52 protein-coding genes (2 of these 52 running past the window's edge) are annotated in these 55964 nt (G+C 74.0%); 27 read left to right on the top strand and 25 right to left on the bottom strand.

The window, feature by feature from the left end:
• Positions 1-322, bottom strand: partial view of a PadR family transcriptional regulator gene (locus tag HNP84_RS08420; protein WP_185048805.1) — the 5' portion only. It extends 14 nt beyond the left edge of the window; 322 of the gene's 336 nt are visible here — the first part of the coding sequence; its start codon is at positions 320-322; its stop codon lies beyond the left edge, outside the window.
• 88 nt (positions 323-410) lie between these two features.
• Between HNP84_RS08420 and HNP84_RS08415 the strand changes: the two genes are divergently transcribed.
• The 8 genes from HNP84_RS08415 (at position 411) to HNP84_RS08380 (ending at position 8645) form a co-directional block, all read left to right on the top strand.
• On the top strand, positions 411-1595 hold the full coding sequence (locus tag HNP84_RS08415) for a cytochrome ubiquinol oxidase subunit I (protein WP_185048804.1): 1185 nt from the start codon (positions 411-413) through the stop codon (positions 1593-1595).
• A 12-nt stretch (positions 1596-1607) separates the two neighbouring features.
• Positions 1608-2387, top strand: coding sequence for a cytochrome d ubiquinol oxidase subunit II (locus tag HNP84_RS08410; protein WP_185048803.1), 780 nt, complete (start codon positions 1608-1610; stop codon positions 2385-2387).
• A gap of 42 nt (positions 2388-2429) precedes the next feature.
• The gene (gene cydD / locus HNP84_RS08405) at positions 2430-4112 is read left to right on the top strand and encodes a thiol reductant ABC exporter subunit CydD (RefSeq protein WP_185048802.1); all 1683 of its coding nucleotides are present in this window, start codon (positions 2430-2432) and stop codon (positions 4110-4112) included.
• Positions 4109-5872, top strand: coding sequence for a thiol reductant ABC exporter subunit CydC (cydC, locus tag HNP84_RS08400; protein WP_185048801.1), 1764 nt, complete (start codon positions 4109-4111; stop codon positions 5870-5872). The genes cydD and cydC overlap by 4 nt, the downstream gene beginning before the upstream one ends.
• A gap of 99 nt (positions 5873-5971) precedes the next feature.
• Entirely contained in the window at positions 5972-6625 is a 654-nt protein-coding gene (locus HNP84_RS52680) for a transporter (RefSeq protein ID WP_185048800.1), read from the top strand.
• Complete coding sequence (locus HNP84_RS52675; protein WP_312924129.1) at positions 6622-6984, top strand: transcriptional regulator; 363 nt, start codon at positions 6622-6624, stop codon at positions 6982-6984. Before HNP84_RS52680 ends, HNP84_RS52675 begins: the two co-directional genes overlap by 4 nt.
• Positions 6981-7883 (top strand): ABC transporter ATP-binding protein, encoded by a 903-nt coding sequence (locus tag HNP84_RS08385; RefSeq protein WP_185048799.1) that lies wholly within the window; start codon positions 6981-6983, stop codon positions 7881-7883. Before HNP84_RS52675 ends, HNP84_RS08385 begins: the two co-directional genes overlap by 4 nt.
• Positions 7884-7904: 21 nt before the next feature.
• Positions 7905-8645: an ABC transporter permease gene (locus HNP84_RS08380; RefSeq protein ID WP_185048798.1), complete on the top strand. Its 741-nt coding sequence runs from the start codon at positions 7905-7907 to the stop codon at positions 8643-8645.
• 208 nt (positions 8646-8853) lie between these two features.
• Here HNP84_RS08380 and HNP84_RS52670 read toward each other — a convergent pair whose 3' ends face one another.
• From HNP84_RS52670 to HNP84_RS08360, 4 genes are all read right to left on the bottom strand, one after another.
• Positions 8854-10614, bottom strand: a complete 1761-nt coding sequence (locus HNP84_RS52670) for a S1C family serine protease (protein ID WP_312924127.1) — start codon at positions 10612-10614, stop codon at positions 8854-8856.
• A gap of 500 nt (positions 10615-11114) precedes the next feature.
• Positions 11115-12656, bottom strand: a complete 1542-nt coding sequence (locus HNP84_RS08370) for an acyl-CoA synthetase (RefSeq protein ID WP_185048797.1) — start codon at positions 12654-12656, stop codon at positions 11115-11117.
• Between the two features lie 46 nt (positions 12657-12702).
• Positions 12703-13056, bottom strand: a complete 354-nt coding sequence (locus HNP84_RS08365) for an effector-associated constant component EACC1 (RefSeq protein ID WP_185048796.1) — start codon at positions 13054-13056, stop codon at positions 12703-12705.
• Complete coding sequence (locus tag HNP84_RS08360) at positions 13053-14075, bottom strand: DUF4145 domain-containing protein (protein WP_185048795.1); 1023 nt, start codon at positions 14073-14075, stop codon at positions 13053-13055. The genes HNP84_RS08365 and HNP84_RS08360 overlap by 4 nt, the downstream gene beginning before the upstream one ends.
• A 205-nt stretch (positions 14076-14280) precedes the next feature.
• Between HNP84_RS08360 and HNP84_RS08355 the strand changes: the two genes are divergently transcribed.
• Entirely contained in the window at positions 14281-16899 is a 2619-nt protein-coding gene (locus HNP84_RS08355) for a LuxR C-terminal-related transcriptional regulator (RefSeq protein WP_185048794.1), read from the top strand.
• A gap of 93 nt (positions 16900-16992) precedes the next feature.
• Here HNP84_RS08355 and HNP84_RS08350 read toward each other — a convergent pair whose 3' ends face one another.
• The 4 genes from HNP84_RS08350 to lon form a co-directional block, all read right to left on the bottom strand.
• Positions 16993-17595: a hypothetical protein gene (locus HNP84_RS08350; protein ID WP_185048793.1), complete on the bottom strand. Its 603-nt coding sequence runs from the start codon at positions 17593-17595 to the stop codon at positions 16993-16995.
• Between the two features lie 201 nt (positions 17596-17796).
• A complete protein-coding gene (locus tag HNP84_RS08345) occupies positions 17797-18927 on the bottom strand; it encodes a Fic family protein (RefSeq protein ID WP_185048792.1) in 1131 nt (376 codons plus the stop codon).
• Positions 18928-18989: 62 nt separating this feature from the next.
• The gene (locus tag HNP84_RS08340) at positions 18990-21236 is read right to left on the bottom strand and encodes a molybdopterin-dependent oxidoreductase (RefSeq protein ID WP_185048791.1); all 2247 of its coding nucleotides are present in this window, start codon (positions 21234-21236) and stop codon (positions 18990-18992) included.
• Positions 21237-21696: 460 nt separating this feature from the next.
• Complete coding sequence (gene lon / locus HNP84_RS08335) at positions 21697-24066, bottom strand: endopeptidase La (protein WP_185048790.1); 2370 nt, start codon at positions 24064-24066, stop codon at positions 21697-21699.
• A gap of 218 nt (positions 24067-24284) precedes the next feature.
• On the opposite strand from lon, the gene HNP84_RS55900 reads away from it, so the two are divergent.
• Together HNP84_RS55900 and HNP84_RS08325 are read left to right on the top strand one after the other, a co-directional pair.
• Complete coding sequence (locus HNP84_RS55900; RefSeq protein WP_185048789.1) at positions 24285-25604, top strand: sensor histidine kinase; 1320 nt, start codon at positions 24285-24287, stop codon at positions 25602-25604.
• Positions 25601-26269, top strand: a complete 669-nt coding sequence (locus tag HNP84_RS08325; protein ID WP_185048788.1) for a response regulator — start codon at positions 25601-25603, stop codon at positions 26267-26269. The genes HNP84_RS55900 and HNP84_RS08325 overlap by 4 nt, the downstream gene beginning before the upstream one ends.
• 175 nt (positions 26270-26444) lie before the next feature.
• On the opposite strand, the gene HNP84_RS08320 is transcribed toward HNP84_RS08325, so the two are convergent.
• A complete protein-coding gene (locus HNP84_RS08320; RefSeq protein WP_185048787.1) occupies positions 26445-26996 on the bottom strand; it encodes a hypothetical protein in 552 nt (183 codons plus the stop codon).
• Positions 26997-28157: 1161 nt separating this feature from the next.
• On the opposite strand from HNP84_RS08320, the gene HNP84_RS08315 reads away from it, so the two are divergent.
• Positions 28158-28967 carry an alpha/beta hydrolase gene (locus HNP84_RS08315; RefSeq protein ID WP_185048786.1) on the top strand — a complete coding sequence of 270 codons (810 nt, stop codon included), beginning with the start codon at positions 28158-28160 and terminating at the stop codon, positions 28965-28967.
• A complete protein-coding gene (locus HNP84_RS08310; protein WP_312924119.1) occupies positions 28957-30174 on the top strand; it encodes an acyltransferase family protein in 1218 nt (405 codons plus the stop codon). The genes HNP84_RS08315 and HNP84_RS08310 overlap by 11 nt, the downstream gene beginning before the upstream one ends.
• Here the strand turns inward: HNP84_RS08310 and HNP84_RS08305 are convergent.
• Positions 30143-31042 (bottom strand): hypothetical protein, encoded by a 900-nt coding sequence (locus HNP84_RS08305; protein WP_185048785.1) that lies wholly within the window; start codon positions 31040-31042, stop codon positions 30143-30145. The two genes, HNP84_RS08310 and HNP84_RS08305, sit on opposite strands and share 32 nt — an antisense overlap.
• A gap of 167 nt (positions 31043-31209) precedes the next feature.
• On the opposite strand from HNP84_RS08305, the gene HNP84_RS08300 reads away from it, so the two are divergent.
• The 4 genes from HNP84_RS08300 to HNP84_RS08285 all read left to right on the top strand — a co-directional run bounded on the left by HNP84_RS08300 (position 31210) and on the right by HNP84_RS08285 (position 34010).
• Positions 31210-31848, top strand: a complete 639-nt coding sequence (locus HNP84_RS08300) for a biliverdin-producing heme oxygenase (RefSeq protein ID WP_246517920.1) — start codon at positions 31210-31212, stop codon at positions 31846-31848.
• Positions 31849-31876: 28 nt separating this feature from the next.
• Complete coding sequence (locus HNP84_RS08295) at positions 31877-32470, top strand: TetR/AcrR family transcriptional regulator (protein ID WP_185048783.1); 594 nt, start codon at positions 31877-31879, stop codon at positions 32468-32470.
• A 119-nt stretch (positions 32471-32589) separates the two neighbouring features.
• Positions 32590-32916: a DUF8820 family protein gene (locus HNP84_RS08290; RefSeq protein ID WP_185048782.1), complete on the top strand. Its 327-nt coding sequence runs from the start codon at positions 32590-32592 to the stop codon at positions 32914-32916.
• Complete coding sequence (locus HNP84_RS08285) at positions 32916-34010, top strand: DUF6745 domain-containing protein (RefSeq protein ID WP_221335984.1); 1095 nt, start codon at positions 32916-32918, stop codon at positions 34008-34010. Before HNP84_RS08290 ends, HNP84_RS08285 begins: the two co-directional genes overlap by 1 nt.
• A 2-nt stretch (positions 34011-34012) precedes the next feature.
• Here HNP84_RS08285 and HNP84_RS08280 read toward each other — a convergent pair whose 3' ends face one another.
• The 4 genes from HNP84_RS08280 to HNP84_RS08265 form a co-directional block, all read right to left on the bottom strand.
• Complete coding sequence (locus HNP84_RS08280; RefSeq protein WP_185048781.1) at positions 34013-34864, bottom strand: STM4011 family radical SAM protein; 852 nt, start codon at positions 34862-34864, stop codon at positions 34013-34015.
• Positions 34861-36171 carry an STM4012 family radical SAM protein gene (locus tag HNP84_RS08275; protein WP_185048780.1) on the bottom strand — a complete coding sequence of 437 codons (1311 nt, stop codon included), beginning with the start codon at positions 36169-36171 and terminating at the stop codon, positions 34861-34863. The genes HNP84_RS08280 and HNP84_RS08275 overlap by 4 nt, the downstream gene beginning before the upstream one ends.
• A complete protein-coding gene (locus HNP84_RS08270; RefSeq protein WP_376771841.1) occupies positions 36168-36995 on the bottom strand; it encodes an STM4013/SEN3800 family hydrolase in 828 nt (275 codons plus the stop codon). The genes HNP84_RS08275 and HNP84_RS08270 overlap by 4 nt, the downstream gene beginning before the upstream one ends.
• A gap of 136 nt (positions 36996-37131) precedes the next feature.
• Entirely contained in the window at positions 37132-38094 is a 963-nt protein-coding gene (locus HNP84_RS08265; RefSeq protein ID WP_185048779.1) for an STM4015 family protein, read from the bottom strand.
• Between the two features lie 97 nt (positions 38095-38191).
• Here HNP84_RS08265 and HNP84_RS08260 point away from each other — a divergent pair, with 97 nt between their 5' ends.
• Entirely contained in the window at positions 38192-39697 is a 1506-nt protein-coding gene (locus tag HNP84_RS08260; protein WP_312924118.1) for an MFS transporter, read from the top strand.
• Here the strand turns inward: HNP84_RS08260 and HNP84_RS08255 are convergent.
• Positions 39687-40943: a cytochrome P450 gene (locus tag HNP84_RS08255; RefSeq protein ID WP_185048777.1), complete on the bottom strand. Its 1257-nt coding sequence runs from the start codon at positions 40941-40943 to the stop codon at positions 39687-39689. The genes HNP84_RS08260 and HNP84_RS08255 overlap by 11 nt on opposite strands.
• 114 nt (positions 40944-41057) lie before the next feature.
• Between HNP84_RS08255 and HNP84_RS08250 the strand changes: the two genes are divergently transcribed.
• Both HNP84_RS08250 and HNP84_RS08245 read left to right on the top strand, forming a co-directional pair.
• Positions 41058-42512, top strand: coding sequence for an FG-GAP-like repeat-containing protein (locus tag HNP84_RS08250; RefSeq protein ID WP_185048776.1), 1455 nt, complete (start codon positions 41058-41060; stop codon positions 42510-42512).
• A gap of 62 nt (positions 42513-42574) precedes the next feature.
• Positions 42575-43000, top strand: a complete 426-nt coding sequence (locus HNP84_RS08245) for a hypothetical protein (protein WP_185048775.1) — start codon at positions 42575-42577, stop codon at positions 42998-43000.
• Here HNP84_RS08245 and HNP84_RS08240 read toward each other — a convergent pair.
• The gene (locus HNP84_RS08240; RefSeq protein ID WP_312924117.1) at positions 42960-44492 is read right to left on the bottom strand and encodes an alkaline phosphatase D family protein; all 1533 of its coding nucleotides are present in this window, start codon (positions 44490-44492) and stop codon (positions 42960-42962) included. The two genes, HNP84_RS08245 and HNP84_RS08240, sit on opposite strands and share 41 nt — an antisense overlap.
• A gap of 188 nt (positions 44493-44680) precedes the next feature.
• A complete protein-coding gene (locus tag HNP84_RS08235; RefSeq protein WP_185048773.1) occupies positions 44681-45526 on the bottom strand; it encodes a hypothetical protein in 846 nt (281 codons plus the stop codon).
• A gap of 191 nt (positions 45527-45717) precedes the next feature.
• On the opposite strand from HNP84_RS08235, the gene arfB reads away from it, so the two are divergent.
• Together arfB and HNP84_RS08225 are read left to right on the top strand one after the other, a co-directional pair.
• Positions 45718-46140, top strand: a complete 423-nt coding sequence (gene arfB / locus HNP84_RS08230; protein ID WP_185048772.1) for an alternative ribosome rescue aminoacyl-tRNA hydrolase ArfB — start codon at positions 45718-45720, stop codon at positions 46138-46140.
• Between the two features lie 55 nt (positions 46141-46195).
• The gene (locus HNP84_RS08225) at positions 46196-46639 is read left to right on the top strand and encodes an NUDIX hydrolase (RefSeq protein WP_185049025.1); all 444 of its coding nucleotides are present in this window, start codon (positions 46196-46198) and stop codon (positions 46637-46639) included.
• A gap of 4 nt (positions 46640-46643) precedes the next feature.
• Here HNP84_RS08225 and HNP84_RS08220 read toward each other — a convergent pair whose 3' ends face one another.
• Both HNP84_RS08220 and HNP84_RS08215 read right to left on the bottom strand, forming a co-directional pair.
• On the bottom strand, positions 46644-47285 hold the full coding sequence (locus HNP84_RS08220) for a hypothetical protein (RefSeq protein ID WP_185048771.1): 642 nt from the start codon (positions 47283-47285) through the stop codon (positions 46644-46646).
• Positions 47286-47320: 35 nt separating this feature from the next.
• Positions 47321-48082 carry an HAD-IIA family hydrolase gene (locus tag HNP84_RS08215; protein WP_246517976.1) on the bottom strand — a complete coding sequence of 254 codons (762 nt, stop codon included), beginning with the start codon at positions 48080-48082 and terminating at the stop codon, positions 47321-47323.
• A gap of 143 nt (positions 48083-48225) precedes the next feature.
• On the opposite strand from HNP84_RS08215, the gene HNP84_RS08210 reads away from it, so the two are divergent.
• Positions 48226-49425, top strand: coding sequence for a M20 metallopeptidase family protein (locus tag HNP84_RS08210; protein WP_185048769.1), 1200 nt, complete (start codon positions 48226-48228; stop codon positions 49423-49425).
• A 97-nt stretch (positions 49426-49522) separates the two neighbouring features.
• Here the strand turns inward: HNP84_RS08210 and HNP84_RS08205 are convergent, their stop codons facing one another.
• Both HNP84_RS08205 and HNP84_RS08200 read right to left on the bottom strand, forming a co-directional pair.
• The gene (locus tag HNP84_RS08205; protein ID WP_185048768.1) at positions 49523-49681 is read right to left on the bottom strand and encodes a hypothetical protein; all 159 of its coding nucleotides are present in this window, start codon (positions 49679-49681) and stop codon (positions 49523-49525) included.
• A gap of 100 nt (positions 49682-49781) precedes the next feature.
• Positions 49782-50213 (bottom strand): nuclear transport factor 2 family protein, encoded by a 432-nt coding sequence (locus tag HNP84_RS08200; protein ID WP_185048767.1) that lies wholly within the window; start codon positions 50211-50213, stop codon positions 49782-49784.
• Positions 50214-50277: 64 nt separating this feature from the next.
• Here HNP84_RS08200 and HNP84_RS08195 point away from each other — a divergent pair, with 64 nt between their 5' ends.
• Positions 50278-51306, top strand: coding sequence for a zinc-dependent alcohol dehydrogenase family protein (locus tag HNP84_RS08195; protein ID WP_376771840.1), 1029 nt, complete (start codon positions 50278-50280; stop codon positions 51304-51306).
• A gap of 6 nt (positions 51307-51312) precedes the next feature.
• Here the strand turns inward: HNP84_RS08195 and HNP84_RS08190 are convergent, their stop codons facing one another.
• Positions 51313-52218, bottom strand: coding sequence for a TIGR03619 family F420-dependent LLM class oxidoreductase (locus HNP84_RS08190; protein ID WP_185048766.1), 906 nt, complete (start codon positions 52216-52218; stop codon positions 51313-51315).
• A 22-nt stretch (positions 52219-52240) separates the two neighbouring features.
• Here HNP84_RS08190 and HNP84_RS08185 point away from each other — a divergent pair, with 22 nt between their 5' ends.
• Genes HNP84_RS08185 through HNP84_RS08175 form a run of 3 tightly spaced genes read left to right on the top strand, consistent with a single transcriptional unit; the run spans position 52241 to position 54215 of the window.
• The gene (locus tag HNP84_RS08185) at positions 52241-52945 is read left to right on the top strand and encodes a class I SAM-dependent methyltransferase (protein ID WP_185048765.1); all 705 of its coding nucleotides are present in this window, start codon (positions 52241-52243) and stop codon (positions 52943-52945) included.
• Positions 52909-53886, top strand: coding sequence for a phosphotransferase family protein (locus HNP84_RS08180; RefSeq protein WP_312924114.1), 978 nt, complete (start codon positions 52909-52911; stop codon positions 53884-53886). The genes HNP84_RS08185 and HNP84_RS08180 overlap by 37 nt, the downstream gene beginning before the upstream one ends.
• Positions 53887-53942: 56 nt before the next feature.
• Entirely contained in the window at positions 53943-54215 is a 273-nt protein-coding gene (locus tag HNP84_RS08175) for a TFIIB-type zinc ribbon-containing protein (RefSeq protein ID WP_185048764.1), read from the top strand.
• A 130-nt stretch (positions 54216-54345) separates the two neighbouring features.
• Here the strand turns inward: HNP84_RS08175 and HNP84_RS08170 are convergent, their stop codons facing one another.
• Together HNP84_RS08170 and HNP84_RS08165 are read right to left on the bottom strand one after the other, a co-directional pair.
• A complete protein-coding gene (locus HNP84_RS08170) occupies positions 54346-55350 on the bottom strand; it encodes a hypothetical protein (protein ID WP_185048763.1) in 1005 nt (334 codons plus the stop codon).
• A gap of 61 nt (positions 55351-55411) precedes the next feature.
• A protein-coding gene (locus tag HNP84_RS08165; protein ID WP_185048762.1) for an ABC-F family ATP-binding cassette domain-containing protein crosses the window boundary here: on the bottom strand, positions 55412-55964 show its final stretch. It continues 1163 nt past the right edge of the window; the window shows 553 of its 1716 coding nt (coding positions 1164-1716); the start codon falls outside the window, past its right edge; it ends in the stop codon at positions 55412-55414.

The following is a 55964-nucleotide window of genomic DNA, read 5'->3' as shown; positions in this document are numbered from 1 at the left end:
TGCGGCGGGGCAGCAGCACGCTGCCGATCGCGCCCGCGAAGGTCTGCCAGGCGCTGCGCTCGCCGGCCAGCGCCTTGCGCCCCGCCTCGGTCAGCCGGTACGTGCGCCGCCTGCGCCCGCCGACCGTCGCCCACTCGCTGTCGAGGTAGCCGATCCGCTCCAGCCGCCGCAGCGCCGGATAGACCGTGCCCGTGGGCACCGACAGCACGCCGCCGCTGCGTTCCTGCAGCGCCTCGATGATCGCGTAACCGTGCAACGGCTCGTGCTCAAGGACGGAGAGCAGCAGGGCGTCCATATGCCCGCGGAGCGCATCGGTGTTCACGGCCCAACCCTATCCCGGTTCGTCATGTAGGCAGTCTACATGTAGGCTCTCTATATGTAGACAGACACACTGACGGAGTTGACACGCGATGGACGTCCTCGATCTGGCCAGGTCGCAGTTCGCGGTGACGGGAAGCCTGCACTTCCTGTTCGTCGTGCTGACGCTCGGCCTCGCCCCCCTGGTGGCGATCATGCAGACCTGGCACGCCGTCTCCGGAAAGCCGGTGTGGGAGCGGATGACCCGCTTCTGGGGCCAGATCTACGTGATCAACTACGCGCTGGGCGTGTTCACCGGGCTCGTGATGGAGTTCCAGTTCGGGCTGAGCTGGAGCGGGCTGTCCCACTACGCGGGCGAGGTCTTCGGCCCGCCGCTCGCCACCGAGACCCTCGTCGCCTTCTTCCTGGAGTCCACCTTCCTGGGCCTGTGGATCTTCGGCTGGCACCGGCTGCCGAAGTGGGCGCACCTGGCGTGCATCTGGATGGTGACGCTCACGGCGTACGCGTCGGCGTACTGGATCATGGTGGCGAACGCCTTCCTGCAGAACCCGGCCGGCGCGGTGGCGCGCGACGGCCACCTCGCGCTGACCGACGTGGGCGCGCTGCTCACCAACCCGGCGCTGGTCTTCGCGCTGCCCCACGTGGCCGGGGCCGCGATGCTCACCGGCGGGTTCGTCGTGGTGGGCGCGAGCGCCTACCACCTGCTGCGCCGCCATCCCGAGCAGGGCTTCTTCGCCACCTCGATGCGGCTCGGCATCGTGTGGGCCGGGATCGGCGTCTTCGTCACCTCCGGCTTCGGCTTCGCCCAGTTCGCGGCGCTCAGCGACTACCAGCCGGACAAGTTCGACGGCGGCGCCCCGGCCGTCTCGCTCGGCTTCATGATCCTCATCGGCGAGCTGTTCATGCTGGCGATGATGTTCTTCCTGCTCCCGGTGGTGTACTGGCTGCCGCGCTGGCGGTGGACCCACCCGATCCTGATGCTGATGACGCCGCTGCCGTTCGTGGCCTCGATCCTGGGCTGGCTGGCCCGCGAGGTCGGCCGCCAGCCATGGATGATCAACGGGAAGCTCACCGTCGCCGACGCGCTCACCCCGGGCCTGACCCCGGCGATGATCACCGGCTCGTTCGCCGCGTTCACGCTGCTGCTCGGCGCGCTCGCGATCGTCGACTACGCCCTGATCGTCAAGACCGTGCGGCGCGGCCCGGCCGGCGCCTTCCTCGGCGCCCGCGACGACGGCGCGCCCGACCCCTCCCCCGCCCCCGCGCTGAGCCACTAGAAAGGCGAGCCCATGGACATCCTCTGGTACGCCGTGCTGGCGCTCCTCCTCGCCGGCTACTTCGCCCTGGAGGGCTTCGACATCGGCGCGGGCATGCTGCTCCCGGTGCTCGGCGGCGGCGCCGGCGCCTCCGGCCGGCCCGGCCGCGACCGGATCGTGGCCGCGATGGCCCCGTTCGTGCTGGCCAACGAGGTCTGGCTGATCGCCGCGGCGGGCGTGCTGTTCGGCGCGTTCCCCGCGCTGGAGGGCGAGGTGCTGTCCGGCCTGTACTGGGCGGTCGTGGCCCTGCTGGTGTCGTGGATCGTCCGGGACGCCGGGCTGTGGTTCCGGCGCCGGGCCGGGGGAGCCGCGTGGCGCGCCTTCTGGGACGGCGCCCTGTGCCTGGGCTCCTGGGGCCTGGCGGTGACCTGGGGCTTCGCGCTGGCCGGGATCGCGGGCGGGCTCGCCGGCCCGCCGCTGGGCGTGCTCGGCGGCCTGCTGTACGCCGCGGCCGTCGCCGCCGTCCTCGCCCACCACGGCCGCACCTTCGCCTCCTGGCGCGGCGCGCTCCCCGGGCGCCCGCCGCGCACCGGCCGGGCGCTGGCCGGCTCGGCGCTCCTGGCCGCGCTGCCCGCGCTCGTGCCGCTGCTGGCGGCGGCCCCGGGCGTGCTCGGCCACGCCGCCGACCCGGGTACGCTCGGGACGCTGGCCCTGACGGTGGGCCCGTTCGCACCCCTCGTGGTGGCTGCGCAAGTATGGGTGTGGCGCACGTTCGGCTCAACGCGCGCCACGAGCTCGACGTCGTTCTTCTGACCCCCGTCCCCCATGCCGCCCCCCAGGAAGAAGCCGGACCGGATGCACAAGGACCTCCTGCGACTGATCAGGGCCGAGCGCGCCGTCGCCCGGCATCTGGCGCTCTGCCTGGCCGCGGCGGTGCTCGCGGGCCTGCTCGTGCTGGCCCAGGCCGAGCTGCTGGCGGGTGTGCTGTCGGGCGGGTTCGCGCCGTCGGCCCTGTGGGTCCTCGCCGGGGTGATCGCGGTGCGCGCGCTGCTGGGCTGGGTCCAGGGCGTGGCGGCCGGGCGTACCGCGGGGGGCGTGAAGTCCGCGCTGCGGCGGCGGCTGCTCGGCCGACTGCACGACCTCGGCCCCGCCCGGCTGACCCGGCACCGCTCCGGCGAGCTGGTCACGCTGACCGGGCGCGGTCTCGACGCGCTCGACCCCTACCTCACCGGCTACCTGCCCGCGGTGGCGGTCGCCGGGATCGTGCCGGTGGCGGTGCTGGCCCGGCTGTTCGCCGCCGACCTGGCCAGCGCCGTGATCGTGCTGGTCACGCTGCCGCTCATCCCGGTCTTCGGCGCGCTGGTCGGCTGGCACACCAAGGCCGTCACCGAGCGGCAGTGGCACGCGCTGTCGCGGCTCGGCGGCCACTTCCTCGACGTCGTGCGCGGCCTGCCCACGCTGCGCGCCTTCGGCCGCGCCCGCTACCAGGCGGGCGTGATCAAGCAGGTGGCCGACGCCCACCGCGGCGCCACCATGCGCACGCTGCGGGTGGCGTTCCTGTCCTCGCTGGTGCTGGAGCTGGCCGCGTCGCTGTCGCTGGCCCTGGTCGCGGTGCCGATCGGGCTGCGGCTGCTGTCGGGCTCGCTGGACCTGCACACCGGGCTGCTGGTGCTGCTGCTCGCCCCCGAGGCGTACCTGCCACTGCGCGTGATGGGCACCCGGTTCCACGCCTCCATGGAGGGCGTGGCCGCCGCCGACCAGGCGTTCGCGGTGCTCGACGCCGAGGGCGGGCCGGAGCGCGCCGCCGGGGCCGCGAAGGTGCCCGAGGGTGTGCCGGAGATCCGGCTGGAGCACGTCACCGTGCGCTACCCCGGCCGCGACGACCCCGCCCTGCGCGACGTGTCGCTCACGATCGCGCCCGGCGAGCGGGTCGCGCTGGTCGGCGAGAGCGGCGCGGGCAAGAGCACGCTGCTGCACCTGCTGCTGGGCTTCGTCCGGCCGGCCGAGGGCCGGGTGCTGGTCGGCGGGGTCGATCTGGCCTCGCTCGACCTCGACGCCTGGCGGGCCCGGCTGGCCTTCGTGCCGCAGCGCGCCCACCTGTTCGCCGCCTCCGTGGCCGACAACATCCGGCTCGGCGCCCAGGCGGCCGGCGACGCCGACGTGCGCGCGGCGGCCGAGGCGGCGCAAGCCGCGGAGTTCGTCGAGGCGCTGCCCCAGGGCTACGACACGGTGCTCGGCGAGCGCGGGGCCGACCTGTCGGCCGGGCAGCGCCAGCGCATCGCGCTCGCCCGCGCGTTCTGCCGTCCCGGCGCGTCGGTGCTGCTGCTCGACGAGCCCACGGCCCGGCTCGACGGCCGCAGCGAGGCCGCCGTCGTCGCGGCCACCGCCGCCCTCGCCGAGGGCCGCACCGCCGTCGTCGTGGCCCACCGGCCCGCGATGATCGAGCTGGCCGACCGGGTGATCCACCTGTCCGAGGGCCGGGTGACCGGCCCGCCCCCGCCGAGGCCCGCCGTCCCGGCGGCGGAGGGCCGGTCATGACCGCCGCCACCTCCGAGCACACCGCGCGCCGCCCGGCGTCCGCCGAGCCCGGCGGCCTCCCCCCGGTCACGCCGCTCTCCCGCACCCGCCTGGCGCTGGCCGCGCTCGCCGGCGCGGGCGCCGAGCTGGCCGGGCTCGCCCTGATCGCGTGCGCCGCCTGGCTGATCACCCGCGCCGCCGAGCGTCCCGAGCTGGCCGCGCTCAGCGTGGCCATCGTGGGCGTGCGCGCGTTCGCCACCGGCAAGGGCGTGCTCAGGTACGCCGAACGGCTGGCCGGGCACGACGTGGCCCTGCGCGCCCAGGCCACGACCCGCGAACGGCTCTACCGGGCGCTGATCCCGGCCCGGCCGCTCGCCCACGGCGGCGCCGACCTGCTCAGCCGCATGGTGGACGACACCGACGCGGTGCAGGACCTCCTGGTCAGGTGCCTGCTCCCGGCCGTGGCGGCACTGGCCACCGCGGTCGCCGCGGTGACGATCGGGTTCGCGGTGCTGCCCGCCGCCGCGCTGGTCATGCTGGCCGGGCTGGCGGCGGCCGGGGTGCTGCTGCCCGCCGCGACCGGGGCCGCCGCCCGCCGCTGGTCGGCCCGGATCGCCCCGGCCCGCGCCGAGCTGGCGGCCCGGGTGGCCGACCTGGTGCACGGCGCGGCCGACCTGGCGGCGTACGGGGCGGGCGAGCGGGCGCTGGCCGACGCCGCCCGCGCCGACGACCGGCTGGCCGCCCTGGAGCGGCGCCGGGCCCGCACCCACGCGATGGCCCTGGCCGTGGGCACCCTGGTGCAGGGCGCGACCGTGCTGTGCGTGGTCCTGGCCGCGAACGCCGCCGGCCTCGGCCGGGTGGGCACGACCGTGCTCGCCCTGACCGCGCTGGTGGCCTTCGAACCGGTGCTCCCGCTGGCCGCCGCCGCCGAGCGCCTGGCGGGCGTCACCGAGGCGCTGCGCCGCCTGCGCGAGATCCGCGCCACGCCTCCCGCCGTCGCCGAGCCGGCCGCGCCCGCCGCCCCTCCCCCGGGCCCGCTGACCATCGAGGTGCGCGACCTGGTCGTACGCCACGGCGAGGACCGCGCCCCCGCGCTCGACGGCGTCTCCCTCACCCTCGGCCCCGGCCGCCGGGTGGCCCTGGTCGGCCCGAGCGGCGCCGGCAAGAGCACCCTCCTCGCGGTCCTGATGCGCCTGATCGACCCGGAGTCGGGCACCGTCGTGCTGCGCGGCGCCGACGGCACGGCGGTCCCGTTGTCCGCCATGACCCCCGAGTCCGTCCGCGAGCGCGTGACCGGCCTCACCCAGGACCCGTACGTCTTCCAGACCACGCTCCGCGACAACCTCCGCCTGGCCGGCCCGTCCGCCGGCGACGAGGAGCTGGCCCGCGCCGTACGCCGTGCCAGGCTGGACCGCTGGGTCGAGCGCACCGGCTGGGACACCCAGCTCGGCGAGGACGGCCGCACCGTGTCCGGCGGCCAGCTCCAGCGCCTGGCCCTGGCCCGCGCCCTGCTCTACGACCCCGAGGTCCTGCTGCTGGACGAGCCCGCCGAATCCCTCGACGAGCCCACCGCCGACGCCCTCATGGCCGACCTCCTGGACGCCACCCACGGCCGCACCACCCTTCTGGTCACCCACCGTCTCCACGGCCTGGACCAGGTGGACGAGATCCTGGTGCTGGAACAGGGCCGCATCACCCAGCGCGGCACCCACGCCGCCCTGCTGGCCGCCCCCGGCTACTACCGCGACCTCTACCGCTCCGAGTCGCTCACCCGGCGCTGAGCCCCGCCGGTACGGCCTCCTCACCGTGCCGGGGGTTGAGTTGGCGGCACAGTGTGGTTTACGGTTCAAACCTGTTTGCGATGTGAATGGGAGTGAGCCGTGGCCGGCGACGACGAGAACGGCGAGGGGGTGCTGCATCCCCGCGAGGCGCTGCGGCTGATCGAGGAGCAGCGGGGGCAGGTGCGGCGGCGGCTGCAGCCCGACCCGCTGTTCATGTACGTGCCGTGGGGCGTGGCCTGGACGATCGGGTTCGGCGTGCTGTTCCTGCGCCTGGGGCTGACCGGCGAGCCGTACGTGCCGATCCCGTCCGGGGTGGCGACGGGCATCCTGCTGGCGGCCATGGCCGTGGCGATGGCGGTGACGGTGTTCCTGGGGCTGCGCACCGGCATCAGCGTCCGGGGCGTGTCGCAGGACCGGGGCATGATGTACGGCATCTCGTGGAGCGTCGCCTTCTTCACGTCGGGCACGATCGCCTCGCGGTTCGTGGCGGTCGGGCGGCTCGACGACCGGGAGGCGGGCCTGCTGTGGTCGGCGCTCTCGCTGCTGGTCATCGGGGTGCTGTACATGGCGGGCGGGGCCGTGTGGCGGCACTGGACGATGTTCTTCATCGGCGTCGGCATCCTCGCGGTGAACATCGTCGGCACCATGGCCGGGCCCGGCTGGCACGCCCTGCTGACCACGGTGTGCTGCGGCGGCGGCTTCATCGTGGCCGGGCTCGTCGAGCACAGGCGGTGGCGGAAGGCGGGGGCGTGAGCGAACGCCTGCGCGACGGCGGCGGCCGGGGAGCCGGGGAGGGCGGCTTCAGGGAACTCGACCCGGTGATCCACGCGCAGGCGCGGCTGCGCGTGGTGGTGGCGCTGAACGCGCTGCCCGAGGGCGACCAGATCGCCTTCCCGGGGCTGAGGGACCTGCTCAACATGACCGCGGGCAACCTGTCCGTGCACCTCAGCAAGCTGGAGGACGCGGGCTACGTCTCGATCGTCAAGACGCACAAGGGCCGCACCCCCGTGACGTACGTCGCGCTGACCAGCAGGGGCCGTGCCGCCTTCGACGACTACACCGCCGCCATCCGGGAGCTGCTCGGCACGGCGGAGACGGGGAGGAACGCATGACCGAAACGCTGGCCCGCGCGGTGGAGGCGACCCGCCGCTACGGCGACGTGGTCGCGCTGGACCGCGTGTCGATCGACATCCGCGCCGGGGAGCTCGTCGGGCTGCTCGGCCCGAACGGCGCGGGCAAGTCCACGCTGATCAACCTGTTCGCGGGGTTACGCCGCCCCACCTCCGGCCTGGTGGAGCTGTTCGGCGGCTCGCCCCGCGACCCCGCGCGGCGCGTGCGGATCGGCACGACACCGCAGGAGACCGGGCTGCCGCAGGCACTGCGGGTCGGCGAGTGCGTGGACTTCGTCAGCGCGCACTACCCGAGCGCGGTGAGCAAGCAGGCGCTGCTCGACCGCTTCGGCCTGGCCGACCTGACGCGGCGGCAGATCGGCGGGCTGTCGGGCGGGCAGAAGCGCCGCCTGGCGGTCGCGCTCGCCTTCACCGGCGACCCGCGGCTGGTGTTCCTGGACGAGCCCACGACCGGCCTGGACGTCGAGGCCCGGCGCACCCTGTGGGACGGCGTGCGCCGCTTCCACGCCGAGGGCGGCACGGTGCTGCTGACCAGCCACTACCTGGAGGAGATCGAGGCGCTGGCGCAGCGTGTGGTGGTGATCGGCGGCGGCCGGGTGCTCGCCGACGGCTCCGTGGACGACGTCCGCGGCATGGTCGGCGTGCGCCGGGTGAGCCTGACGACCCCCGCCCCGCTCCCCGGCGGCCTGCCGGGGGTGATCGGCGAGCAGCGCGAGGGCGACCGCGTCCAACTGCTCACCTCCGACGCCGACGAGCTGGTGCGCGCCCTGGTGCTCGCCTCCGTGCCGTTCTCCGGCCTGGAGGTGCGCCAGACGTCCCTGGAGGAGGCGTTCCTCGCCATCACCTCCGCCGCCGGCGTGCACGACGCCCCGGCCGCCTGACCCCCGAGAGGACCCCCTGAGATGGCGCTCGTCCTGGCACACGCCAAGTACCAGCTTCTGGAGCAGATCCGCATCCCGATGGCCGTCATCGGGAGCACGTTCTTCCCCGCCGCCGCGATGCTGTTCTTCGTGGTGCCGTTCGCCGGCGACCACCCCGTGGGCGCGACCCTGGCGACGGCGTCGATGACGACGTTCGCGGCGATGTCCACCTCGCTGTTCACCTTCGGCATCGGCGTGGCGGAGGACCGGGCCCAGCCGTGGGACCCCTACCTGCGCACGCTCCCCGCCGGGCCCTTCCCCCGCTTCGCCGGGCGGATCATCGCCGGGCTGGCCATGATCGGCGTGTCGGTGGTGCCGGTGCTGATCATCGCCGCGGTCTTCACCGAGGCGGCGGTCACGCCGCTGCGGCTGCTGCTCGGGCTCGCGGCCCTCGCCGCGGGCTCGGTGCCGTTCACGCTGCTCGGCCTGACCATCGGCTACGCCCTGCCGTCCAAGGCGGCCATCGCGGTGACGCAGCTCGTGTTCTTCCCCATGGCGGTGGGCGGCGGGCTGCTCTCCAGCCCGGTGGACCCGCCGGCCTTCATCCAGGCCATCGCGCCGTACCTGCCCAGCCGGGGCGCGGTCGAACTGGTGTGGACGGCGGTGGCGCCCGAGGTCTCCCCGGCCCCGGTGACCATGGTCATGCTCGCCGTGTGGACGGCGGCGGCCGGCGCCGCGGCGGTGTGGGCGTACCGGCGCGACGAGGGCGTACGGTTCAGCTAGCGTCCCCGCCGGGCACGCCCCTCAGCCACCGCCCTTCAGCCACCGCCCTCAGCAGACACGCACACCAGCCGACGGCCCACCAGGCACGCACATCACACAGCACCCCCACCGGGCACGCACTTCAACCGGCGCCCAGCCGCGGCGGGCACGGACACGGGTGTGCCGCCGGCTCCGCAGCGACGCCGGCGGCACACCCCGCTCCCCGGTTTTACTCCTCCTCGGCCCGTTCCGCCAGCGTCACGGTGACCGTGTGCGTCTGCCCGTCGCGCACGTACGTGACGGACACCTTGTCCCCGGCCTTGTGGCCGCGCACCGTGCCGATGACGTCGTCGGCGCCGGTGACGTTCTGATCGCCGATCTTGGTGATGACGTCGCCCTGCCTGATCCCGGCCTGCTCGGCGGGGCCGCCGGAGCTCACCGAGCCGACCAGCGCGCCCGCCGTCCCACCGCCGGCGGCGTTGCCGGCGGCGTCTGCGGCGTCGCTCACGCCCACCCCGAGGAAGGCGTGGCTGACCGTGCCGTCGCTGATGAGCTGGTCCGCGATCTGCTTGGCGGTGTTGATCGGGATCGCGAAGCCGACGCCGATATTGCCGTCGCCGCCGTTGGTGGCGATGGCGGAGTTGATCCCCACGACCTGGCCCGAGGCGTTGACGAGGGCGCCGCCGGAGTTGCCGGGGTTGATCGCCGCGTCGGTCTGGATCGCGCCGCCGATCGTGGTCGGCGTGGCGGCCCGCTGGTCCTGGTTGCGGCCCCAGCCGGGCGGCAGGTCGGGCTGCTGCTGATCGCCGCCGACCGTCACCGTGCGGTTGAGCGCGCTGACGATGCCCGCGGTGACCGAGCCCTCCAGGCCCAGCGGGCTGCCGATGGCGAGCACCGAGTCGCCGACCTTGAGCTTGCTGCTGTCGCCGAGCGCGGCCGGGGTGAGCCCGGACACGCCGCTCGCCTGGAGCACGGCGATGTCGGTGCTGGGATCGGTGCCCTTCACCGTGGCCCTGGCGCTCTTGCCGTCGCTGAACCTCACCGTGACGTCGCCGCCGTCGCCGAGCCCGGAGACGACGTGGTTGTTGGTCAGGATCAGCCCGTCGGCGCTCAGGATGACCCCCGAGCCCTCGGCGTCGCCCGCGGTGATCGAGACCACCGAGGGCTGCACGGCCGCGGCCACGTCGGCCACCGTGGTGCCCGACTGGTTCGAGGCGGGGCTGAGCACCGGGCTGGACACCACCGGCCGGTCGCCGTTCATCGCGGTGGCGGCGAAGGCCCCCGCCACCCCACCGCCCAGCGCGACCGCCGCCAGCGCGAGCCCGGCCACGACCCTCCGCCCGGCCCGCCCCCCGGCCCCGCGCGCCCCGCCACCGGCCCCGCCGAACCCGCCGAAGTTCCCGAATCCCCCGAAGCCCCCGAAGCCGCGCCGGTGCTGGTGCGGGTCCGCGCCCGGAATGCCGGCGAACGGGAAGGCGGCGGTGTCACCCCCGGGCCGCGCCTGCCCACCTGCCGCATCCCCTGCCGGATGCGCGTGCACGCCCGCCGCCCCCTCCGCCGGGTGCGCATGCGCGCCCGCCGTGTCCCCGGTCGGACGCGCGTGTACGCCCGCCGCGCCCCCTGCCGGGCCCACGTGCACGCCCGCCGCATCCCCCGCCGGAAGCGCGTGCACGCCCGCCGTGTCCCCGGTCGGACGCGCGTGCACGCCCGCCGCACCCCCTGCCGGGCCCACGTGCACGCCCGCCGCATCCCCCGCCGGAAGCGCGTGCACGCCCGCCGTGTCCCCGATCGGGCGGGCCTGGCCACCACGAGCCCCGTCCCCCACCGGGTGAGCGTGGGCGCCGGCCGTGTCCCCGGCCGGGCGCGCGTGCGTGCCGGGCCCGAACGCGCCCGGCCCACCCGGGCCGAGCGGCGCGGTCGGCGCGTCCGCCGCCGTCGTACCGGCGCCGACGGGCCCGCTCGGCAGGCCCGCGCCTGGCCCGTTCGGCACGCCCGCCCCCGTCCCGCTCGGCACGCCCGCCCCCGGGCCGCTCGGCGCGCCCGCCGTGGCGGCCGGGTGTGCGGTTTCCGGGGTCGGCGTGCCATGGGCGGGTGGGGTGGTGGTGGGGGCGCCCTGGGGGCCCTTGACCGCGCGGAATCCGCCGGCGGCCGGGGGCCTGGGGCCGAACTGGGTCCAGCCCCGTCCCTCCTGCCGTCGCCCGGGACCCGCCTCGTGACCGTCCCCGCGGCCTGCGTCCGGGCCTTGTGGGCCCATGTGGCGCGGATCGCCTGTGATGCTCATCAGCCACCCCCATCATCGTCGCGACCGCCTTCCCTCGACGGCGGCGACCGGTTCCGCTCCGGTACCTCCAAGACTGCGCCCGGCCACGTAAGCGCTGGTTAAGCGGCTGTTCGGCCCCTCCGGCGGGGCCTCACGGCGGCCTTATCCGCCGTGGTCGCGAGCCCGTGACCGGGCCGGAAAAATCTTGAAAAAACCGGTGGGGGACGGGGCTAGCGGGCCGGGGCGTCCTTCCAGTACTCGTCGCGCAGCAGCCGCTTGTAGAGCTTGCCGGTGGGGTGGCGGGGCAGTTCGTCGCGGAAGTCCACCGACCTGGGGCACTTGTAGTGGGCGAGGCGGGCCCGGCAGTACTCGATCAGCTCGGCCTCCAGCTCCGGCCCGGCCTTGGCCGGGTCGGCGGGCTGGACGACGGCCTTGACCTGCTCGCCCATCTCCTCGTCGGGCACGCCGAACACGGCCACGTCGGCGACCTCCGGGTGCACGGCCAGGACGTTCTCGGCCTCCTGCGGGTAGATGTTCACCCCGCCAGAGATGATCATGTACGAGCGGCGGTCGGTGAGGTAGAGGAAGCCCTCCTCGTCGAGGTAGCCGATGTCGCCGAGGGTGGTCCAGCCGCGGCCCTTGGGGTCGCGGGAGGCCCGGGTCTTGTCGGGGTCGCCGTGGTACTCGAAGGCGGGCCCGTCGGAGAAGTACACGATGCCGTGCTCGCCCGCGGGCAGCTCCTCGCCCATCTCGTCGCAGATGTGCACCGTGCCGAGCAGGGCGCGGCCGACGGTGCCCTTGTGGGCGAGCCAGTCCGCGGGGCCCACGTACAAAAAGCCGTTGCCCTCGGTGCCCGCGTAGTACTCGTGCACGATCGGCCCCCACCAGTCCATCATCGCCTCCTTGACCGGGACCGGGCAGGGGGCGGCGGCGTGCACGGCGCAGCGCAGCGACGACAGGTCGTACGACGCGCGGACGGGCTCGGGCAGCTTGAGCATCTTGATGAACATGGTCGGCACCCACTGGGAGTGCGTGACCCGGTGTTCCTCGATCGCCGCCAGCGCCTGCTCCGGGTCGAACCTCTCCATGACCACGACGGTGGCGCCCAGGCGCTGGAAGGTCATGCAGTAGCGCAGCGGCGCCGCGTGGTACAGCGGCGCGGGCGAGAGGTAGACCGAGTCGGCCGAGGGCGAGAACAGGAAGGTGATGAGCTGGTACAGCGGGCCGGGCTCCTCCAGCCGCGCGCCGCTGAGCGGGGGCTTGACGCCCTTGGGCCGCCCGGTGGTGCCGGAGGAGTACAGCATGTCCGCGCCCTGGACCTCGTCCGGGATGGGCGTGACGGGGTGTGCGGCCACGGCCTCCTCGTAGGAGGCGAACCCGGGCGCCGTGCCGTCCAGCATCAGGCGCAGCCGTACGCGGGGCGTGGCCCGGCCGATCGAGGCGGCGACCTCGGCGAGCCCGGCCGAGGTGATGAAGACCTGGGCCTCGCAGTTGTCCACGATGTAGGCCAGTTCCTCGGCCTGGAGCCGGGAGCTGATCGCCGTGTAGTAGAGGCCGGAGCGGTGCGCCGCCCACGCGATGGCGAGGAACAGCGGGTGGTTCTCCAGCATGAACGCGATGTGGTCGCCGGGCCGCAGCCCGGCGGAGCGGAACAGGTGGGCGAGCCGGTTGGACTCCTCGTCCAGCTCGCGGTAGGTGACGACCCGCCCGGAGCCGGCCATGATCACGGCGGGCTTGTCCGGGGTTTGCGCGGCGATTGCTCCCGGGTGCATGAAACCGAACGGTACTCGGTTTCACTCGTGGTGAGAAGGAGTGCGCTCAGCGGCGTTCCAGCGCGCGCCGCAGCAGGCTTTCCACCTCCCGTACGAAGCCCTCGACCTCGACGTCCCCCTTGCCGGTGAACTCCGCGACCCGGTCGCCGATCCGCACCCGCAGCGTCACCTCGGTGCCGCGCAGCCGGAACCACACCTCCAGCGAGCGCGCGAGCGCCGCGGCGGCGGGGTCGGCGTCCAGGGTGACGAGCAGCGAGCGGGGCGGCGTCCCCATCTCCCCCGGCCGCGGCGGCGCGTACGCCTCCGCGACCCGGCCGCGCAGCGCGTCCTCACCGCGCAGCCAGCCGTCCAGCGAGCGGTACTGCTCCTCCCCGCCCACCTCGATCTCGACGACGGTCATGTCCCTCCCCGTACGGTGATCGGCGCGGTCACCGCCCCCGTGATCGTGATCAGATCGGCCGGCGCGACCTCCAGTTCCAGGCCGTGCCTGCCGCTGGAGACGTACACGCCGGGCTGGGCGGTGACCGCGACGTCCACGACGACCGGCAGGTACGGCAGCGCCAGCGGCGTCATCACCTCGCTCGCCGTCGCCCACCCCAGCCGGCTCACCTCGGCCATCCCGGCCAGCCGGGCCCCGCTCCCGCCGCACGCGCGGGCCAGCGCCGCCACGTCGATCTCCGCGGACGCGGGCGCGACCGCGACCACGGGACGCCCGTCCACGTGCGCGATGACCGCCTTCAGGACGCTGTCGCGCGGGACGCCCATCTCGGCGGCGAGGTCTTTGCGGGATCTCACCCTGGCAGGATCGTGCTCATAGCGGTGCGGCGTGAACGGAACGCGGGATTTGCGCAGCGTCTTCATCGCCGGCGTCTCCCGGATCACCATCCCCGTTTTCGCGGCGTCACGCGAAACGCGTCCGGATACGGTTCCGCCGCGGCGCTTGACGAACTCCTCATACCTGCTGCGGAAAACGTAGAGATGGTCCAGCAGCGCCTCGGCCAGCGCGATGGCGTCCTCGGCGTCCTCGCGGCCGACCGGGCGCCCGCTCATGTGCGCGGCCTCGTTGCCCAGCTCGCGCAGTTCCTCCGCCCAGTCGGCGAGCCGCCCCTCGATCAGGCCGCGCCTGCGCATGGCGCGCAGCGCGCGGTACAGCGGCACGCCGGTGATCCCCTGGTCGGCGCAGACGCCCTCCAGCAGGCGGCGTACGTTGACCAGCGCCATCGTGTACGCCCCCGCGCCCAGGCAGGCGGCGGCCTCGGCCAGCTCCCTGGACAGATGCGCCGGGACGGCCGGCGACGGCGGGCGCCGCCCGGCGTCGGGCCAGAGCACCCGGGCGGGGCGGGGCGGCAGGTCGTCGGGGTCGAGGTCGGGATCGGGGTCCGGGCCGGTGGGGACGAGCAGGAGCACCTGCCCGCACATCTGGCACACGGTCAGCGCGTACGGCGCCAATTGCGGCGGCAGAAACCCCCTATGGGGCCCGTCGGGCTCCCGGGCGAGAGAACGTCTCGCGCAACCAGGGCAATCGACATCGAATTTCGCCGCCCACCGTCCCACAAAACGGACCCTAGAGGATCACCAAAACCCGGACAAGGGCGTACCATCCAACCGGGGGGGAGGGTGGGAGATGAAAAGCTGGCCGTTCGCGGGGCGAGAACGGGAACTCGATCATCTTGTCGGTCTCGCCAAGGACCGGGCGGGCCGCGGTGTCGTGATCGCCGGCCCGGCGGGGGTCGGCAAGTCGCGCCTGGCCGCCGAGGTGCTCCGCCGTTTCCCCGCCGACCGCCACGCCGTGCTGACCATCCGCGCCACCCAGGCGACCGGCGGCATCCCCAACGGCGCGCTGGCCGACCTGCTCCCGCGTGAGGCCCCGCCGGGCAACACCATGCGCTGGGCCGCCGAGGAACTGATCGGGCGGGCGGGCGGCAAGGCCCTGGTGCTCGGCGTCGATGACGCCCATCTGCTCGACGGCCACTCGGCCGGGGTCATCCTGTCCCTGGTCGGCCGGGGCCGGGCGCGCGTGGTGGCCACCGTGCGCACCGGCGAGCCGGCCCTCGACAGCGTCACCGCCCTGTGGCGCGACGGCCACGTCAGCCGCGCCGACATCGGCCCGCTCAGCGACGCCGACACCCGCGCGGTCCTGACCGCCGCGCTGCGCGGGCGTCCCGACGAGGACACCGTGCTGCGGCTGTGCCGGGTGACGGCGGGCAACGCGCTGTTCCTGCACGAGATCGTCCACTCGGCGCTGGAGTCGGGAACGCTCCAGCTCGTGCGCGGCATGTGGCAGCTCACCGGCGCCACCCCGCTGGCGCCCCGCCTGGTGGACATCGTCCACGACCGCATCGGCACCCTGTCGCCCGAGGTCAAGGCGGTGCTGGAGTACACCGCGTTCGCCGAGCCTGTCGGCGCGCGCACGCTCAGCGCGCTGGTCTCCGAGGGCGCGGTGCTGGCCGCGGAGGAGCGCGGGCTGATCCGGGTGGTGGTCGAGGGCCGCCGCGAGGTCGCCAGGCTCGGCCACCCCCTGTACGGCGAGGTGGCCCGCGAGCACTGCCCCGAGCTGCGCCGCCGCCGCAGGCACGCCGAGCTGGTCCGGGTGGTCGAGGCCGCCGGCCTGCGCCGCCGCGAGGACCTGCTGCGCACGGCGGTGTGGCGGCTGGAGAGCGGCCTGGGCGCCGACCCCGAGCCGCTGGCCGCCGCCAGCCGCCTGGCCTGGTCCGCCCACGACTACCGCCTCGCCGTACGCCTGGCCGAGGCCGCCGTGACCGCCGGCGGCGGCACCGGGGCGGCCATCCTCCTGGCCACGGTGCTCGACTACGCCCAGCTCCCCGACCGGGCCCGCGCGGTCCTGGACACCACCCCCGAGCCCGAGGGCGAGGCCGCCCGCGCCGAGCTGGCCCTGGCACGTGCCAACAACCTGGCCTGGGGCATGAACCGCCTGGCCGAGGCCAAGGAGCTGCTCGACGCCACCGAGCGCGAGCTGCGCGAGCCCGGCCCGCGCGGCCAGATCGCCGTCCGGCGGCTCACCCTGACCGCCTCCGCCGCCCAGCCCCGCGAGGCCCTGGCGCTGAGCGCGCCGCTGCTGAGGCCGGGGGGCGCGGTGGACCCGGCCCTGCGGGCGCAGGTGCTCAGCGCCCACGCCCTCGCCCTGTGCTACGCCGGCCGCACCGCCGAGGCGGTGGCCGCCGTGTCCGAGGCGCTGGCCGACCTGCCGTCCTGGCTGGACACGATCCCGGCGATCGTCTCGCCGCTGCACTCCACCTGGGCGCTGTGCGGGCTGTTCTCCGGCGACCTGGCGGTGATGGACAAGGCCATCGCGTCCATGGCCGACGCGGTGGCGGGCCGGCGGGGCTGGTCGCGCGGCGAGGGCAGCCTGGCGCTGGCCCGGGGCCACGCCGCCACGCTCCGCGGCGACCTCGACGCGGCGATGGACGTGCTGCACGCCCCCGCCCACCACGAGACCGCGCTCACCGTCGGCGGGTGCATGGGGGCGTACGCGCACGCCCAGGCCCTGTGCGGCGAGGGACGCGCGGCGCAGGAGACGCTGGGCGCGGCGCTGGCGCGCAACCGCGCCACCTGGACCGCCTTCACCCGCTGGACCGCGCTCACCCGGGTGTGGATCGCCGCCGCGGCCGGCGAGACGAACCGGGCGGCCGACCTCGCGGTGGCGTTCGCCGCCGAGTGCCGCGCCGCCGGGCTGCCGGGCTTCGAGTTCGTCGCGCTGCACGACGCCGTACGGCTCGGCCGCACCTCCCCCGCCAGGGAGCGGCTGCCCGAACTGGCCGCGCTCCACGACGGCCCCCGCGTACGCGTGGCCGCCGCGCACGCCGAGGCCCTGGCCACCGGCGACGGGCCGGGCCTGATGGCGGTCGCGGCGGAGTTCGAGCGGCTGGGCCTGATGCTGCACGCGGCGGAGGCCGCGGCCCAGGGCGTCTCGGTGCTGCGCAGGTCGGGCGAGGAGCGCACCGCGCGCCGGGCGGCGGCCGAGGCGTGGTCGCTGGCCTCGCTGTGCCCACGCGCCGACACCCCCGCCCTGCGCTTCCTGGCCGCGCCCGACCTGACCGCGCGCGAGCTGGAGGTGGCCCAGCTCGCCGCCGCGGGCCTGACCCACCGCGAGATCTCCGAGCGCCTGCACATCTCCATGCGCACCGCCCAGAACCACCGCAACCAGGTCTACCTCAAGCTGGGCGTCAACAGCGCCGCCGACCTGGCCCGCATCTTCGGCCGCTTCGACGACGGCACCTCCTGAACACACGGATCTGCTGACACACGGCGAGGCCGCCGCTCCCGGGGAGGGGAGGCGACGGCCTCGCACACGAGGGTGCGTGTGTGTGTCGAACGATCAGACGGCGGAGTAGACCGTCTGCCACGGGCCGTAGTGGCCGTTGGGGTGGTTGTGGCCGCCGCGGGCGACCTTCACGTAGACGAACTTGGCGTCCTTACCGGTGAAGGAGTAGTCGGCGGGGTGCTTGTCGCAGTTGCTGAACGAGCGGTAGTAGGTGTGCCCGTCGAAGTTCACGACCTTGAAGGTCTCCCACGCGCAGCGGAACCGCGGGTGGTCCTTCCACTTGTAGTTGGAGAGGGTGCTGTGAATCTTGAAGAAGTAGCGGTAGTCCCACTTCCAGACGTGCTTCTTCTTAACGGTCTTGACCCACTTGCAGTGCTTCTTGCCGTTCTTCCAGTAGCACTTCTTGACCAGGACGGTCTTCTTGACCCAGTACCACTTCTTGTACTTCTGCTTGTCCACGTAGTAGTGGCCCTTGGCCTCGGCCTTGTGGTCGGCGGAGTAGTACGGGCCCCAGGCGCCGTCGGCGAAGGAGGACGAGCCGGTGGTGGCCTGGGCGGGCGCGGCGGCCGGCGCCGCCGCGTTGGCGGCGGCCGGCGCGGCGATCGCGAGCAGGCTCGCGGCGCCGAAACCGATCAGGATTCGCTTGACGAATCGCAAGGTGTGCTCCTCGGGATGAGGGGGTGCTTTTGACTGCACCAAGGAGTACCGCCCGGGGATTGACACCGGCTTACAAGCCGCTTAAACCCCCTGGCCACACCAATGATCCGAAAAGACGAAATTCCCGATCATTCCCGATATGGGGCCCAATAAGGTTACCTCATCCGCCCCAGCGGTAACACCGGCACCATTCACCCACGATCACGCCGCATACGGATCACGCACCGGAACCATCCTCGCGGCGAATTCCGCGACGATCTCCCGCATCTTCTCCCCGCGCCCGTAGAACCGCCCCTTGGTCTCGCCGTACGGCGTCAGCCAGCCGAGCTTCACCAGCTCCCGCAGGTCCCGCGCCGCCTGCCCCGGGCTCAGCCCTTCGTCGGCCTGGTACATCCCCCGCCGCAGCCGCGTGCTCGCGAACACCTGGTACAGCGCCGACACGCACCGGGTGTGCAGCCCTTCGGCGTCCACCCGCTCCTCCAGCAGCATCCACACCTCCCCCGCCTCGGCCAGCCTCCGGCGTACGCGCTGGGCCTGCATGTGGTGGCAGCGCAGGCAGAACCGCACCCACGACAGGGTGTCCCCGTGCGGGCTCCACCGCCTGCGGCCCACCTCACCGAGCACGTCGTAGTAGTCGTAGGTGATCCGCCCTTCGCCCAGCCACTCCTCGATGGAGCAGAACTCGGGCGTGGTGATCTGGTCCCGGCCGAGCACGAGCGTCTGCAGCGCACGCGACATACGCCCGTTGCCGTCGCGCCAGGGGTGGATCTTGACCAGATTGAGGTGGGCCATGGCGGCGCGTACGTAGCTGGGGGCGTCCAGGTCGCCGGTGTTGAGCCACGCGGCCAGCTCATCGAGCAGTTCGGGCACCTGCTCGGCGTCCGGCCCCTCGTACACGACCTCGCCGGTCGCCGAATTGCGCACGTAGATGCCGCCCGGACGGGGCGTGCCGGGGGTCTTGTCCACATGGTGGCCGATCACCATGAAGTTGAGCGCGTGCAGCAGCCCGACGTCGTACCGGAAGACCCGGGCGTGGGAGAGGAGCCGGATGTAGGTCATCGCGTTCTGATAGCCGGCGATCTCCTTGGCGACGCTCGGCGTCGCGTCCAGCGGCTCCTCACCGGACATGATCGACTCGATGTCCTCGACGCTCGCCCGGTAGCCCTCGATCGCGTTCGAGCCCTGGATGGCGCGCGCCTGAAGCTGCCTGCGAAGCTGCCCGTCCCAGCGGTGCGGCTCGGCGAGGCGGTACTTCAGGTCCTGGCGCATCTCCTCGATCTCGTCGAGAACCCGGCGATCAGCAGGCTCCAGGTCAGGTGTCGAATACAGCATGTGACCATGCCATCACGCACGAATCATATAGTCAAACGACCGAATGATTTGCCCATTTTGTCCTAGCTGACGGCCTCCACGCGGGCCGGGATGTGCTTGTGCAGGGGCGTCCCCGCGTACGGGTCGCGGTGGGCCGAGGAGGTGAGCTCGTTGGGCGGGGCGCCGGTGACGAGCTCCTCGCCGCGGTCGTCGGGGTAGCCGAGGCCGAGGCCGTTGGGCAGGCTGATGTGGCCCGGGGACAGGGTGGCGGAGACCTCCACGGTGGCCTCGACGCTGCCGCGTCTGGTGGTGATCCTGGCGCGGCGGCCGGGGGTGAGGCCGAAGGCGGCGGCGTCCTCGGGGCTGACGCGGAGGGCGCCTTCGGTGTCGCGGCGGCGCCAGGCGGGGTCGCGGTAGAGGGTGTTGGCGGTGGACGTGCGCCGCTCGCCCGCCGAGAGCACCAGCGGGAAGTCGGGGTCGGCGGCGTCCGGGCCGCGGGCCAGGTCGCGCAGCGAGCCGAGGAGGTCGGGCAGGGCGAGGTGGATCCTGCGGTCGGGGGTGCCGATGCGGCGCAGCGCGTCACCGGGGGCGTCCACCGCGAACGCGAGGCCGTGCGGGGCGGCGAGCACCGCGTCGAAGAGGCGCTCGCCCAGTTCCGGGCCCTCCCCCGCGATGCCGGCGCGGCGTACGGCGTCGGGGTGGCGGGCGGCGACCTGGTGCGCCTGCGCCCACAGCGACGCCGCGGCGGCGCTGCCGCCGGGGAGGGTGGGGCCCAGAGTGCGGTAGAGGACGACCGGCGCAACCGCGGCCATGGCCGGGTCGGCCGCGACGGCCTTCAGGAATGCCTCGGCGAAGGCCGCGCGCCCCTCGGCCAGCGCCGCGCGCAGCCCGGTGAGGTCGGGCAGGACCCCCATGGCCTCGCACAGGCGGGCGTGGATCTCCGGCTCGGGGAGCAGATCGGAGCCGGGCGGCGGGTCGAGCACCGGGCGGCGCAGGTGGAAGTGGTTGGCCGGGGTCTCGAAGGTGAAGTAGGTCGCCTCCCACTTCTCGAACTGGCTCGGCGCGGGCAGCACGTAGTCGGCCATCCTGGCCGTCTCGGTCATCGCGACGTCGATGACCACCAGCAGGTCGAGCGCCTCCAGCGCCTGCCGCATGCGCGGGGAGTCGGCCAGGGAGTGCGCCGGGTTCGACGACTCCACCAGCATGGCCCGGTAGCGGGCGGGGTGGTCGGTGAGGATCTCCTCGGCGACCACGTTGGACGGCACCAGGCCGGAGATGATCCGCTCGCCCGAGACCGGGCTGCGCCGCTCGCGCTGCGGCCGGTCGTAGGAGGTCTGGATGAGCGGGGCGAACAGGATCGGCGGGTTGTTGGTCCCCAGGCGGCCGAAGTTGCCGGTCAGCAGCCACAGCAGGTTGTCCAGGTAGCTGTTCAGCGTGGAGTGCAGCGTCATCTGCACGCCGAGGTCCTCGTGCACGGCGACGCTCTCGGCGGCGGCGATGCGCCGGGCGGCGCGGCGTACCTCGGCCTCGGGGACCGCGGCGACCTCGCAGTACGCCGCGACGGGCACCTCGCCCAGCGCGGCGCGCACCTCGTCCAGCCCTTCCGCGTGCGCGGCGAGGAAGGCGTGGTCCAGCAGGTCCTCCTGGACGAGCACGGCGTTCAGCGCGGCGAGCAGCCAGGCGTCGGTGCCGGGCCGGGGCCGCAGGTGGATGTCGGCGATCTCCGCGGTCTCGGTACGGCGCGGGTCGATCACGATGAGGCACCGGCCGGGGTCGCGGGCGATCTCGCGCAGGGTGGGCCTGGCGCGCGGGAAACCGTGGGACTGCCAGGGGTTCTTGCCCACGAAGAGCGCGACCTCGCAGTGCTCCATGTCCCCGAAGGCGACGTTGCCGAACATCCGGTCGGAGACCCAGAACAGCCCGGTCTTCTCCTGGGCCAGCGCGTTGGACCGGTAGCGCGCGCCGAGCGCCCGCATGGTGGCGCCGGCGTACGAGCCGCCGAGGTGGTTGCCCTGCCCGCCGCCGCCGTAGTAGAAGATCGTCTCCCCGCCGTGCGCGTCGCGCACCTCCAGCAGCCGCCGCGCGACCTCGGCGATGGCGACATCCCACCCGACACGCTCGAAGCCGCCGCCGGGCGTGCGGCGCAACGGATGGGTGAGCCGGGCGCCGTTCTGGTAGTGGTCCAGGCGCAGCGCCTTCTCACAGGTGTAGCCCTGCGACCCGGGGTGCTCCTTGTCACCGCGGATGCGCGCCAGGCGCCGCCCGTCGAGCTGGATCTCGATGCCGCAGTTGCTCGCGCACAACACGCACGCCGAAGGATGCCAGGTCATATGGCCGCCCCATCCTGAGTTCGATTATCGAACCCAGCCTAACGGCGACCCCCGCTCCGCGCCAGCCCCAAAGACGCCCGCTCTCCCCCTTTCGGGGAACGGGGCCACATAGGGGCGGCGCTCACGGTGACCTCGCCGAGGTCCTGCACTTTGATCGAGGCGCACGTGGACGGCCCGTTGCGGCGGTCCTGCCCCGCTCCCCTGGTAGCGGATCCACCGCCCCCTCACATGCCCGCGCGGTGGGACGGGCGCCGGCCAGGGGCCGTACAGGCGGGGGACGTGGGTGCGGCCGGGGTGCAGGTGCTCCAGAAGGCTCCGCGTGCTGGGGCGGAATGCGGGAGCGGCCCCGGAGCGGGAGTGCTCCGGGGCCGCTGGTGCCGGTCGGCGCGGGCGCGCCGCTCGCCTGACGGATCGGCGGGGCGGCGGGGCCCGGGATGCGGGCGTCGCCGCGGACGGCCGGCTAGGCCGCCGCGGGTTCGGCGACCGTGGCCGGGGTGAGGGCGATGTCGAGGACCTCGCGGACGTCGCTGACCGTGTGCACGGTCAGCTCGGCGCGGACCTCCTCGGGCACGTCGTCCAGGTCGGGCTCGTTGCGGGCCGGGATCAGGACGGTGGTGATGCCCGCGCGGTGGGCGGCGAGGAGCTTCTGCTTCACGCCGCCGATGGGCAGCACCCGGCCGGTGAGGGAGACCTCGCCGGTCATCGCCACGTCGCCGCGGACCGGGCGGCCCGACAGCAGGGACGCCAGCGCCGTGGTCATGGTGACGCCGGCCGACGGGCCGTCCTTCGGGATCGCGCCGGCGGGCACGTGGATGTGCACCGAGCGGTCCTTCAGGGAGCCGACGGGCAGTTCGAGCTCCGCCCCGCGCGAGCGCAGGTAGGACAGCGCGATCTGGGCCGACTCCTTCATCACGTCGCCGAGCTGGCCGGTCAGGGTGACGCCGGTCGAGCCGGTCTCGGGGTCGGCCAGCGACGCCTCGACGTACAGGACGTCGCCGCCGGCGCCGGTGACCGCGAGGCCGGTGGCCACGCCCGGCACCGCCGTGCGCTGGCTCGACTCGGGCAGCGAGGACTCGGGCACGTGCCGCGGCCGGCCGAGGTAGCCGACCAGGTCGGCCTCGCCCACGTGCACCGGCAGCTCCGCCTCGCCCAGCGAGACCTTCGCGGTGACCTTGCGCAGGATGCGCGCGATCGACCGCTCCAGGGAGCGCACGCCCGCCTCGCGGGTGTACTCGCCCGCCAGCTTGCGCAGCGCGGCCTCCTCGACCGTGACCTCCTCCGCGTTCAGCCCGGCCTTGTCGAGCTGGCGCGGCAGCAGGTGGTCGCGGGCGATGGCGACCTTCTCGTCCTCGGTGTAGCCGTCGAGGGTGACGACCTCCATGCGGTCCAGCAGCGGGCCGGGGATCGCCTCCAGCACGTTGGCGGTCGCGAGGAACAGCACGTCGGACAGGTCGAGCTCGACCTCCAGGTAGTGGTCGCGGAACGTGTGGTTCTGCGCCGGGTCGAGCACCTCCAGCAGCGCCGCGGTGGGGTCGCCGCGGTAGTCGGCGCCGACCTTGTCCACCTCGTCGAGCAGGACGACCGGGTTCATGCTGCCGGCCTCGCGGATCGCGCGCACGATCCGGCCGGGCATCGCCCCGACGTACGTACGGCGGTGGCCGCGGATCTCGGCCTCGTCGCGCACGCCGCCCAGGGCCACCCGGACGAACTTGCGGCCCATGGCGCGCGCCACCGACTCGCCCAGCGAGGTCTTGCCGACGCCGGGAGGGCCGGCCAGCGCGAGCACGGCGCCGCTGCGGCGCCCGCCGATCACGCCCAGGCCCCGCTCGTGGCGGCGCTTGCGCACCGCGAGGTACTCGATGATGCGGTCCTTGACGTCGGTCAGGCCGGTGTGGTCGGCGTCGAGCACGGCGCGGGCCGCGGCGATGTCGTAGGAGTCCTCGGTGCGCTCGTTCCACGGAATGTCGAGGATGGTGTCGAGCCACGTGCGGATCCAGCCGGTCTCGGGCGACTGCTCGGAGGTGCGCTCCAGCTTGTCGACCTCCTTGAGGGCGGCCTCGCGCACCTTCTGCGGCAGGTCGGCCGCCTCGATCTTGGCGCGGTAGTCGTCCTCTTCGTCGGCGGGCTCGCCGTTGAGCTCGGCCAGCTCCTTGCGGACGGCGGCGAGCTGCTGGCGCAGCAGGAACTCGCGCTGCTGCTTCTCCATGCCCTCGCGGACGTCCTTGCGGATGGTCTCGGCGACGTCCAGCTCGGCGAGGTGCTCGCGGGCCAGCTCGATCAGCCGGGCCAGCCGCTCGGCCGGGTCGGGCTGCTCCAGCAGCTCGACCTTCTGCGCGGCGCTCAGCCAGGGCGCGTAGCCGGAGCTGTCGGCGAGCACGGCCGGGTCGTCGATCTGGTTGATGGCGTCTACGACCTGCCAGCCGCCGCGCTTCTGCATGATCGTGGTGGCCAGGGCCTTGTACTCGGTGGCCAGCTCGCGGGCGCGCTCGCCGGCCGGGACGCGCGGCATGAGGGTGGCCTCCACCCACAGGGCCGCGCCGGGACCGGTCGTGCCCGCGCCGACGCGTACGCGGTCGAGGCCGCGCACGACCGCGGCGGGCCCGCCGCCGGGGAGCCGGCCGACCTGCTCGACGAGCGCGATAACGCCCACCGGGCCGTAGCGGCCGTCTATTCGCGGGACCAGCAGCACCTGAGGCTTGCCGGCGCCCGCCTGGGCGGCGTCGATGGCCGCCCGGACCTCGGTCTCCGACAGGTCGAGCGGAACCACCATGCCGGGCAGCACGACGGCGTCGTCCAGCGGGAGGACCGGGAGGATCAGGGTCTCACTCATCTCGCACTCCGCTCACAGGGTTGAGTTATACCGGCTCAACTAAGAAGAGTCGAGGGATGTTCCCAATGCTGCACCTGTTCGCTCAGGGTGATCGTAATCGGGTAATCGGGCTTGCGTGTGCTATTGGGGCGTCCTGCCCCCGCTACGACCTGAGTGGTACGCCGGGGATCACTCCCGGGAGCGAGGCGGCCGAGCCCGGTGGATCATAGGGTGGAGCGGTGCTCAAGGCCCTGAGACGGCTGCTGCGGCCGCTGGCGCTCGCCGTGGCGACCGGGCGGGCCGATCCCCCGGCGCCGCGCCCGCGCGCGCTGGTGCTCCGGGTGCCCCGCTCGCTCGGCCTGCTGCCCTTCGACCGCGTCGATCTGGTCGTGCTCGCGGACCTCATCCTGGCCGCCATCCTGCTCGCCGGCGGATACGTCGTCCTGGAGAACGCCAACCGCGTCACCGAGGCTTCCCTCGACTGGCAGGGCCTGTACATGGCGGCGGCGGTCAACTCGCTGCCGCTGCTGCTGCGCGACAAGTGGCCGCTCGCGGCCTGGCGCCTGGCCGCGGTCGGCATCCCGATCGGCACCTCGGTCACCGGGGAGCTGCTGCCGATCCCGTTCACCGCGCCCGGCACCATCACCTTCACGCTCGCGCTCTACTCCGTGGCGGTGCGCTGCGACCGCTCCATCACCCTGGGCGTGTGGGCGGTGTCGATCGCGGGCGCGGCCCTGCTCCGCCCCGAGGGCACGCTGCTCGCCGTGCTCGTCGTGACCGTCACGGTGCTGCTCGGCTACAACGTGCGCATCCGCCGCGACGCCACCCGGCTGCTCGCCGACGAGGAGGAGCGCACCCAGATCGCCATGGCGGCGCGGGCCGTGCTGGAGGAGCGCGCCCGCATCGCCCGCGAGCTGCACGACGTCGTGGCCCACCACATGTCCGTGATCGCCATCCAGGCCGAGGCGGTGCCGATCAGGTCCGCCGGCGACCCGGCGGCCCTGGAGGCGGGCCTGGCCGAGATACGCGGCCTGTCCCTGGCGGCGATGACCGAGATGCGGCGGGTGCTGGGCGTGCTGCGCGACCAGGACGGCCGCCGCGACACCGCGCCCCAGCCGGGCCTGGAGCGGCTGGGCGAGCTGGTGGAGCAGACCCGCGCGGCCGGCCTCCCGGTGACGGTCTCGGCCCCCGACCCGCCGCCCGCCCTGCCCGCGGCGGTGAGCCTGTCGGCGTACCGGATCGTGCAGGAGTCCCTGAGCAACGTACGCCGCCACGCGCCGGGGGCCGCGGTCACGATCACGATCGCCCACTCCCCCGCCGCGCTGAGCCTGGAGATCGCCAACACCCCGCCCCCCGCGGGCCCGCCCCGCGCACCCGCCGACGACGCGGGCCGCGCCCCGGGCCACGGCCTGCTGGGCATGCGCGAGCGCGCCTCCCTGCTCGGCGGTACGCTGCGCGCCGGCCCGCGGCGCGACGGCGGGTTCACGGTGACCGCGGTCCTCCCCGTCGGCGACCCGCCTGAGGAGGAGCCGGAGCGAGAGAGGGAAGGGACAGGATGACCTGCACGGTGCTGATCGCCGACGACCAGGGGATGGTGCGCACCGGGTTCACCGTGTTCCTGGACGCGCAGCCCGACATCGAGGTGGTCGGCGAGGCGGCCAACGGGGCCGAGGCCGTGGAGCGGGCCAGGGAGCTGCGGCCGGACGTCATCCTGATGGATGTGCGCATGCCGGTCATGGACGGGCTCCAGGCCACCCGCGAGATCCTCGCCCTGCCCGGCATGGCGGCGAAGATCCTGATCCTGACCACCTTCGACCTGGACGACTACGTGTACGAGGCGCTGCGGGCCGGCGCGAGCGGCTTCCTGCTCAAGGACGCCTCGGCGCAGCAGCTCGCCGAGGCCGTACGCGTGGTGGCCGCGGGCGACGCCCTGCTCGCGCCCCAGGTCACCCGGCGGCTCATCGCCGAGTTCGCCCGCCTGGGCGGCCCCCGTGCCCCTTCGGTCAGGCGCCTGGCCGAGCTGACCGAGCGCGAGACCGAGGTGCTCGCCCTCATCGCCCAGGGCCTGTCCAACCAGGAGATCGCGGCCGGCCTCGTCGTCTCGGAGCAGACCGTCAAGACCCACGTCGGCCGCATCCTGACCAAGCTCTCGCTCCGCGACCGCGCCCAGGCCATCGTGTACGCCTACGAGACCGGCCTCGTCCGCCCCGGCGACCGGGGCTGAGACGGTCGGTCCCGGCCGTGCGCGCCCGGGATGGCCGGGGGGCGACGGCGGCCCCAAATCTGCGATAACGACTCCCGGTGCACGGGAAAAGTGTCCTATGCTCGCAACCTCTCTTGCGGAAAGTCACCCGGGCGCGGTTGCCGCCGCACCCGGGCGGTGATCCCCTGGGGGTGGTTCAGCAGGGACCCTGGCCGGTCCCGCGCTGGACTTCGATGGAGTCCTCTTCGTCGGTCGGGGGCAGTGTGGGCGCGACCATCAGTGTGAGGGTGTCCGCACTGCCCTCCTTCTGCACCCAGAAGTCGGTCCACGCCTTCGGCATGGCGAACGCGGTGACGGAGTACCACCGATCCCCCGGCGCCTTGGCGTCGTGACCGTCCAGGGACACCTCTCCGCGCCACCGGTCGCCGCCGAGCCTGGAGGTGCGGTAGAAGCGGACCGAGCCGTTGCCGCGCAGCGGACGGACCCCGACGATGACGTCCACGTCCTCGGGGAGGGTCGTCACGCCCTCCACCAGCGGGCACGGGCCGGCGAGCGAGCCGGCCGCCGTCGAAGGCCCTCTGATCTCGATCGTGGGCGTGCCCCGTGTGGCGGTGTACGCGACCACGGCCGTGCCGATGACCGCCACCACGGCGACGGACACCACCACACCCGGTTTCTTTCTGGGTAACGCGGCCCGGATCCTGGGGATGAGCCCGACAACGTCGGCGGGCTCCTGACCCTCGCTCATGAGTAGATAAACCTTCTTTCTGGTCAAGAACGGCGATCATGCCGTTCGATGGGGCAAAGACTAGCGCCATCGGCAATCTCGCCCGCCCGAACTTCACGCCGGGAACCAAAATTTGCTCACATTCCGGGTGCGGGGGCATCTCGGAGCGATGAACGCCGAGGTCACCGCCGTACGGGCCGGCGGAGGTTTCGGCGCCGGGGTGGAGAAAATGCCCCCTCTCGGGATCACTCGGGCAGTGGGCGCGGTCATCGTACCGCCTTCGCCGCCAATGTAGGGGTAACGCCCGCAAGGTGTGTGTCACGAGGCGACTCGGGCCGTCAAACCCCGCTGAAGATCACGTTACCGACGCGGGCTTCCGGTCACCCGAAATCGGGAAAGAGCGGTTACCAGATCGCCCTTACCAGGAAACTGAACATCTAGATAACCATTCTGCCGCCCCGCACCACGCATCGGCGGACCCGGCACGCGCACGACCCGGCGGCCACAATGCGACAACCGTCAACCTCTCGACATCGAGATGAAGCGCCAGGTCCACTACCCAGCGTCACCAGAGGTCCCCCGTGCCACATCATTCTCCCGCGCGTTTTTCCTGGCCGGACATGCCGCGCCTGAGGCGGAAAAGCACAAGGGAACTTCTCCGGCGCCACGGGCTTCGCAGACGACGGGCAGCGGTGAAAGGACGTCGTGCCACAACGCCGATAATGACGACGGCGGCGGTAAACGCAGTGCGGTCGCGGGGGCATCTCCGTTTCGAACGGGAACACGGTATACCGGCCGATTGTGGATGGCGGCGACGGTTCATCGCGCCCTTCGCGGCACGAAGCCGCCGGTATCAACCGCGACGCCACCTCGCCCGGCCGCCCGCACGCCGGGATTCTCCTACCTTCGCATGGCGAGTCGTCCGGTTTCTTCGGATGGTTCCGTGCCGCTCCCCGGAACGCGCGCCGGAAGCAATACCGCAGGCGAGCGAACGCGCACCCGGCGCCGACGGAAACGCGCCGGGAATCGCCGCGGAAATGAGCGTGCCCCGCGCCTCGGTGTTCCTCGGCGGCGTCACTCCTGAGGGGGACGCGGACAGATCACTCCGTACGGGAACGCGGGTTACGGAGTGTGATTTCTAGCGTCCTGTCCTGATCAGCACCGGTCAGGATGGGAGGGGCCATGTTCGTGCGCGGGTTGGGCGCGCTCCGGCTCGGCAGGCGTACCGCGCTGGCCGTGGCCGCCGGGGTCACCGGGGTCGCGGCGGTCGCGAGCACCGGGGGTGCCGGTGGGGCCGCGGCGCCGGGGGCGCGGGTGGTGCGGGTGTACGGGGACGCGGCGGGGGCCGAGCATGTGGCGATCATCGTGCCGGGGTCCGACACCACGCCGGCGACCTTCGACGGCGGGCGGGCCAAGCCGTACAGCACGCCGGGGGGCGGGGCGCGGGCGCTGGTGGCGCAGGCGCGGGAGCTGGACCCCAAGGCGCGGCTGGCCGTGATCGCCTGGCTCGGGTACGACGCGCCGCGCACGTACAGCCTGGCCGCGGTCACCGAGGACCTGGCCGTGGCGGGGGCGCGCGAGCTGCGGCGCACGGTGGCGCGGGTGCGGGCGGCGACCGGGGCCGAGGTCACGCTGCTGTGCCACAGCTACGGCTCGGTGGTGTGCGCCAAGGCGCTGCCAGGGCTCGCGGGGGTGCGGGACGTGGCGGTGTTCGGCAGCCCGGGGCTGCGGGCGGCGTCGGCGGCCGAACTGGGCACGCGGGCCCGGGTGTGGGCGGGGCGCGGCGGCACGGACTGGATCGGCAACGTGCCACACGTGTCGATCGGCCCGCTGGGCTTCGGCCGGGACCCGATGGACCGGGGCTTCGGCGCCCGGATCTTCGCGGCGGGCGGCGGCGGGCACAGCGACTACCTGCGGCCGGGCGGCGAGTCGCTGCGCAACCTGGCCCTGATCGCGCTCGGGCGCGCCTCGGAGGTGCGCCGTGGCGGCTGAGCCGGAGGGCGCCGGGCGGGGACTCGTCGCGCGGGTGGAGCGCGCCACCCCCGCCGGGCGGGGACTCGTCGCGCGGGTGGAGCGCGCCACCCCCGCCGGGCGAGGGCTCGTCGCGCGGGTGGAGCGGGCCACCCCCGCGGGGCGGGATCGCGGGGTGGACGCGCTGCGGGCGCTGGCCATGCTCGGCGTGGTGCTGGGGCACTGGCTGGTGACGGCCTGGCAGGTGCGGCCCGGGGGTGAGGTGGCCCTGGCCGGCCCGCTGGCCTACATGCCCGCGCTGGCGCCGGTGTCGTGGGTGTTGCAGACGCTCGCGGTGTTCTTCTTCGTCGGCGGGTTCGCGGCGGCCCGGAGCGCGCGGGCGGCGTCCGGCGCGTGGAAGTGGGCGCGGCGGCGGGTGCCGCGCCTGCTCGTCCCGGCCTGGCCGGTGGTGGCGCTGTGGGCGGGGGTGGCGGCGGCGCTGCCGGCGTACGGGGTGCCGTACGGGTCGGTGCGGGCGCTGGCGTTGCCCGCGCTGGCCCCGCTGTGGTTCCTGGCCGTCTTCGCCGGGCTGGCCCTGGCCACGCCGGCGCTGCTGCGCGTACGCCGGCCGGCCACGCTCGCCTGCCTCGCCGCCGCGGCCGTCTTCGCCGTGGACGCCGCCCGGTTCGGGCTCGGCGCCCCCGCCTGGATCGGGTGGGTCAACGTGGCGGCGGGCTGGCTGGTGCCGTACGCGCTGGGCGTGGCCTGGGCCGGCGGAGGGCTGCGCGGGCGCGGCACCGCCGCGGCCATGCTGGTCGGCGGCGCCGCGGCCACGGCGGTGCTGGTCGCCGGGTTCGGCTACCCGGCGGCGATGGTCGGCGTGACCGGGGCGCCCGTGTCGAACCTGAGCCCGCCGACCGCGGCGGCCGTGTGCTTCGGCGTGGCTCAGATCGGCGTGGCGCTGCTGCTGCACGGCCCGCTGGACCGGCTGATGCGGCGGCCCCGCGCCTGGGCGGCGGTGGCGCTGGCGAACCTGGCGGCGATGCCGGTGTTCCTGTGGCATCTGACCGCGCTCGCCCTGGCCGCCGCCGCGTGCCTGCCGCTCGCCCCGGTGCCGGGCCTGCTCGCCCCGCCCTCGGGGCCGGAGTGGGTGGCGGCCCGCCTCGCCTGGCTGCCGGTCCTCGCGGCTGCCCTGGCCGTGGTCGCCCGCCCTCGGCTCACCAGCCCGACTCCGGCTTCAGCACGTTGAGCGGCAGCGAGGGCTGCTCCCAGATGATGTCGTCGCTGTCGTAACCCGGGAAGTCCTCCCGGTCCATGACCTCCTCGGCGGGTGGCGCGTACACGGTCACCTGGCCGCCCCAGCCGGTGTAGCGGATCTGCGAGTCCAGCACGAAGGAGAATTCGTCGCTGGGCAGGATCACCTTGGTGCCGACCCGCTCGACGAGCCCCCGGGAGTCGAACCGGATCGTGTACGTGATCTTGCCGACGCCGCCGTACCTGGAGCGGCCGCTGCCGTACGTGTCCACGCCGGACGGGGAGACGCGGACCAGCTTGGTGGTCGTGATCGTGCCACGTGCCACCCCGTCCCGGTGGGAGGAGGCGCCGTCCAGGAGCGTCTTGAGCGTGCGCGGCTCCAGCGCGTTCAGCGTGAGCAGGATGGGGCCGGGCCGCCCGTAGGAGTCGCGCAGCCAGCTCTTGCCCACCGGGAACTCGTAGGGGTAGGGCGGCTCGGAGCTGTAGCCCATCCCGTCCACGTGGATGGCGCGCCCCGGCCGGGTGTCCAGCAGCTCCCGCGCCTGTTTGGAGAGCTTGTGGCGGTCGGCCTTGGCCACGCCCGCGCTCTGGGTGAGGTCGCTGGCGACCAGGCCGCGCGGGCCGAACGCGAGCACCCCCTTCTCTCTGATCATGACGGTGATGTCCGCGTCTTTCGCCTTCTTCACCGGCTTGTGCGGCTTCAGCCTCAGGCTCGTCACGATCGAGATGCCGACGCCCTTGCCCGGGGCGTACTGGGCCGCCAGCGTCTTCACGGGGTCGGGGCGCGAGACCGCCTGGGCGGGGGCGGAGACGGCCAGTGCGGCGCCCAGGATCAGGGCCAGGCCGGCGGCGAGTCGCCTCAATGGAGTTTCCTCGGATGGAATTGGATGCGGGGTGGACAGCATGCCAGCCCAAGATCACGAAGTCGCATCGGCGTTTTGATGACGACGTGTCGTCATAAGCTTGACGGCGCTGCCGGGTTTTGTGACACTTCGTCATGAAATATCAGGGCAGGCGTGGGGAGTCGTGGATGCCGTTCTCCGAGGAGCTCAGGAAGGCGACCTGGGCCGAGCACGAGGCCGCCGCCGAGGACGGATACCTCGCCGCGCTGATGGCCGGGCGGCTCAGCCGGGAGCAGTACGGCGAGATGGTCGCCCAGCACTACTTCCTGTACCGGGCCCTGGACGGGGCCGGGCGCCGGCTGGCCGGCGACCCGGTGGCGGGGCCGTTCGTCTTTCCGGAGCTGTACCGGGAGGAGGCGCTGGTCCGCGACCTGACCGCCGTGTACGGCCCCGGGTGGCGCGAGCGCGTCGCGCCCTCCAAGCCCACCCGCACGCTGGTGGCCCGGATCGAGCAGGTCGCCGAGCGGCCGGGCGGGTACATCGCGCACCACTACACCCGCTACCTGGGCGACCTGTCCGGCGGCCAGTTCATCCGGCGGGAGCTGCAGCGGATCTACGGCTTCGAGCGGGGCGGCGGGGTGGACTTCTACTTCTTCGACGAGGTGGGCAGCCTGCCGCGGTTCAAGGCGGAGTACCGGCGCAGGCTGGACGAGCTGCCGGTGGACGACGCCGAGAAGCGGCGCATCGTACGCGAGACGCGGCTGGCGTACCTGCTCAACACCGAGGTGCTGGCCGACCTCGGCAGGGTGGCCGTCCCCGCCGCCTGAGGGCGGCGGACTGTGCCACCATGAAGGAATGCCCCGGATCACCGCCTCGACGCTGGGCGAGCACCGCGCCCAGACGCGTGAGCGCATCCTGCAGGCGGTCTCGCGGCTCTCGCGCGAACAGGGCATCGACGCGATCTCGCTGACCGAGGTGGCGAGCGAGGCGGGCATCACCCGCACCGCGCTGTACAACTACTTCCCCGACAAGGCCGCGCTGCTGCTGGCCTTCACCGAGCGGGTCACCCAGTACTTCATCGAGAGCTACGAGCGCGAGCTGCCCGCCGGCGCGACCCCCGCCGAGCGGCTGCGGGCCTTCGTCCGCCTCCAGCTCGCCGGCCTGCTCGCCCACCCGCACCCCGGCCCGGCCGACCTGTCGGCGGCGCTCGGGCCCGACGCGTACCAGCGGCTGGCCGAGCACGTCGCGCCGATGCAGCAGATCCTGGTCGGCATCATCGAGACCGGCGTCACCGCCGGCGACTTCCGCCCCGTCCCCGCCTCCGACACCGCCCGCCTGATCCTGGCCCTCATCGGCGCCGAGCGGGTCCCCCTGCTCAGCGGGTCCACGACCCTGGACGAGGCCGAGGACCTGGTGAGCACCTTCGCCCTGCGCGCCCTGTGCCCCTGAGGCCCCGCCAGGCCGGCCCTCCGCGCGCCCGACCGGCGGGTGCAGGCGGCGCGTTCGCGGGCCACGGATTTGTCGGTGCCGGCGGCTAGGTTCCGATCACCGAGGTGAGGAGGAGAGCCGTGTACCGTCAGGGAGACATTCTCATCGTGCCGGTCGGCGAGGGCGATGTGCCGCCGGCGGTGCGGGAGGCCCCGTCCGTGCCGCGCGACTCGCGGGGGCGGCTGGTGCTGGCCCTGGGCGAGGCCACCGGGCACGCGCACGCCGTGGTGGGGCCCGGGAGCCTGGTGCGGGGCGAGGGGGCGATGGCGCCCGCCTATCTGCACCTGCCCTCCGGCGGGCGGGTGGTGCACGAGGAGCACGCGGCCATCGCGCTGCCCAAGGGGTGGTTCCGGGTGGTCCGGCAGCGCGAGTACGTGCCCGGCGCCTACCGGATGGTGGCCGACTGATGGAACGGGGGCAGGCGGTGGCGTCGCTGATCGCCGAGGACTGGCGCGAGGTCGCGTTCCGGGCCGGGAGCACCGATCGGGAGCGGGCCGAGGCGGGGGTGCGGCTGGCGTACCGGACGGCGGGGCTGGCCGAGCCGGAGCGGATCGTGTGGGCGGCCTCGCCGGCGCGCGGGGCCGTGCTGGCGGCGGTGGCCACGGGCGGCGCGCGGGCGCTCGGGCCGTTCGGCGAGCTGCCGGAGATCGCGGAGGTGGCGCGGGGCGGGCCGGGCGCGTCGGTGCGGCACCAGGTGCGCACCGTGCCGTGGGAGCGGGCGCGGGCCGAGGCGTACGCGCGGCTGGGGGCGCCCGGGTGGGCGCGGGCGTGGGCCGAGCACGCGGCGCCGCTGTGGGATCCGGTGAACCGGCTGGTCACCATGCTGCGGCGGGAGGTGCGCGGGCTCGCGGGCGACGACGCGACGGCCGAGGCGCTGCTGCGCGGGGCCATGCTGGACGCCGTGCTGGGGCAGCACGACGCGCCCTGGCTGGCCGTCTTCGACCGGGTGCTGCCCGGCGAGGCCCTGCGCGGGCTGGGCGAGGTGGCGTGCTCGGCCGGGTGGTGGTGGCCGTACGAGCGGGTGGCGATCGTCTCCGAGCGGCCGCTCGCGTCGTACCGCGACGAGCTGGAGCGGCCGCACCGGGCCGAGGGGCCCGCCGTGGCGTACGGCGACGGGTTCGCGCTGCACGCCTGGCACGGCATGCCGGTGCCGCCCGGGTTCGCGCAGGAGTTGGCCGCGCTGACCCCGGCGCGGATCGACAATGAGGAGAACGCCGAGCTGCGCCGCGTGATGCTGGAGCACTACGGCTACGAGCGCTACCTGCGCGAGAGCGGGGCCAAGCCGGTGATGCGCGATGAGACCGGCATGCTGTGGCGCATCCTGATGAACGACGACGAGCCGGTGGCGATGGTGGAGGTGGTCAACTCCACGCCCGAGCCCGACGGCACGTTCCGCACGTACTTCCTGCGGGTGCCGCCGTTCACGCGCAGCCCCCGCGAGGGCGTGGCCTGGACGTTCGGGCTCAGCGCGGAGGAGTACCAGCCGGAGAAGGAGACCTGAGGTCACCACCCGTGCGGGATGCGCTCCAGGATCCCGCCCGCGAAGACGTCGTAGAGCGGCAGCGACTCCAGGTGGACGTAGCCGATGTGGCAGTCGCAGGCCGCGGCCGGGCAGGGGCGGGGGCGCAGGGCGGCCCGGAAGGTGCCGTCGTAGAGGTTGCCCAGCACCCCGGGGACGAAGTGGCAGCGGCGCACGGTGCCGTCGCCGGCGACCGAGATCACGCTCTCGCCGGTGCGGCAGGGGCGTCCGGCACTGGGGTGCGGGTGGCGGCTGTAGCCGAACAGGGGGTCGATCGCGGTCCACTCGGCGGCCTCGTCGTCGGTGTAGCTGCGACCTTCGGCGGCGTTGACCCACAGGTACACCTCGGGCGGCAGGCCGGCGCGCAGGGCGCGGGCCGGGGCCAGGTGCTCGGGCAGGCCGACGACGCCCACGCTGAAACGCACCCCGCGCTCCGCCAGGTCGCGGCACTTGCCGAGGAAGCGGTCATGGGTCACCTGACTGGGGTGGTAGGTCGCCCACAGGGCGAGCGTGGCGAGATCGGCCTCGGCGGTCCACTCGGTGCGGCCGCTCAGGTTCGTCTGGATCGCCGCCCGGCGGACGTTCGGCAGATGGCTGAGCCGCACCAGGGCCCGCCGGTACCACGAGCGCACCAGCCCCTCACCCCACGGCGTGAACAGCACCGACACCGGGTGGTCCTGCGCGGCCACCCACTCGGTGAAGCGCTCCAGCGCCGCCCGGTCCTCGCGCAGCCGGGCCGGGTCGTCGCGGCGCTTGGCGAAGGGGCAGTAGGCGCAGTCGTAGTCGCAGCTCGCCAGGGGGCCGCGATAAAGGATCGTCAGGTGGCCGTCGCTCACCGGGCGTCGTACTCCGCCATCAGGGCGCGGGCCCGCGCGGAGAACAGGGCCGGCCCGACGGCGTCGGAGTGGGCCAGGCCCTCGGGGGTGAGCGCGAGCCCGCCGTCGGCGAGCCAGCCGCGCTCGGCCAGGGCCGCGAACTCCGCGGCGAAGTCGTCGCGGGGATCGGCGCCGAACCTGGCCTGGTACGCCGCCGCGTCCAGGCCCTGCGCCTGCAGCAGCGACTGGATCAGGTGCCTGCGCCGCCGGTCCTCCTCGTCGAGCCGGTAGCCGTGGTGGGCGACGGCGAAGTCGGCGGGCGACAGGCGGACGTACCGGTCGATGATCGCGCGCACGTGGCTCGCGCCCACGGCGTAGTCGTAGGAGTAGTGCAGCGCGGTGGTGTAGGAGCGGGCGCCGCAGCCCAGGCCGACCATGCCGTCGCGCTGGCAGTCGTACGCGGTGCCGCCGTCCGTGCCGGGCAGGCGGAACATGCGCATGGACACCTGCTCGTAGCCGGCGGCCAGGAGGTGGTCGCGGCCGGCGCGGTACAGCGTGAGGCGGGCGGAGTCCCATTCGGGGTCGCGGGCGCCGCGGCGGGCCAGGCCGGTCAGCGGGCGGACGTACAGGGGGTAGAGGTAGATCTCCTCGGGGCGCCAGGCCAGAGCGGCGTCCAGCGAGTGCCGCCAGGTGCGCTCGGTCTGGCCGTCGATGCCGTAGATGAGGTCGATGTTGAGCACCGGGAACCCGGCGGCGCGGATGGCGCCGAGCGCCCGTTCCACCTCCTCGCGGCGCTGCGGGCGCACGGCGGCGCGGGCCTCGGCGTCCACGAAGCTCTGCACGCCGATGGAGACCCGGGTCGTGCCGCGCTCGGCCAGCACGGCGAGCCGGTCGGGGGTCGCGGTGGCGGGCGAGGTCTCCACCGACAGCGGCATGGGGCTCCCGCCCGTGATCCGTTCGGCCAGGTCGAACAGGCGGGTCAGCTCGGCGGCGGTGAGGTAGGTGGGCGTTCCGCCGCCGATCGCGCCGCTCGCGTAGCGCGCGCCGGGGCCGAGCACGTCGCCTGCGACCGCCGCCTGCGACTCCAGCGCGTCCAGGTAGGCCCCGACGAGTTCCTCCGGCGCGCCGGTGCGGGTGAACAGGTTGCAGAACCCGCAGCGCATCTCGCAGAACGGGATGTGCAGGTACAGGAACAGGCTGTCGCGCCGCTCCCCCGCCCACGCCTCGGCCAGCGCGGGCCTGGGGTCGAGCCGCCGGTACGCCGTCTTGTGCGGGTAGGCGTAGACGTAGCTCTCGTACGGGCCGCCGATCGCAACCGCCGTGGTCAATACTCCCCCTGTCGCAGCTCGAACTCGCCGTAGGGCACGGTCCAGACCACCTCGTGGCCGACGCGGTGGCCGGTGTAGCCGCCCTCGCCGTAGGCGGTGCCGTGGTCGGAACAGACGATCGCGTACGCCGGGCGCTCCCGCGTGACCAGCGCGAACAGCCGGCCGATGTGCCGGTCCACGTATTCGAGCGCGGCGGCGTGGCTGGCCCGGGTGTCGCCGTCCTCGCGGGTCGCGCCCGGCAGGTGGTGCCAGTTGGGCTGGTGCAGCGCGGACACGTTGACGAACAGGAACACCGGCCCGCCGCCGCGCGCCGCCCGCGCCGCGGCCACGGCCTGCGCGGCGGCCTCGATCTGCCGCTCGAAGGAGTCGGGCGCGGTGACGCCGAAGCCCGGCTCCCAGCGGCTGTCGTCGAACAGGGCGGGCAGGACCGACCCCAGCGGGGTCAGTTTGTTGAAGAACCCCACGCCGCCAATGCATATCGTGAAATATCCGGCGGCACGCAGCCCGGCCGGCAGGTCCGGCCCCTCGAACACCCACGTCCCCTCCGCCGTCGTCTCGCTCCCCGGAAACCGGGCCGCGAACGGCCGAGGGTGCGGCCCCGGCGCCACCGGCGTGGGCAGGAACCCGGCCAGGATCGCCGCGTGCGCCGCGTACGTGAAGTTCCCCGGCGCGTGCCGCCGCTCCCAGCGCCCGCCCGGCAGCACCCCGCCCAGCACGGGCAGCCGCCCGGCCGCCACCAGCTCGGCCGCCACGTCGTACCGGAGGGTGTCCAACGTCACCAGCAGCAGATCGTGCGTGCCGACGACGGCGTTCATGTCACGCATACGTCAGCTCCCGGCCCCGGACGGCGTACAGGCCACGCACACCGCTCACCCGCCCTCTCACGTGCGTCGACTCCCGGCCCCGGACGGTGTACAGGCCACGCGTACGGGATGCGGGCCGACGCGGGGCATCGGTGGGTCACTCGCCGACCGCTATGTAGCGCCAGCCGTCCTCATCGTCGGGGGCCTCCTGCTCGGACAGGTCGAGCTCCACGCCCGGCAGGGCCGCGCGCAGGCGTTTCATCATGTCGTCGCTCATGTAGTGGTGAGACAGGTCGAGGCTGCGCAGGTGGGTGAGGGGCTGGCCGGACAGCAGGGCCTCGGCGCCCTCGTCGCCGAGCACGCCCATGGACAGGCTCAGCGACTCCAGCCGGGCCACGATCGGGGCCGCGGCGACCGCGGCGGCGATCTCGTCCTGGATCTCGCTGTCCTGAAGGCCGAGGTGGCGCAGCGCGGGCAGGCGGGCGCCGGACAGGATGCCCTCCAGGTCGGCGAGGGTGCCGTCCCAGCCGTAGCTCTCCTCGCCGAGCCACAGTTCCAGGTGCTCCAGCGCGGGCAGGTCGCACTCGCCGAGCGCGCGCACGACCGCGCCGGGCAGGCCGCCGGACTCGAAGCGGAGCATCTTCAGCGCCTCGTGCCGCACCGGGCGCAGCGCGAGGCCGTCGCTGCCGCGCACCTCCAGGCGCTCCAGCTTCGGGTACGCCTCCAGCAGCGGGGTCACGTCGGCCTGCTTGATCCAGGAGATCTCGCACACCTCGGACTCCATGTCGCCCAGGAAGATCGAGCGCAGCGCGGGGAGGCGGCCGGCGTTCTCGGCGAGCAGGCCGACCGGCACGTCCGCCGAGATGGAGTAGGGCTCCTCCCAGCTTTCGACGATGATCGCCCTGACCTCGGCCGGATCGACGGTGTCGAGGAACCGGGCGAAGTGGTCGGCGAAGGTCGGATCGGGGTCGGCGTACCCGCCGCCGCCGCGCAGCACCCACACGGCCTCGCCCGCCGCGGGGAGGCGCGCGCCCTGCTCGCCGCCCTCGGGCAGGGTCGCGGTCGGCAGGCCGAGGTAGGTCGCCGCGTACAGGCTCCGGGACTCGGCGTCGTGGTCCATGTGGGCTCCGGGGTGGCTGGGACTGCGGGGACAGGACGGGTGTATTACTACCAGAGGCGGGCGACAGTTCCGCGGGATCGGTTGGCATGATGGGCGGGTGAGCGCTTCGATCGGTCCCGGGCAGACGCCGCCGGGCGACGGGCACGTGCGGTTCGGCACCGCGACCGGGCGCTGGGTCCTGCTGACCACCGTGCTGGCCTCGGGCATGGCCATGCTCGACGCCACCGTGGTGAACGTGGCGCTGCCCGCTCTCGGCGAGAGCCTGGGCGCCGGGATGTCGGGCCTGCAGTGGACGGTCAACGCCTACACCCTCACGCTCGCCGGGCTGATCCTGCTCGGGGGCTCGCTGGGCGACCGCTACGGCCGGCGCCGGATCTTCCTCATCGGGGTGATCTGGTTCGCGGTGGCCTCGGCGATGTGCGGCCTGGCCCCCGACATCCAGACGCTGGTGGCGGCCCGCGCGTTGCAGGGCGTGGGCGGCGCGCTGCTGACGCCGGGCTCGCTGGCGATCATCCAGGCGTCGTTCGTCCGGGAGGACCGGCCGCGCGCGGTGGGCGCGTGGTCCGGGCTCGGCGGGGTGGCCGGGGCGGTCGGGCCGCTGGTCGGCGGCGGGCTGGTGGAGTCGGTGGGCTGGCGGTGGGTGTTCCTGCTGAACCTGCCGCTGGCGGCGCTCGTGCTGGCGGTGGCGATCCCGCACGTGCCCGAGACCCGCGACACCGAGGCCGCGGGCCGCTTCGACGTGCTCGGCGCGGCGCTGGCCGCGCTCGCCCTGGCCGCGCTGACGTACGGGCTGATCGACATCGCGCCGCTGCCGCTGCTGGCCGGGGCGGCGCTGGGCGCGGCGTTCGCCTGGCTGGAGATCAGGCGTTCGCCGCAGGCGCTGGTGCCGGTCGGGGTGTTCCGCTCCCGCGAGTTCACCGCGATCAACGTGGTGACCCTGATCATGTACGCGGCGATGGGCGTGGTGTTCTTCCTGCTGGTGGTGCAGCTCCAGGTCTCGGCCGGGTTCTCCGCCGTCGCGGCGGGCAGCGCGATGCTGCCGGTCACGCTGCTGATGCTGCTGCTGTCGGCGCGGGCGGGCGAGCTGGCCCGGCGGATCGGGCCCCGGCTGCCGATGACGCTGGGCATCCTGGCCACCGCCGCCGGCATGCTGCTGCTGAGCCGGGTGGGGCCCGGGGCGATGTACCTGGTGGACGTGCTGCCCGCGGTCACGCTGTTCGGGCTGGGCCTGTCGGCCGCGGTCGCGCCGCTGACCGCGACCGTGCTGGCCACCGCCGAGGAGCGCTACGCCGGGGTGGCGAGCGGGGTGAACAACGCCGTGGCCCGCACCGGCGGGCTGCTCGCGGTGGCCGCGATCCCGCCGCTGGCCGGGCTGACCGGCGCGGCGTACACCTCGCCGGCCGGCTTCACCGCGGGGTTCCGGATCTCGATGCTGGTCAGCGCGGCCATGCTGGCGCTGGCCGCGCTGGTCGCGTTCGTCACGATCCGGCGCAACGTGCTCGCCGAACCCGAGGCGCCGCGGCCCGAGTGCCGTACGCACTGCGCCGTCGGCGCCCCGCCGCTCGAAACCGGCCGCGACGGGGCGGGCGACGTCAGAAGGTGAACCCCTGCGAGCGGACGCTGTTGTCGAAGTTGGACAGCAGCAGCTCCGGCTCGCCCTGGGCACGCAGCCCGGGGAGCCGGGTGAACAGCTCGCGGTACATCGTGCGGATCTCCTGACGGGCCAGGTTGGCGCCCAGGCAGAAGTGCGGGCCGGGCCCGCCGAAGCCGACGTGCTGCTTGACCTCGGTACGGGTGATGTCGAACCGGTCGGGGTCGGGGAAGACGGTCTCGTCGCGGTTGGCCGAGCCGTAGAACAGCACGACCTTGTCGCCCGGCTTCAGGTGCAGGCCGCGCAGGTCGTAGTCCTCGGTGACGGTGCGGCGGAACTGCATGATCGGTGAGACGTAGCGCACCATCTCCTCGATCGCACCGCCGATGTGCGCGTCGAAGTCGGACAGCAGCAGCTCGCGCTGCTCGGGGTTGTCGGTGAGCAGCTTGACGCCGTGGGCCATGGTGTTGCGGGCGGTCTCGTTGCCGGCGACCAGCAGCAGCGCGAAGAACGAGCCCAGCTCGCGCCAGGTCAGCCTCTCGCCGTCCACGTTGGCGGTGACCAGCGCGGAGACCAGGTCGCCCTGGGGCGACTCGGAGCGCTCGCGGCCCAGCTTGATCACCATGCGCTGGAGCGCGGCCAGGGCCAGCATGTTCTGCCCCGCCATGCGGACGGAGCGGGCCAGGCTGGGCCGCACGCCGGTGTAGGCGGTGGACACATCGACGTGCTCGTGCACCTTGGCCCGCATGTCGTCGGGGATGCCCATCATGTCGCAGATGACGTGGATGGGGAGCCGGGCGGCGACCTGCGTGACGAAGTCGCGCGGGCCCTCCGCGATCACGTCGTCCACGATGCGGGTGGCGGCCTTCTCGATGTCGCCCTGGAGGTTGGCGAGCATCTTGGGGCTGAAGGCGCGCGAGACGATGCGGCGCAGCCGGGCGTGGCGCGGGTCGTCCATGTTGACCATCGACTCGCCGAAGACGTGCTTGACCCAGCCCGGGGGCTCCGGGCTGGTCACGGCGGGCTCGCTGGAGAAGACCTTGGCGTTGCGGCTGGCCTCCACCACGTCGCTGTGGCGTACCAGCGCGTAGAAGCCGCGGCCCGATCGGAGCAGCGGAACGCGGCGCTCTTCGAAGAACACCGGGTGCTCAAGCTGCCGGAGCCGGGCGAACGCCTCGTGCCGCTCGCGCGGCGGACGCCGCCAGAAGGAGAGGTCGGCGAGGTCGATGTCGGGGGCAACCGCTGTCGTCACCGTCATATCGTGACACGTACCAAGGTCGGTACGCGGCGCACCCTGGAAGGTCTCGCGCCGGTCACGGTGATTTCATGTTTTTGTGAGGCGGGTGTCCGTTTTCCGGGACACCATCCGAGTATGAGCCTCCCGCGGGCCGCTCTGCTGGCCGTCGCCGTGATCTCCGCCCTCACCCTCCCCGCGCCCGCCCAGGCGGCCACCGCCGCCTGCGCGAGCACGACCCCCTCCGACTTCGACGGCGACGGCCGTACCGACCTGGTGGTCGCCGCCCCGTACGCGACGGTGGCGGGCCTGGCGCGCGCCGGCTCGGTGCGCATCCTGTACGGCATGCGCACCCCGCGCACGCTCACCCAGAACACCGCCGGGGTGGGCGGCGAGGCGGAGACGGGCGACGCGTTCGGCGCGGCGGTGGCGACCGGCGACTTCGACGGCGACGGCTGCGCCGACCTGGCCGTGGGCGCGTCGGAGGAGTCGGCGGGCGAGCGTCCCGCGAACGCCGACGGCGAGGGCGTGGTGCACCTGTTCCGCGGCTCGGCGTCGGGGCTGCGCCCGGTGGAGACGCTGCGCGCCCGCGACTTCGGCGCCCGCGGCCGGGACGAGGACGGCGAGGGGGCCCGCTTCGGCGCGGCGCTGGCGGCCGGCGACTTCGACGGCGACGGAGACGACGAGCTGGCGATCGGCGCGCCGGGCCTGGGCGGGGGCGGCGCGGTGGGCGTGCACGGGTTCCGGGGGCGCAAGCCGTACCTGATCTCGCAGGACACGCGCTGGGTGGACCAGGACGCCGCGCCGACCGACCAGTTCGGCGCCGCGCTGGCGACCGGCGACTTCGACGGCGACGGAGACGACGAGCTGGCGGCGGGCGCCCCGGGCGACACGGTCCTGAAGGACGGCCAGGGCTCGGCCACCGTGATCGACGTACGCCGGCGCCGGGCGACGCTGCTCACGCAGGACAGCCCGTGGGTGGCCGGGGTGGCGGAGAAGTGGGACAACATGGGCGCGGCCCTGGCCGCCGCCGACTTCAACGCCGACGGCCGCGACGACCTGGCGATCGGGGTGCCCGGCGAGGGCCTGACCCCCAAGCAGCGCGCGATGGACTACGGCGACGGCACCGTGCACGTCATCTACGGCGCGGCGGGCGGGCTGCGCACCGCCACGGCCGAGTCGTGGTCGCAGCGCTCGCTCAAGGGCGAGCCGCGCTACTTCGACCGCTTCGGCGCGGCCCTGGCCGCCGCGGACCTCAACGGCGACGGGGACGCGGAGCTGGCGATCGGCGTCCCCGGCGAGAACGCGGTGCAGGTGCTCGCGGGCACCCGCGCGGGCGGCCTGACCCGGATCAACAACGTCCTGATCACCGGCGGCGAGGGCGACTTCGGCGCGTCCCTGGCCATGGTGGACGCCGCCGGCCGCGCGCACGACCTGGTCGTCGCGGCCCCCCGCTCCGGCCGCCTCACCCTGGTCAAGGGCGGGCTGAAGTCCAAGACGACGGGCGCGTACCCGGGCGTGCGCGCCGCCCGCACCACGGCCCTCCCCGCCGGCCCCGCCGCCTCCCTGTACGGCTACACGCTCGCCCCCTGACGGGCCGGGTCACCGGGACCGGCCCGGACCGGTGGCTCCCCGCCGCCGCCCGCTGGTCCGGCGTGGTCCTGGTGGCGCTCGCCGCGCCGGCGGCGTCCGCCGCCGCTCCGCCGGGCGACCACCTCGACCCGGCCCACTGGTACTTCGGCCTGATCGGCTGGTACGGCGTGCTGCTGCTGTTCGACCTGCCTCTCGGCTTCCTGGCCGGGTTCCTGTCCGCCGGACTCGCGCTCGCCGTCGTACGCGCGGTGGTGTCCGGCGTGCCGGACCTGGAGCGGGCCGCCGCGATGGCGGTGTCCGCGGTGTCCGTCTACGGCTTCCAGCTCGCGCTGGGCCTGCTGGTGCGGGGCGTGCGGCGGACCGCCGCGCGGGCGAGCGAGACCGCTGCCGAGGAGGAGCGCATCCGCACGGGCGGGCCGCCGAGCCGGCCGGCCCCGCCCGCCCGGGTCACACGGAGGTCAGCGCCGGGTGGCCGTTGGGGACGGTGAACGTGGCCGACGACTTCGCCGGGGCGCCCTTCCTGGAGATGTAGTCCAGGGTGCGGAAGTCGGCGTGCAGCTCGTCGGCGGTGAGCCGGCAGTTGATGTAGCCGCGGCGCTGGTCGATGTAGGCGATGTGCGGGTTCTCCGCGACCATGTCGGCGACCATGGTCTGGTCGCGGTAGCCGTCGCCGTCGCTGGCGATGGAGGAGGTGACCAGCTCCACCGCCACGTGCGGGCTGTCGGGGTCGTCGAAGTCCAGCTTGAGGTCCGCGGCGTGGTGCATGTGGGCGTCGCCGGTGAGCACGACCGGGTTGGCCGCGCCCGAGTCGCGCACGCCGGTCAGCAGGCGGGTGCGCTCGGCGGAGTAGCCGTCCCAGGAGTCCAGGTTGACCTCGTGGCCGGGGCCGGTCTTCCAGTCGCGCTGGGCCATGAGGATCTGCTGGCCGATCAGGTTCCAGCGGGCGCGCGAGGCCCGCAGGCCGTCCAGCAGCCAGGAGCGCTGGTCGGCGCCGAGCAGGGTGCGGTCCTCCGACATCCGCTCGCCGCAGCCGGCGCGCAGGCCGTCCTCGCACGCCTGGTCGTCGCGGAACTGACGGGTGTCGAGCAGGTGGAAGGAGGCCAGCGGCCCCCACTCGACCCGCCGGTGCACCCGGATCGCGGCCCCGCGCGGCACGCTGGCACGCCGCAGCGGCATGTTCTCGTAGTACGCGCGGAAGGCGTTGGCCTTGCGGCGGGCGAAGGCGGGCGCGCCGGTGGAGGAGATGTCGCCCGCCCAGTTGTTCTCGATCTCGTGGTCGTCGAAGGAGACCAGCCAGGGCGCGGTCGCGTGCGCGAGCTGGAGGTCGGGGTCGCTCTTGTACTGGGCGTGCCGCAGCCGGTAGTCGGCCAGCGTCTCGCACTTGCCGGGCGTGTGGCGGCGTACGGCGCCGGCGAGCGAGGTGTAGCCGTCGGGGGCGTACTCGTACATGTAGTCGCCCAGGTGCACGATGAGGTCCGGCTCCTGCTCGGCCAGGCGGCGGTAGGCGGTGTAGTAGCCGTGCTCGTAGTGCGCGCAGGCGGCGATGGCGAAGGTGAGCGGGGCCATGGTGTCGGGGGCCGTCCTGGTGCGGCCTTCCGGCGACAGGTGGCCCTCGGCCCGGAAGCGGTAGAAGTACTCCCGGCCGGGGTCGAGCCCCTTCAGCTCCACGTGGACGCTGTGCGCGTCCTTCCACCGGGCGGTCTCGGTGCCGCGGCGTACGACGTCGGAGAACCGCTCGTCCGTGGCGACCTGCCAGTCCACCTCGATGTCGCGGGCGGGCATGCCGCCGCGCCCGTTGCCGCCGAGGGGGTCGAGGGCCAGGCGGGTCCACAGGACGAAGCCGTCGGCGGCCGGATCGCCCGACGCCACGCCGAGCGTGAACGGGTCGCCGGCCAGGGCCCGGGAGGTACGGGTGGAGGCCGTGGCGGCCCCCGGGAGCAACAGGCCGCCCGCTCCGGCGGCGGCTACGGACAGGAACACTCTGCGTGACGGGTTCCGCTGCACCCTTCCAGTGCACGCGAGCGGATTGTCCCCGCTGTGACCTGCGGTTCAAGCAGAAGTGAACAGCTATTGCACAAGGGCACGGATTACCCTCCGTCGCTGAACTCCGCTCTAACCGCAGGCGACGATCGGCCCACGGGTGCGCGACGGGACGGTTCTGACCGCGGTCACAGATACGGGGTCAACAGGGGCGTCAGGGCGCCGCAGCCGAGGTACTTCTCGACCGTGTGGAAGTCGATCCAGTCCAGGTTCACCAGGGTGTCCTGGTCCACGCCGGTGAAGCAGGAGCGCAGCGAGGGCGGGATCGCGGCGATGTCGTCCTCGTCGGCGATGTTGACCCACCGCTTGACGCCGGGCGGCCGGCCGCCCATGCCCCCGAGCGGCGCGGGCAGCAGCCGCTCGAAGACGACGTTGCGCATGCCGAGCGGGCTGCCCAGCGTGATGAGCAGTTCGACCTCCAGGTCGGGGTTGGCGTGCAGGGTCTCGTAGGTCACGACGCTGCCCAGCGAGTGGGCGATGACGACCTGGGGCCGGTTGCGCCGGATCACCTCGGCGACCACCTCGCGCGAGCGCGTACGGGCCGGGCCGTTCGGGCTCTCCAGGTAGGCGGCGACCTCGGGGCAGAACAGGGTGGCGAAGGCGACCGCGCGGTGCTCCAGCCGTTCGAGCAGCCACTCGGTCGCCCACCGCAGCGCGCCGGTCAGCGACTCGCCGGCCGCCTCCTTGACCCCCTTGAGCTGGGCCGCCCACTCCACCAGCACCCGCTGGGCCTCGGCGTCCATGCGCTCGGGGTCGCGGGCCCGCGCGGCGGCGGGCTTGGCCAGGTGGTGGGCGTAGTAGGCGACCTCGGCGATGTAGCCCCGCCCGTCGCGGGCGGCGGCGGAGCCGAGCCCGGCGTGCAGGTAGCGGTCCCACTTGGCCCGCATCCTCTCGGCCGCGCCCGCGGCCGAGTTGCCCGCCTCGGCGTAGTAGCGATACTTGCCGATCCCGTGCACGCCGACGATCGTGGCCACCCTACCGACCTCCCACACGCGCACCCGCGCGCACACATTCCTGGCCGTGCGACCCCCCGACGACAGGCATACGATGCCGGACCCGCCGGTCCGCCACAAGTCACTTAAATGGATTGATCGTCGCCGGGTCGCCCCAGGTAGTCTGGAAAAAGCCGCATAGAACCAGAAATCACCAAGGGAGGTCGGCCCGCATGCCCGGTCCGCTTGCCGTGAGCGGCTCGGTGGTCATTCCGGAGGCCGAGCTCGCCTGGCGCTTCTCCCGCTCCTCGGGTCCCGGGGGGCAGGGGGTCAACACCACCGACAGCCGGGCGGAGCTCAGCTTCGACCTGGCCGCCACCACCGCCCTCGATCCGGCCCTCAAGCGCCGCGCCCTCGACCGCCTCGCCGGCCGCCTGTCCGGCGGCGTGCTGACCGTGGCCGCGTCCGAGCACCGCTCCCAGCTCCGCAACCGCGAGGCCGCCGCGGCCAGGCTGGCCGCGATCCTGCGCGAGGCCATCGCCCCGCCGCCCCGGCAGCGCCGCCCCACCAAGCCCAGCCGCGCCGCCGTCGAGCGCCGCATGGCGGCCAAGAAGCACCGCTCCGACGTGAAGCGCCTCCGCCGCGCCCTCGACTGACCCGCCGCCCGCACCCGTGTGCCGGCCGGGGTGGCGGGTGGTGAAAAATGACCTCATGGCCCCCGGCCCGAGCGTGCGTGCCGTCATCCTCGACGATGACCGTCTGATCCTGTTCCGGCGTACCGTCCCCGGGCGTCCCCTGTACTGGTCGGCGCCGGGCGGGCACGTCGAGCCCGGGGACGCCACGCTGGAGGACACGCTGCGCCGCGAGATGCTGGAGGAGCTGGGCGCGACCGTCGGCGGGGTGACGCCGCTGGTCACGCTGTCCTACCCCAGCGGTGACGGCGTCAAGGTCCAGCACGTGTACGGGTGCCGCCTGCTCACCATGGACCTCGCGCTGCGCTGCGGGCCGGAGTTCCGCGATCCGGCGAGCGGGGTGTACGAGGTCGTGCGGCTGCCCCTCGCACCCGAGGAGATCGCCGGGATCAACCTGGTCCCCGGCGAGCTGCGCGACTACCTCGCCCGCACGATCACGGACCTGCCCGCGCTGATCCCCTGACGGGTCAGGGCGTGCTGCGGTCCTGCATCTCCCAGACGTGGTCCAGGACGTGCCAGGCGATGCGGTGGGCGGCGTAGCGGGCCGGCCAGCCACCGGGCCGCAGCGGGCCGCCGTCGGACGGGCGGGCGAGCACGGCCTCGATGTCGTCGCGGAGCGCGGCCAGCGCGGCCGTGTCGTCCACCTCGAAGGGCCGGTGCCGTACGCCGATCTGGCGGGCGTAGGAGCGTTCGGCCTCCACGACGTGCGCGACCATCTTGTCCCGGTCGCGGCCGCCGCCTCGCGGCCCCTTGCGCAGCTCGGCCGGCGACACGGCCCGCACCTCGTCGAACACCTGCCACGCGGCCCGGACCAGCGCCGCCAGCCGGGCGGCCTCCTCGGCCCCGACCGGTTCCAGCGCCAGCTCCGGCACCGCCTGCGGCGCCCCGAAGTCGGTGGTGGAGCCGCCCTTGACCCGCTCCACCACCTCCGGGTCGCCCGGTTCGAACGTCAGCCCGGCGCGCTCGGCGACGACGCGGTAGCGCGGGACGTAGGTCATCAGCGCGTCGAGCGCGGCCTCCTCGTTCTTCGCGACGCGCGACCATCCGGGCCAGTCGGGCGAGCAGGCGAAGACGCGCTTCGCCCCGAATTCCAGGTACACACGAGCCATACCCGCAGCATGGCACGCGTTCCTGCCAGGGCCTGTCAGGTATGCGCCGGATCAGCGTCCACGAGCGGGATCAGATCGGCGACCGAGTCGACGACCAGCGAGGGGCGGTAGGGCCAGCGCTCGATCTCGGTGCTCGCGGTGACGCCGCTGAGCACCAGGATCGTGTACAGGCCCGCCTCCATGCCCGAGACCACGTCGGTGTCCATGCGGTCGCCGATCATGGCGGTGCTCTCGCTGTGGGCGTCGATGGCGTTGAGCGCGCTGCGCATCATCATCGGGTTGGGCTTGCCCACGAAGTACGGCTGCACGCCGGTCGCACGGGTGATCATCGCGGCCACCGAGCCGCAGGCCGGCAGGGAGCCCTCGTTGGACGGGCCCACGGCGTCGGGGTTGGTGGCGATGAACCTGGCGCCACCCTCGATCAGGCGGATCGCCCGGGTGATCTGCTCGAAGCTGTAGTTGCGGGTCTCGCCCAGCACCACGTAGTCGGGGGCGAGGTCGGTGAGCACGTAGCCGACCTCGTGCAGCGCCGTGGTCAGCCCGGCCTCCCCGACCACGTACGCCGATCCGCCGGGCCGCTGGTCGGCGAGGAAGCGAGCGGTGGCCATGGCGGAGGTGTAGATCGACTCCTCGGGCACCTCCAGGCCCGCCGCGCGCAGCCGGACCGCCAGGTCGCGCGGGGTGTAGATCGAGTTGTTGGTCAGCACCAGGAACGACTTGCCCGACGTCTTCAGCTTGGCGATGAACTCCTGGGCGCCGGGGACAGGATGTCCCTCCTGCACGAGCACGCCGTCCATGTCGGACAACCAACTCACGATCGGCTTTCGTTCGGTCAACGTACTCCCCTGCACACCTTTGGTCATCAAGGGACTCATCCTATTGGGCCTACACAAAACGCCCTGGTGGCCAGATCAGGTGTGCGAAGTGAAGAATGCACAACATGTCGTACCTCACCGCCGCGAAGGACCTGTCCGAGGAGCTGTGCCGGCTCCGCCACGAGCTGCACGCCGAACCCGAGGTGGGCCTGTACCTGCCGCGCACGCAGGAGAAGGTGCTGGCCGCGCTGGACGGTCTGCCGCTGGAGATCTCCACCGGCGCGGCGCTCACCTCGGTCACGGCGGTGCTGCGCGGCGGCAGGCCCGGCCCGGCGGTGCTGCTGCGGGGCGACATGGACGCCCTGCCGGTCAGCGAGCGCAACGACCTGCCCTACCGCTCGCGGGTGCCGGGCGCGATGCACGCCTGCGGGCACGACCTGCACGTGGCGATGCTGGCCGGGGCCGCGCACCTGCTGGCCGCCCGGCGGGAGGAACTGGCCGGCGACGTGGTGTTCATGTTCCAGCCGGGCGAGGAGGGCCACGAGGGCGCCAAGCACATGATCGCCGAAGGGGTGCTGGACGCGGCGGGCGAGCGGGTGGTGGCGGCGTACGCGCTGCACGCCATGGCCACGATCCTGCCGCTCGGCGCGTTCGCCTCGCGGGCGGGCTCGATACTGGCTGCGGCCGACACGCTGCGCGTGACCGTACGCGGCCGGGGCGGGCACGGCTCCAGCCCCCACCTCGCGCTGGACCCGATCCCGGCGGCGTGCGAGATGGTCACGGCGCTGCAGACCATGGTCACCCGCAGCTTCGACGCCTTCGACCCGGTGGTGGTGACGGTGGGCACGTTCCACGCGGGCACGGCCGACAACGTGATCCCCGACGAGGCGGTCTTCGAGGTCACGATCCGCACCTTCAGCGCGGGCAACCGGGCCTCCGTACGCGAGCGCGCCGTACGCCTGGTGGAGGGCATCGCCGCGGCCCACGGCCTGGAGGCGGAGACCGCCTTCGGCATCGGCTACCCGCTCACCGTCAACGACGCCGCCGAGGCGGCCTTCGCGGGCGAGACGGCCGAGGACCTGTTCGGCACCGGCCGCTACTTCGTAGCACCGCGCCCGATCGCGGGCAGCGAAGACTTCTCCTACGTCCTGGAGGAGGTCCCCGGCGCCTTCGTGGCCCTGGGCGCCTGCCCACCCGACCTGAACCCGGCCACGGCCGCGTACAACCACTCACCCGAGGCCCGCTTCGACGACGCGGCGATCCCCGACGGCGCAGCCCTGCTAGCCGCCCTGGCCGCCCGCCGCCTAGCCCAGGCCGCCACCTGACAAAGGCCCTCGCCAACGCTCGGACGCCTCTCTGAGTGCCGGACTCCGCCCCGGCTCCCCCATTGCTTCTTGTATCAACCATCCAACGAACCGAGGATCAGACGGGCCACCTCATGTGGGGCATCCAGGACCAGGTGCCCAGCTCCGGTGGTTCGGCCGCGACCGTACGCACACCGGCCGCCTCCAGCAGGGGGCCGACGAGCTTCCAGTCACCGGATGTCCGTCCCCCGCCGGGCAACAAGAGGATCTCCGCCATCCGCGTACCTTCTCGAACGGAAGGCCGGCATCGCAACGTCTTTGACCTGCAGGGGAAGGCGTGGCGGCCTTGTCGCCGTGGCGGCGGTCCGGTGGGGAGATCAGCTCATCGTGCGCCAGGTCTGTTCCTCGACCAGGGAGCGGCTGCGCCAGCCGTCCGGGGTTCTGACCAGGGAGTGGTGGTACCAGCCTCCGCCGCGGATCAGGCCGGGCGCGGTGGCGGCCAGTGCCTCGCGGGAGGGCGCGAGCGCGTCGGTGAAGGGGGCGGTGACCTCGGCGCCGCCGGGGGTGAAGGTGACGGTGGCCGCGCCGATGAGGTGCTGGCGGCCGGGCCAGGCGGGCAGTACCTTCGCCAGCCACGCCTTCATCTCCGCGCGGGTGCCCTTGGCGCCTCCGGCGGAGGTGTAGTCGATGGTCGCGTCGGGCGTGAACACGGTGTCGAGCAGGTCCCACTCGCCGCTGTCGATGGCGTAGGAGTAGCGGGCGAGCAGGTCGCCGATCTCCAGCCGGTCGGCGATCTCACGGAGATCCATGCCGACATCCAACCAAACGCTTGGTACGGCTGCATAGCCCCGGGTGTGTGGTTTGCTCGGAGGCATGAGCGTCGCGGAGATGAACGCCTGGGTGGTGGGGCGGCCGGGGCCCATGCCGCGTGACCCGTCCGGCGGGCCGGGGCCGGTGGAGTTCGCTCGGTTGCCGGTGCCCGTTCCGGGCGACGGGGAGGTGCTGATCGAGGTGGAGGCGTGCGCGGTGTGCCGTACCGACCTGCACCTCGCCGAGGGCGACCTGGCGCCGCGCCGGCCGCGTACGGTTCCGGGGCACGAGGCCGTGGGGCGGGTGGTCGAGAGCCGCAGCGGGGTGGTCGCGCCGGGGACCCGGGTCGGCGTGGCCTGGTTGCGCTCGACCTGCGGGCGGTGCCGTTACTGCAGGCGCGGGCTGGAGAACCTGTGTCCCGAGTCGCGCTACACCGGCTGGGACGCCGACGGCGGCTACGCCGAGTACGCCGTCGCCCCGGCCGAGTACGTCTACCCGCTGCCCGAGGACCGGCCGGCCGAGGTCCTGGCGCCGCTGCTGTGCGCCGGGATCATCGGATACCGGGCGCTGCTGCGCGCCGACCTGCCCCCGGGCGGGCGGCTCGGCGTGTACGGCTTCGGGGCCTCGGCCCACCTGACCGCCCAGGCGGCCATCGCGCAGGGCGCGAGCGTGCACGTCTTCACCCGCTCGGCCGCGGCGCGGGAGCTGGCGCTGGAGCTGGGCGCCGCCTCGGCCGCCGGGTCGTACGACGCGCCGCCGGAGCCGCTGGACGCGGCGATCCTGTTCGCGCCGGTCGGCGACCTGGTGCCGGTGGCCCTGGCCGCGCTGGACCGGGGCGGCACCCTGGCGGTCGCGGGCATCCACCTCACCGACATCCCGGCGCTGAACTACCAGGACCACCTGTTCCAGGAGCGCACGCTGCGCAGCGTCACCGCCAACACCCGCGCCGACGGGCACGCCTACCTCGCCCAGGCCGCCGCCCACCCGCCGCGGGTCACCACCACGCCGTACCCGTTCGCGGAGGCCGCCCGCGCCCTGTCCGACCTGGCCGCCGACCGGGTGAGGGGGGCGGCGGTCCTCACCATGCGCTGATCCGGCTCAGGCGCCGGGGGCGAGCGCCTCCAGGGCCTCCTCGGCGCGGCGCATCGACTCCTTGGGGTCGCTGCCGGGGGCGACGATCTCGGGGTCGAAGTTGAGGTCGTGGAAGACCTCGGTGACCCCCCGGGCCGCCAGGTCCGCCACGTCGGCCCGGATCTCCTCGTACGAGCCCGTCAGCGGGCGCCGGTCGGGACGCCCCGCGGGCGCGAACCGGGTGACCCCGCGGCAGACGATCTCGACGGCGTCGGGGTCGCGCCCGGCCTCCCGGGCCGCCTGCCTGACCACGGCGGCGCGCTCGTCGATGCGGGTCAGGTCCTCCCGGCTGGAGGTCACCCAGCCGTCGGCGAGCCGCCCCGCCCGGCGCAGCGCGACCTCGGCCGTGCCGCCGAGCAGGATCGGCGGCGCCGGGTCGGGCTTGGGGTCCTGGTGGGAGGCCGGCAGCCGGTAGAAGCGGCCCTCGTGCTCGGCGACGTCCGCGCTCCACAGCGTGCGCAGCAGGCCGACGTACTCCTCGCCGCGGGCGCCGCGCGCGGCGATGTCCACGCCCGAGGCGGTGAACTCCTCCGGCATCCAGCCCAGCCCGAGCCCGGCGGTCAGGCGTCCGCCGGAGACGGTCTGCAGGGTGGCGAGCTGCTTGGCCAGCAGCGGCGGGGAGAAGAACGGCATGTTCAGCACCGCGACGCCGAGCCGGATCGAGGTGGTGACCCCGGCCAGGTAGGCCAGCGTGACCACCGGATCGTGCACCGCGCGGTAGACGGGCCCCATCTCGTGCCCGACCGGGTACAGCAGCCGCTGGAACGTCCACACCTGGTGGTAGCCCAGCTCCTCGGCCCTCGTCGCGATCCTGACCATGTTCGCGGGCGTCGCCCACGGCCCCGAGACGGGCACTGCGAAACCAATCCTCATGGCAGCAATCTAGATTGGGGGCGTGAGCGAGACCCCCGACGACAGGCCGCCCGTGCTGGCCAACATCGCCTTCCGCGAGCACGCCGAGGCCCTGGCCGGCCTGGGCATGGCCGAGACCTTCGCCTACATCCACCGCGAGAACATGTGGGGCAGCGAGACCTCGGTCTCCGGTGTCGGCTCCGAAGACGTGGCCACCGCCGCACTGCGCCGCGACATCCCCGCGCTGCTCGCCCGGCTCGGCGCCCGCACCCTGCTCGACCTGCCGTGCGGCGACTTCGGCTGGCTCAGCGCCGCGCCGCTGCGGCTCGACTCCTACATCGGGGCCGACATCGTGCCCGCCCTGGTGGAGGCCAACCGCGCCAGGCACGCCGGGCCGGGCCGCAGCTTCGAGCTGCTGGACCTCACCCGCGACCCGCTGCCCCGCGCCGACGTCGTGCTGTGCCGCGACTGCCTGGTGCACCTCCCCTTCGAGCAGATCTTCGCCGCGTTCGCCAACCTGCGGCGCAGCGGCTCGGAGTGGCTGCTGACCACCACGTTCGTCGATCTGCGCGCCAACCGCGACATCCCGCTCGGCGACTGGCGGCCGCTCAACCTGGAACTGCCGCCGTTCGGCCTGCCCGAGCCGGAGGCGGTGCTCATCGAGGGCTGCGCCGAAGAAGGCGGCGCGTACGCCGACAAGGCGCTCGGCCTGTGGCGCGTCGCCTCCCTCCCGGCCGGGCCCCGGTGACGGCCCTCGGCACCGGACGCGCGCCCACCGGCGACCTGGAGCTCGGCCTGGCCGCGCTGGCGCTCCCCCACCTCGCCGGCGCCTCCCCCGAGCCGGTCGTGATGCCCACCCGCAACGACGTGGTGATCGTCAAGGTGGGCGAGGTCGTGGTCAAGGCGCACGCCCCCGGCATGGACGCCGCCGCGCTGCGCCCCCGGCTGGCCGCCTCGGCGCGGCTCGGCGGGATCATGCTGCCCCCGCTGGACCTCGCGGTCGCCGACGTGGCGGGCCGGGCGGCCACCGTCTGGCCTGCGGGCGAACCGGTCGATCCCGGCGATCCCGACGCCGCCCCCTGGCAGGACGCGGCCCGGCTGCTCGCGGCGCTGCACGCCGTCCCGCTGGACGCGCTGCCGCCGCTCCCGCCCGCCGGTGGGCCCGCCCGGGTGCCGCGCACGGTCGCGCGCATCCGCCACGCGCCCGGCGCGGCCGCCGCGACCGTACGCGCCGCCGCCGCGACGCTGCCCGCCCTGGACGCCCTGGACGATCCCGCCGGAGGCGGGCCGGAGCGGGGGCTCACGCACGGCGACTGGCACATGGGCCAGCTCGTACGCCACCCGCCCGGCGCCGGCGCCTGGGTGCTGATCGACGTGGACGACCTGGGCCACGGCGACCAGGCGTGGGACCTGGCCCGGCCCGCGGCCTGGTTCGCCAGCGGGCTGCTCGCGCCGGAGGTGTGGCAGGGGTTCCTGTCGGCCTACCTGGGCGCGGGCGGCCGGGCGCTGGGCGCCCCCGGGGCCGACCCCTGGGAGCGGCTGGACCTGCCCGCGCGGGCCCTGACCGTGCAGCTCGCCGCCGCGGCCGTCGCCGCCGCGCTCAGGGAGGAGCGGGAGCCGGACGAGGTCGAACGCATCCTGATCGACACCTGCGCGAGGATTGCGGGAACCCAGGGGCGCGCACGATAGTTGGTCTCTCTGTAGGTTGTGCTCAGGCAAACGGAGCCAGAGGGCAAGGAGACAGGATGCAGTGCCCGAAGTGTCGGGGAACCATGCGGACGTACGAGCGCAACGGCGTCCACATCGATCAGTGTGAGCAGTGCAGGGGCATCTTCCTCGACTACGGGGAGCTGGAGACCCTGACCCGGGTGGAAGCCCAGTGGCAGCAGCAGCACCACGCCGCCCCGCCGCCGCCTCCGCCGGCCGCGCACGGGCCGGGCTGGGGCGCGCCGCACGGCGGCTACGGCTATGGCCACCACCGTCAGCGGAGCTGGGTCGGGATGCTCTTCTCCACCTGATCCGCCCGCGAGGGGGGCACGAGAGACCGCGATCTTCCATCGGATCGCGGTCTTCGCGTTTCCACGCCCCATATGCCGGCCCGCCCAGGCCCACGTCCGGGCCTGCGCCGGGCGTCGGCTCAGGATGTCCTCAGCTCGGGAAGTCGTCGGGGTTGACGTCGCCGGTCTGGGCGTTGCCGCCCTTGATCGCGTGCAGCGTGATGCGCCAGTTCTGCCAGCGCACCTGGGTCGCGGTGTAGGTGGTCTTGAACGGGAAGGAGTCCTCGAAGCGCTGGAAGGAGCACGAGCGGCTGAACGAGCGCTCCCTGGCGTCCCAGTCGGTGCCGGTGGTGAAGTACACGCGGTACTTCCCGTCGCGCACGCCCGCCACCGTGAACTTCGACTTCTTGCGCACGTAGACGCTGATGACCCGCTTCTTGCCGCGCAGCAGGGTGACCACGGCGTCGCGCGAGCCGCCGTTGTTGATGGCGAGGTTGCCCCGGCCGTTGCGGCTCTCGCTGCGGAGGTAGCGGCCGTTGGGCAGGCGGCGCGAGGTCTCGGCGCGCGCCTTGACCGACACCACGTCGGAGGGGTAGTCGCCGACGTCCGACAACGCGTCGGCCGCCTCCTGCAGCTCCTTCAGCTCGCCCGACTTGCCCAGGCTGGCCAGGGCCCCGCTCGCGGTGCAGACCGAGCGGGAGTCCACGGCCACCCTCAGGTCGCCCATGCCGGCGGACATGCCGCGCAGCGCGTCGACGAAGTCGGCGTGCTGCGCGGCGACCTCCGCCGGCGGGGTCAGCGCCGCCAGCGTCGAGGCGGCCTCGTTCAGCGCGTCCTCGGCGTCGTCGGCCCGGCTCTCCAGTGACTTCAGGCTGCCCGCCGAGGCCACCTTGGACAGCGCGTCGCGCACCGGGCCGCGTACGGCGTCGAGCTGGACCCGGTATGCCTCGGGCGTGAGCGTGGCCGGCGTCGGCGTGGCCGGCGGCGCGGTCTCGACGGCCGTCGCGCCGTCGCCGGCCGGCCCGCCGGGGCCGATGGCGCCCGAGGCGACCGAGCTGCCCGGCTGGGGCTCGCTCGGGGTGCCGGTGGAGGTGCACGCGGTCAGCGCGAGGGCGGTTACCGTGAGTACGCAGGGGAACATCCGGGGGACAGCCATAGCCGTCCCACTATCGCCCGCTTGATTCATAACGTCAATCTCGCGCCGGGTGCGTAAAGGATCACATCTCGACCAGTCCCCTGGCACGGTCCACCCGCAGGGTCCGGGTGATCCCGATCTGGTCGAGGAACGGCAGGTCGTGCGAGGCCACGATCAGCGCTCCCCGGTACGCCGCCAGGGCCTGGGCGAGCTGCCGCACGCTGGCCAGGTCCAGGTTGTTGGTCGGCTCGTCGAGCAGCAGCAGCCGGGGCGGCGGCTCGGCGCACAGCAGCGCGGCCAGCACCGCGCGGAACCTCTCCCCGCCCGACAGCGTGCCGGCCGGCTGCTCGGCCCGCGCGCCCCGGAACAGGAACCTGGCCAGGCGAGCCCGGATCGCGTTCGGGGAGGCGGCGGGCGCGTACCGGCGGACGTTGTCCAGCACGCTCAGCTCGTCGTCGAGCAGGTCGAGCCGCTGCGGCAGGTAGCGCACGCCGGGCACGCCGACCTGGGCCCCGCCCACGGCGACGGCGCCGTGGGGCGTCTCCGGCGGCAGCTCGCCCGCGATGACGCGCAGCAGCGTGGTCTTGCCCGAGCCGTTCGGCCCGAGCAGCGCGATCCGCTCCGGCCCGCGCACG

The sequence above is a fragment of the Thermocatellispora tengchongensis genome (assembly GCF_014202315.1).
In the GTDB taxonomy this organism is placed as follows: Bacteria; Actinomycetota; Actinomycetes; order Streptosporangiales; family Streptosporangiaceae; genus Thermocatellispora; species Thermocatellispora tengchongensis.
The sequence above is the reverse complement of the archived record's forward strand: the minus strand, read 5'-3'. Positions and strand labels throughout refer to the sequence as shown.

What these genes read in the sequence shown, in the direction of transcription:
- HNP84_RS08415 (WP_185048804.1), top strand. Translation starts at nt 411, where the DNA reads ATGGACGTCCTCGATCTGGCCAGGTCGCAGTTCGCGGTGACGGGAAGC.
- HNP84_RS08410 (WP_185048803.1), top strand. Translation starts at nt 1,608, where the DNA reads ATGGACATCCTCTGGTACGCCGTGCTGGCGCTCCTCCTCGCCGGCTAC.
- cydD (WP_185048802.1), top strand. Translation starts at nt 2,430, where the DNA reads ATGCACAAGGACCTCCTGCGACTGATCAGGGCCGAGCGCGCCGTCGCC.
- cydC (WP_185048801.1), top strand. Translation starts at nt 4,109, where the DNA reads ATGACCGCCGCCACCTCCGAGCACACCGCGCGCCGCCCGGCGTCCGCC.
- HNP84_RS08385 (WP_185048799.1), top strand. Translation starts at nt 6,981, where the DNA reads ATGACCGAAACGCTGGCCCGCGCGGTGGAGGCGACCCGCCGCTACGGC.
- HNP84_RS08380 (WP_185048798.1), top strand. Translation starts at nt 7,905, where the DNA reads ATGGCGCTCGTCCTGGCACACGCCAAGTACCAGCTTCTGGAGCAGATC.
- HNP84_RS08370 (WP_185048797.1), bottom strand. Translation starts at nt 12,656, where the DNA reads ATGCACCCGGGAGCAATCGCCGCGCAAACCCCGGACAAGCCCGCCGTG.
- HNP84_RS08365 (WP_185048796.1), bottom strand. Translation starts at nt 13,056, where the DNA reads ATGACCGTCGTCGAGATCGAGGTGGGCGGGGAGGAGCAGTACCGCTCG.
- HNP84_RS08360 (WP_185048795.1), bottom strand. Translation starts at nt 14,075, where the DNA reads ATGTGCGGGCAGGTGCTCCTGCTCGTCCCCACCGGCCCGGACCCCGAT.
- HNP84_RS08355 (WP_185048794.1), top strand. Translation starts at nt 14,281, where the DNA reads ATGAAAAGCTGGCCGTTCGCGGGGCGAGAACGGGAACTCGATCATCTT.
- HNP84_RS08345 (WP_185048792.1), bottom strand. Translation starts at nt 18,927, where the DNA reads ATGCTGTATTCGACACCTGACCTGGAGCCTGCTGATCGCCGGGTTCTC.
- HNP84_RS08340 (WP_185048791.1), bottom strand. Translation starts at nt 21,236, where the DNA reads ATGACCTGGCATCCTTCGGCGTGCGTGTTGTGCGCGAGCAACTGCGGC.
- lon (WP_185048790.1), bottom strand. Translation starts at nt 24,066, where the DNA reads ATGAGTGAGACCCTGATCCTCCCGGTCCTCCCGCTGGACGACGCCGTC.
- HNP84_RS08325 (WP_185048788.1), top strand. Translation starts at nt 25,601, where the DNA reads ATGACCTGCACGGTGCTGATCGCCGACGACCAGGGGATGGTGCGCACC.
- HNP84_RS08320 (WP_185048787.1), bottom strand. Translation starts at nt 26,996, where the DNA reads ATGAGCGAGGGTCAGGAGCCCGCCGACGTTGTCGGGCTCATCCCCAGG.
- HNP84_RS08315 (WP_185048786.1), top strand. Translation starts at nt 28,158, where the DNA reads ATGTTCGTGCGCGGGTTGGGCGCGCTCCGGCTCGGCAGGCGTACCGCG.
- HNP84_RS08300 (WP_246517920.1), top strand. Translation starts at nt 31,210, where the DNA reads ATGCCGTTCTCCGAGGAGCTCAGGAAGGCGACCTGGGCCGAGCACGAG.
- HNP84_RS08295 (WP_185048783.1), top strand. Translation starts at nt 31,877, where the DNA reads ATGCCCCGGATCACCGCCTCGACGCTGGGCGAGCACCGCGCCCAGACG.
- HNP84_RS08285 (WP_221335984.1), top strand. Translation starts at nt 32,916, where the DNA reads ATGGAACGGGGGCAGGCGGTGGCGTCGCTGATCGCCGAGGACTGGCGC.
- HNP84_RS08270 (WP_376771841.1), bottom strand. Translation starts at nt 36,995, where the DNA reads ATGCGTGACATGAACGCCGTCGTCGGCACGCACGATCTGCTGCTGGTG.
- HNP84_RS08265 (WP_185048779.1), bottom strand. Translation starts at nt 38,094, where the DNA reads ATGGACCACGACGCCGAGTCCCGGAGCCTGTACGCGGCGACCTACCTC.
- HNP84_RS08255 (WP_185048777.1), bottom strand. Translation starts at nt 40,943, where the DNA reads ATGACGGTGACGACAGCGGTTGCCCCCGACATCGACCTCGCCGACCTC.
- HNP84_RS08250 (WP_185048776.1), top strand. Translation starts at nt 41,058, where the DNA reads ATGAGCCTCCCGCGGGCCGCTCTGCTGGCCGTCGCCGTGATCTCCGCC.
- arfB (WP_185048772.1), top strand. Translation starts at nt 45,718, where the DNA reads ATGCCCGGTCCGCTTGCCGTGAGCGGCTCGGTGGTCATTCCGGAGGCC.
- HNP84_RS08225 (WP_185049025.1), top strand. Translation starts at nt 46,196, where the DNA reads ATGGCCCCCGGCCCGAGCGTGCGTGCCGTCATCCTCGACGATGACCGT.
- HNP84_RS08220 (WP_185048771.1), bottom strand. Translation starts at nt 47,285, where the DNA reads ATGGCTCGTGTGTACCTGGAATTCGGGGCGAAGCGCGTCTTCGCCTGC.
- HNP84_RS08215 (WP_246517976.1), bottom strand. Translation starts at nt 48,082, where the DNA reads ATGGACGGCGTGCTCGTGCAGGAGGGACATCCTGTCCCCGGCGCCCAG.
- HNP84_RS08210 (WP_185048769.1), top strand. Translation starts at nt 48,226, where the DNA reads ATGTCGTACCTCACCGCCGCGAAGGACCTGTCCGAGGAGCTGTGCCGG.
- HNP84_RS08205 (WP_185048768.1), bottom strand. Translation starts at nt 49,681, where the DNA reads ATGGCGGAGATCCTCTTGTTGCCCGGCGGGGGACGGACATCCGGTGAC.
- HNP84_RS08200 (WP_185048767.1), bottom strand. Translation starts at nt 50,213, where the DNA reads ATGGATCTCCGTGAGATCGCCGACCGGCTGGAGATCGGCGACCTGCTC.
- HNP84_RS08195 (WP_376771840.1), top strand. Translation starts at nt 50,278, where the DNA reads ATGAGCGTCGCGGAGATGAACGCCTGGGTGGTGGGGCGGCCGGGGCCC.
- HNP84_RS08190 (WP_185048766.1), bottom strand. Translation starts at nt 52,218, where the DNA reads ATGAGGATTGGTTTCGCAGTGCCCGTCTCGGGGCCGTGGGCGACGCCC.
- HNP84_RS08175 (WP_185048764.1), top strand. Translation starts at nt 53,943, where the DNA reads ATGCAGTGCCCGAAGTGTCGGGGAACCATGCGGACGTACGAGCGCAAC.
- HNP84_RS08170 (WP_185048763.1), bottom strand. Translation starts at nt 55,350, where the DNA reads ATGGCTGTCCCCCGGATGTTCCCCTGCGTACTCACGGTAACCGCCCTC.